Source organism: Mesorhizobium sp. M7A.F.Ca.CA.001.04.2.1 (assembly GCF_003998485.1).
Classification (GTDB): domain Bacteria; phylum Pseudomonadota; class Alphaproteobacteria; order Rhizobiales; family Rhizobiaceae; genus Mesorhizobium; species Mesorhizobium ciceri.
On sequence record NZ_RZQT01000011.1, the window covers coordinates 1 to 56596 of the forward strand.

General features: G+C 63.6%; 50 protein-coding genes and 1 pseudogene (1 of these 51 cut by a window edge). 32 read left to right on the forward strand and 19 right to left on the reverse strand.

Going from position 1 to position 56596, the window contains the following annotated elements:
- The 8 genes and pseudogenes from EN955_RS05695 to EN955_RS05735 all read right to left on the reverse strand — a co-directional run.
- Nucleotides 1-741, reverse strand: a pseudogene (locus tag EN955_RS05695) (hypothetical protein); the annotation flags it as partial.
- Nucleotides 738-1772, reverse strand: a complete 1035-nt coding sequence (locus EN955_RS05700) for a Gfo/Idh/MocA family oxidoreductase (protein WP_013533060.1) — start codon at nucleotides 1770-1772, stop codon at nucleotides 738-740. The pseudogene EN955_RS05695 and the gene EN955_RS05700, both read right to left, overlap by 4 nt.
- A gap of 2 nt (nucleotides 1773-1774) precedes the next feature.
- Nucleotides 1775-2839, reverse strand: coding sequence for an ABC transporter permease (locus tag EN955_RS05705; RefSeq protein ID WP_024502456.1), 1065 nt, complete (start codon nucleotides 2837-2839; stop codon nucleotides 1775-1777).
- Entirely contained in the window at nucleotides 2832-4388 is a 1557-nt protein-coding gene (locus tag EN955_RS05710; protein WP_024502457.1) for a sugar ABC transporter ATP-binding protein, read from the reverse strand. The genes EN955_RS05705 and EN955_RS05710 overlap by 8 nt, the downstream gene beginning before the upstream one ends.
- On the reverse strand, nucleotides 4385-5029 hold the full coding sequence (locus EN955_RS05715; RefSeq protein ID WP_024502458.1) for a DUF2291 family protein: 645 nt from the start codon (nucleotides 5027-5029) through the stop codon (nucleotides 4385-4387). The genes EN955_RS05710 and EN955_RS05715 overlap by 4 nt, the downstream gene beginning before the upstream one ends.
- Nucleotides 5030-5122: 93 nt before the next feature.
- Nucleotides 5123-6064 carry a D-ribose ABC transporter substrate-binding protein gene (locus EN955_RS05720; protein ID WP_024502459.1) on the reverse strand — a complete coding sequence of 314 codons (942 nt, stop codon included), beginning with the start codon at nucleotides 6062-6064 and terminating at the stop codon, nucleotides 5123-5125.
- A 326-nt stretch (nucleotides 6065-6390) separates the two neighbouring features.
- Nucleotides 6391-7218 (reverse strand): phosphogluconate dehydrogenase C-terminal domain-containing protein, encoded by an 828-nt coding sequence (locus EN955_RS05725; protein ID WP_024502460.1) that lies wholly within the window; start codon nucleotides 7216-7218, stop codon nucleotides 6391-6393.
- Between the two features lie 290 nt (nucleotides 7219-7508).
- On the reverse strand, nucleotides 7509-8183 hold the full coding sequence (locus tag EN955_RS05735) for a GntR family transcriptional regulator (RefSeq protein ID WP_013533053.1): 675 nt from the start codon (nucleotides 8181-8183) through the stop codon (nucleotides 7509-7511).
- Between the two features lie 220 nt (nucleotides 8184-8403).
- Here EN955_RS05735 and EN955_RS05740 point away from each other — a divergent pair, with 220 nt between their 5' ends.
- From EN955_RS05740 to EN955_RS05770, 7 genes are all read left to right on the forward strand, one after another.
- On the forward strand, nucleotides 8404-9531 hold the full coding sequence (locus EN955_RS05740) for a sugar ABC transporter substrate-binding protein (protein ID WP_013533052.1): 1128 nt from the start codon (nucleotides 8404-8406) through the stop codon (nucleotides 9529-9531).
- 79 nt (nucleotides 9532-9610) lie between these two features.
- On the forward strand, nucleotides 9611-11143 hold the full coding sequence (locus EN955_RS05745) for a sugar ABC transporter ATP-binding protein (protein WP_024502461.1): 1533 nt from the start codon (nucleotides 9611-9613) through the stop codon (nucleotides 11141-11143).
- Nucleotides 11140-13224, forward strand: coding sequence for an ABC transporter permease (locus tag EN955_RS05750; protein WP_024502462.1), 2085 nt, complete (start codon nucleotides 11140-11142; stop codon nucleotides 13222-13224). The genes EN955_RS05745 and EN955_RS05750 overlap by 4 nt, the downstream gene beginning before the upstream one ends.
- A 13-nt stretch (nucleotides 13225-13237) precedes the next feature.
- The gene (locus EN955_RS05755; RefSeq protein ID WP_024502463.1) at nucleotides 13238-14044 is read left to right on the forward strand and encodes an SDR family oxidoreductase; all 807 of its coding nucleotides are present in this window, start codon (nucleotides 13238-13240) and stop codon (nucleotides 14042-14044) included.
- Nucleotides 14045-14054: 10 nt separating this feature from the next.
- Nucleotides 14055-15002: a 3-hydroxyacyl-CoA dehydrogenase gene (locus tag EN955_RS05760; RefSeq protein ID WP_024502464.1), complete on the forward strand. Its 948-nt coding sequence runs from the start codon at nucleotides 14055-14057 to the stop codon at nucleotides 15000-15002.
- The gene (locus EN955_RS05765; RefSeq protein WP_013533047.1) at nucleotides 14999-15961 is read left to right on the forward strand and encodes a 3-keto-5-aminohexanoate cleavage protein; all 963 of its coding nucleotides are present in this window, start codon (nucleotides 14999-15001) and stop codon (nucleotides 15959-15961) included. The genes EN955_RS05760 and EN955_RS05765 overlap by 4 nt, the downstream gene beginning before the upstream one ends.
- A gap of 46 nt (nucleotides 15962-16007) precedes the next feature.
- Nucleotides 16008-16886, forward strand: a complete 879-nt coding sequence (locus EN955_RS05770; RefSeq protein ID WP_024502465.1) for an SMP-30/gluconolactonase/LRE family protein — start codon at nucleotides 16008-16010, stop codon at nucleotides 16884-16886.
- A 130-nt stretch (nucleotides 16887-17016) separates the two neighbouring features.
- On the opposite strand, the gene EN955_RS05775 is transcribed toward EN955_RS05770, so the two are convergent.
- The gene (locus EN955_RS05775) at nucleotides 17017-17778 is read right to left on the reverse strand and encodes a GntR family transcriptional regulator (RefSeq protein ID WP_081714232.1); all 762 of its coding nucleotides are present in this window, start codon (nucleotides 17776-17778) and stop codon (nucleotides 17017-17019) included.
- A gap of 149 nt (nucleotides 17779-17927) precedes the next feature.
- Between EN955_RS05775 and EN955_RS05780 the strand changes: the two genes are divergently transcribed.
- The 6 genes from EN955_RS05780 to EN955_RS05805 all read left to right on the forward strand — a co-directional run bounded on the left by EN955_RS05780 (nucleotide 17928) and on the right by EN955_RS05805 (nucleotide 24421).
- The gene (locus EN955_RS05780; RefSeq protein ID WP_024502466.1) at nucleotides 17928-19175 is read left to right on the forward strand and encodes an enolase C-terminal domain-like protein; all 1248 of its coding nucleotides are present in this window, start codon (nucleotides 17928-17930) and stop codon (nucleotides 19173-19175) included.
- A 62-nt stretch (nucleotides 19176-19237) separates the two neighbouring features.
- Nucleotides 19238-20314, forward strand: coding sequence for an ABC transporter substrate-binding protein (locus tag EN955_RS05785; protein WP_024502467.1), 1077 nt, complete (start codon nucleotides 19238-19240; stop codon nucleotides 20312-20314).
- A gap of 13 nt (nucleotides 20315-20327) precedes the next feature.
- Nucleotides 20328-21818: a sugar ABC transporter ATP-binding protein gene (locus EN955_RS05790; RefSeq protein ID WP_024502468.1), complete on the forward strand. Its 1491-nt coding sequence runs from the start codon at nucleotides 20328-20330 to the stop codon at nucleotides 21816-21818.
- Nucleotides 21811-22785 (forward strand): ABC transporter permease, encoded by a 975-nt coding sequence (locus tag EN955_RS05795; protein WP_024502469.1) that lies wholly within the window; start codon nucleotides 21811-21813, stop codon nucleotides 22783-22785. The genes EN955_RS05790 and EN955_RS05795 overlap by 8 nt, the downstream gene beginning before the upstream one ends.
- Complete coding sequence (locus EN955_RS05800; protein ID WP_024502470.1) at nucleotides 22782-23720, forward strand: ABC transporter permease; 939 nt, start codon at nucleotides 22782-22784, stop codon at nucleotides 23718-23720. Before EN955_RS05795 ends, EN955_RS05800 begins: the two co-directional genes overlap by 4 nt.
- On the forward strand, nucleotides 23717-24421 hold the full coding sequence (locus EN955_RS05805) for a cyclase family protein (protein ID WP_024502471.1): 705 nt from the start codon (nucleotides 23717-23719) through the stop codon (nucleotides 24419-24421). Before EN955_RS05800 ends, EN955_RS05805 begins: the two co-directional genes overlap by 4 nt.
- A 7-nt stretch (nucleotides 24422-24428) precedes the next feature.
- Here the strand turns inward: EN955_RS05805 and EN955_RS05810 are convergent, their stop codons facing one another.
- Nucleotides 24429-25445 (reverse strand): Zn-dependent oxidoreductase, encoded by a 1017-nt coding sequence (locus tag EN955_RS05810; RefSeq protein WP_024502472.1) that lies wholly within the window; start codon nucleotides 25443-25445, stop codon nucleotides 24429-24431.
- A gap of 317 nt (nucleotides 25446-25762) precedes the next feature.
- Between EN955_RS05810 and EN955_RS05815 the strand changes: the two genes are divergently transcribed.
- From EN955_RS05815 to EN955_RS05845, 7 genes are all read left to right on the forward strand, one after another.
- Nucleotides 25763-27214: a DHA2 family efflux MFS transporter permease subunit gene (locus EN955_RS05815; protein WP_024502473.1), complete on the forward strand. Its 1452-nt coding sequence runs from the start codon at nucleotides 25763-25765 to the stop codon at nucleotides 27212-27214.
- A 153-nt stretch (nucleotides 27215-27367) separates the two neighbouring features.
- Nucleotides 27368-27739, forward strand: a complete 372-nt coding sequence (locus tag EN955_RS05820; RefSeq protein ID WP_050580435.1) for a hypothetical protein — start codon at nucleotides 27368-27370, stop codon at nucleotides 27737-27739.
- Nucleotides 27736-29421, forward strand: a complete 1686-nt coding sequence (locus EN955_RS05825; RefSeq protein ID WP_024502475.1) for a DUF6880 family protein — start codon at nucleotides 27736-27738, stop codon at nucleotides 29419-29421. Before EN955_RS05820 ends, EN955_RS05825 begins: the two co-directional genes overlap by 4 nt.
- Nucleotide 29422: 1 nt before the next feature.
- The gene (locus EN955_RS05830; protein WP_024502476.1) at nucleotides 29423-30004 is read left to right on the forward strand and encodes a hypothetical protein; all 582 of its coding nucleotides are present in this window, start codon (nucleotides 29423-29425) and stop codon (nucleotides 30002-30004) included.
- A 196-nt stretch (nucleotides 30005-30200) separates the two neighbouring features.
- A complete protein-coding gene (locus EN955_RS05835) occupies nucleotides 30201-30857 on the forward strand; it encodes a GntR family transcriptional regulator (protein ID WP_032898886.1) in 657 nt (218 codons plus the stop codon).
- Between the two features lie 73 nt (nucleotides 30858-30930).
- Nucleotides 30931-31725, forward strand: a complete 795-nt coding sequence (locus EN955_RS05840) for a DeoR/GlpR family DNA-binding transcription regulator (protein ID WP_024502478.1) — start codon at nucleotides 30931-30933, stop codon at nucleotides 31723-31725.
- A 77-nt stretch (nucleotides 31726-31802) separates the two neighbouring features.
- Complete coding sequence (locus EN955_RS05845; protein WP_024502479.1) at nucleotides 31803-34280, forward strand: FAD-dependent oxidoreductase; 2478 nt, start codon at nucleotides 31803-31805, stop codon at nucleotides 34278-34280.
- On the opposite strand, the gene EN955_RS05850 is transcribed toward EN955_RS05845, so the two are convergent.
- On the reverse strand, nucleotides 34277-35146 hold the full coding sequence (locus EN955_RS05850) for a LysR substrate-binding domain-containing protein (protein ID WP_024502480.1): 870 nt from the start codon (nucleotides 35144-35146) through the stop codon (nucleotides 34277-34279). The two genes, EN955_RS05845 and EN955_RS05850, sit on opposite strands and share 4 nt — an antisense overlap.
- A gap of 155 nt (nucleotides 35147-35301) precedes the next feature.
- On the opposite strand from EN955_RS05850, the gene EN955_RS05855 reads away from it, so the two are divergent.
- The 10 genes from EN955_RS05855 (at nucleotide 35302) to EN955_RS05900 (ending at nucleotide 47850) form a co-directional block, all read left to right on the forward strand.
- Nucleotides 35302-37002 carry a Na/Pi cotransporter family protein gene (locus EN955_RS05855; protein ID WP_024502481.1) on the forward strand — a complete coding sequence of 567 codons (1701 nt, stop codon included), beginning with the start codon at nucleotides 35302-35304 and terminating at the stop codon, nucleotides 37000-37002.
- Nucleotides 37003-37127: 125 nt separating this feature from the next.
- Nucleotides 37128-38327 carry a 2-aminoethylphosphonate--pyruvate transaminase gene (locus EN955_RS05860; RefSeq protein WP_024502482.1) on the forward strand — a complete coding sequence of 400 codons (1200 nt, stop codon included), beginning with the start codon at nucleotides 37128-37130 and terminating at the stop codon, nucleotides 38325-38327.
- A 24-nt stretch (nucleotides 38328-38351) separates the two neighbouring features.
- Nucleotides 38352-39608, forward strand: a complete 1257-nt coding sequence (phnA, locus tag EN955_RS05865; RefSeq protein ID WP_024502483.1) for a phosphonoacetate hydrolase — start codon at nucleotides 38352-38354, stop codon at nucleotides 39606-39608.
- A 227-nt stretch (nucleotides 39609-39835) separates the two neighbouring features.
- On the forward strand, nucleotides 39836-41293 hold the full coding sequence (gene phnY / locus EN955_RS05870) for a phosphonoacetaldehyde dehydrogenase (RefSeq protein ID WP_024502484.1): 1458 nt from the start codon (nucleotides 39836-39838) through the stop codon (nucleotides 41291-41293).
- 72 nt (nucleotides 41294-41365) lie between these two features.
- Nucleotides 41366-42724, forward strand: a complete 1359-nt coding sequence (locus EN955_RS05875; protein WP_024502485.1) for an aspartate aminotransferase family protein — start codon at nucleotides 41366-41368, stop codon at nucleotides 42722-42724.
- A 2-nt stretch (nucleotides 42725-42726) separates the two neighbouring features.
- Complete coding sequence (locus EN955_RS05880) at nucleotides 42727-43737, forward strand: C-terminal binding protein (protein WP_013533036.1); 1011 nt, start codon at nucleotides 42727-42729, stop codon at nucleotides 43735-43737.
- Nucleotides 43738-43992: 255 nt separating this feature from the next.
- Nucleotides 43993-45024 carry a 2-aminoethylphosphonate ABC transporter substrate-binding protein gene (locus tag EN955_RS05885; protein WP_013533035.1) on the forward strand — a complete coding sequence of 344 codons (1032 nt, stop codon included), beginning with the start codon at nucleotides 43993-43995 and terminating at the stop codon, nucleotides 45022-45024.
- Between the two features lie 29 nt (nucleotides 45025-45053).
- Nucleotides 45054-46199, forward strand: coding sequence for an ATP-binding cassette domain-containing protein (locus EN955_RS05890; protein WP_024502486.1), 1146 nt, complete (start codon nucleotides 45054-45056; stop codon nucleotides 46197-46199).
- On the forward strand, nucleotides 46192-47049 hold the full coding sequence (locus EN955_RS05895) for a 2-aminoethylphosphonate ABC transporter permease subunit (protein WP_024502487.1): 858 nt from the start codon (nucleotides 46192-46194) through the stop codon (nucleotides 47047-47049). The genes EN955_RS05890 and EN955_RS05895 overlap by 8 nt, the downstream gene beginning before the upstream one ends.
- A gap of 3 nt (nucleotides 47050-47052) precedes the next feature.
- Nucleotides 47053-47850 carry an ABC transporter permease subunit gene (locus tag EN955_RS05900; RefSeq protein ID WP_024502488.1) on the forward strand — a complete coding sequence of 266 codons (798 nt, stop codon included), beginning with the start codon at nucleotides 47053-47055 and terminating at the stop codon, nucleotides 47848-47850.
- Nucleotides 47851-47864: 14 nt separating this feature from the next.
- Here EN955_RS05900 and EN955_RS05905 read toward each other — a convergent pair whose 3' ends face one another.
- The 8 genes from EN955_RS05905 to EN955_RS05940 form a co-directional block, all read right to left on the reverse strand.
- Nucleotides 47865-48320 (reverse strand): MaoC/PaaZ C-terminal domain-containing protein, encoded by a 456-nt coding sequence (locus tag EN955_RS05905; protein WP_024502489.1) that lies wholly within the window; start codon nucleotides 48318-48320, stop codon nucleotides 47865-47867.
- Nucleotides 48317-49393: a Gfo/Idh/MocA family oxidoreductase gene (locus EN955_RS05910; protein WP_024502490.1), complete on the reverse strand. Its 1077-nt coding sequence runs from the start codon at nucleotides 49391-49393 to the stop codon at nucleotides 48317-48319. The genes EN955_RS05905 and EN955_RS05910 overlap by 4 nt, the downstream gene beginning before the upstream one ends.
- Nucleotides 49386-49715: an L-rhamnose mutarotase gene (locus EN955_RS05915; protein WP_024502491.1), complete on the reverse strand. Its 330-nt coding sequence runs from the start codon at nucleotides 49713-49715 to the stop codon at nucleotides 49386-49388. The genes EN955_RS05910 and EN955_RS05915 overlap by 8 nt, the downstream gene beginning before the upstream one ends.
- A gap of 10 nt (nucleotides 49716-49725) precedes the next feature.
- Nucleotides 49726-50838 carry a mandelate racemase/muconate lactonizing enzyme family protein gene (locus tag EN955_RS05920; RefSeq protein ID WP_127223401.1) on the reverse strand — a complete coding sequence of 371 codons (1113 nt, stop codon included), beginning with the start codon at nucleotides 50836-50838 and terminating at the stop codon, nucleotides 49726-49728.
- Between the two features lie 5 nt (nucleotides 50839-50843).
- Nucleotides 50844-51941 carry a sn-glycerol-3-phosphate ABC transporter ATP-binding protein UgpC gene (gene ugpC, locus EN955_RS05925; protein ID WP_024502492.1) on the reverse strand — a complete coding sequence of 366 codons (1098 nt, stop codon included), beginning with the start codon at nucleotides 51939-51941 and terminating at the stop codon, nucleotides 50844-50846.
- Between the two features lie 4 nt (nucleotides 51942-51945).
- Nucleotides 51946-52812: a carbohydrate ABC transporter permease gene (locus EN955_RS05930; RefSeq protein WP_032898889.1), complete on the reverse strand. Its 867-nt coding sequence runs from the start codon at nucleotides 52810-52812 to the stop codon at nucleotides 51946-51948.
- Between the two features lie 2 nt (nucleotides 52813-52814).
- On the reverse strand, nucleotides 52815-53711 hold the full coding sequence (locus EN955_RS05935) for a sugar ABC transporter permease (protein WP_024502494.1): 897 nt from the start codon (nucleotides 53709-53711) through the stop codon (nucleotides 52815-52817).
- 135 nt (nucleotides 53712-53846) lie between these two features.
- Nucleotides 53847-55166 carry a sugar ABC transporter substrate-binding protein gene (locus tag EN955_RS05940; RefSeq protein WP_024502495.1) on the reverse strand — a complete coding sequence of 440 codons (1320 nt, stop codon included), beginning with the start codon at nucleotides 55164-55166 and terminating at the stop codon, nucleotides 53847-53849.
- Nucleotides 55167-55335: 169 nt separating this feature from the next.
- Here EN955_RS05940 and EN955_RS05945 point away from each other — a divergent pair, with 169 nt between their 5' ends.
- Both EN955_RS05945 and EN955_RS05950 read left to right on the forward strand, forming a co-directional pair.
- On the forward strand, nucleotides 55336-56121 hold the full coding sequence (locus EN955_RS05945; protein ID WP_013533023.1) for an IclR family transcriptional regulator: 786 nt from the start codon (nucleotides 55336-55338) through the stop codon (nucleotides 56119-56121).
- 65 nt (nucleotides 56122-56186) lie between these two features.
- Nucleotides 56187-56596, forward strand: the 5' end (the start) of a protein-coding gene (locus tag EN955_RS05950) for an amidohydrolase (protein ID WP_024502496.1). It continues 430 nt past the right edge of the window; the window shows 410 of its 840 coding nt (coding positions 1-410); its start codon is at nucleotides 56187-56189; its stop codon lies off the right edge, out of view.

Below are 56596 nucleotides of genomic sequence, written 5' to 3' on the forward strand. Positions count from 1 at the left end.
AACCGGCTCGGTGGTTGCAGCGGCTGCCGGCATTTTCCCTTCGCCGGTGATGCACAGGCTGACCGTCTGGCTTACAGTCTGGCCGACCGGCAGCACATAGGGCCATGGCAGCGCCAGCGGCCGGACATAGGTCTTGTAGGACGCGTCCGACCAGTTGCGCTGGTCCTCCATCTCGAAAGTGTCGCCCTCCATCCGGCATTCGGCGACGATGCCCGGCTGAACCTCATGGGTGATCGCGCGCAGATGCTTGAAAGGCTGCCAGGGATCGATCAACAGCGGCAGCTTCGTGGCGACCACGCTGCCGTCGGTATGCTCGACCGTCACCGGGCTGCCGGCGAGACCGGCGATCGGATGCAGGATGCAAAAACCGCAGCGATTGGCCTCGAAATCGCTCTCGGGCAGTGCGCTGACGTCGAAGGCCAGATAGCCATCAGAGGAGCCTTTGATCGTGGCGCGAAAGGCGAGCCGACTTGCGTCCGGCCCGGTGCAGCTTGCCGTATAGCTGACCAAGAAAGCGTCGGCGCCCTGGTCGACGACAAGCTCAGTCAGTTCAGGCTCGTAAGTACCCCAGTCGCGGTCACGCACGATATAGGCGATGGCGCGTAGCACTTCGGTGCCGCCATGCCGAATGGTGCGCAGATTGCCGTTGACGAAGTCGGCGCTGAGCGCGCCTGCGCTGAGCCTGACCGGCTCGGCCTCGACCACGCGCGTGCCGTAAAGGAGGAAGGTATCGGCGGTCATTTCAGCGAGGCGTCGAGTTGCACCGGTTGCCGGCTCGCGGCCCCAGCATAGGCGGCCTCGACCAGCGCGAACGTCTTGAGATTGTCCGCGCCCGAGGTCGCCGGTTGTACGCCCTTTGCCAGGCAGTCTACCCAGTGCTGCTGGATGGCGACGACGCTTTCCTGGATGTTGTGCCAGGGCCGCGACGCCCAGGCCAGCAGCGGCGGCGAGACGTCGGTGACGGCCGTGCCGCTCTTGCCGGTGACGGTCAGCCGGTATCCCTGCGCCAGCCGGATCGTGCCGTCGCTGCCATCGATCTCGATCAGCGTTTCGGGAAACGGCTCGGTGGCGAGCTTCGTCGCGTAGCTGCAGTCGACCACGGAGGTTGCGCCGCTCTTGTGGTCCATCAGCATGGTCGCCACATCCTCGCCGGCAATGGCGGGATTGATGCGGGCGATTCGTGTCGTGATGGTCGAGACGTCGCCGAGCAGGAAACGGGCGATATCGAGGATATGGATACCGAGGTCCTCGATGATGAAGCGCTTTCCCGTCGCCAGATAGGGCTGACCGGAAAACACGTCATACGCCGAGCGGAAGGAGATACGCCCGAAGAAGGGCGTGCCGATCTCGCCGCTATCGAGCACGGTCCGCACCGCCTGGATAGGTGACTGCCAGCGAAAATTCTCATGCACCATCAGCGGAACGCCGGCTTCCGCGCATGCCTTGACCATCGCCTTTGCGTCGGCAAGCGTCGGCGCGAACGGCTTTTGGCAGATCACCGGAACGCGGTGGGCGGCCGCCATTTCGACAAGCGGACGATGGCTGGGCGCGGTGGTGGCGATATCGACGAAGTCCAGGCTTTCGCCGGCAAATAGTTCCGCCGCGTCGGTATAGCGCTTCGCAATGCCGAACTGGTCACCGACGATCCGCAACCGTTCCGGGTCACGGTCACAGATGGCGATGATCGAGGCGCCCGCTATGTCGCGCCAGGCATGCATCTGGTTGACGGCAAAGAAGCCGCAGCCGATCAGCGCTCCCCGCAGTTCCGCCATGCTCAGCCTGCCTTTGCCATCTGCATCAAGGTGACACGTTGCTGAAGCCGGCGCTGTGCCTGGTCGACGACGACGGCGACGATGATGACGAGGCCCTTGATCACCATCTGCCAGAACGAACTCACGCCCATCATCACCAACCCGTCCGAAAGGATGCCGATGACGAAGGCGCCCACGATGGTGCCGCCGATCGTACCGCGGCCGCCCGACATCGAAGTGCCGCCAAGCACCGCCGCCGCAATGGCGTTGAGCTCGAAGCTTTCGCCCGTCGCCGGATGCGAGGCCATCAACTCGGACGAGATGATCAGGCCGACGATCGCCGCGCAGAAACCGGAGAACATATAGACGAACATCTTGACCATGTTGACCCGGACGCCCGAAATCCGCGACGCCCGTTCATTGCCGCCGACGGCGAAGATATGGCGACCGAGTGGCGTGTACTTGGCGAGATAGGCGGCTCCCAGTGCAACGACGATGAGGATCCAGATCGCCACCGGCAGGCCAAGCAGCCGACCGGCCCCGAGGAAGCCGAAGCCGGTGGTGCCAAGCTCCGGCTTGCCGACGAGGTTGGGAAAGGTGCGGCCATCCGACGACAGCAGCGCCAGGCCGCGCGCGACATAGAGCACGCCGAGCGTGGCGATGAACGGCGCGACGTTTAGCCTGGTGATCAGCAAGCCGTTGACGGCGCCGATCAATATGCCGACGGCAAGCGTGATCAGCGCGATCTCAAAGACGTTGAAATAGATGGTGTAGCCGATCTGCAGGTCGATGCCGTTGAGCACGAGATACCCGGCCACCATACCGCACAGGCCGACGATCGAACCGACCGAAAGGTCGATGCCGCCGGTGATGATGACGAAGGTCATGCCCATCGCCAGGAACGCATTCAGCGCCACGTGCTTCGACATCAGGATCAGATTGGCGGTCGACAGGAAATTCGGCGCCGCGATCGAGAAGAAGATCAGCACGGCGATCAGCGCAATGAAGGTCCTGAGCTTCATAACTGTCAGCAGCACCGAGCCGCTGGAAGCGGAGGGAGCGGCCGCTTTGGCTGGGATGTCAGTCATGGGCGGTGCTCTCCGTATGTGGGGCTGGTCCGTGGCCAAGCGCCGATGCGGCGACGAGTGCCGCCTCCGTCGCCTCAGTGCGGTCGAACATGCCGGTCAGTTTTCCGTTGCTCATCACTGCGATGCGGTCCGACAGCGCAATCACCTCATCGAGATCGGAGGTGGCGAACAAAATCCCCAAACCGTCGCGGGACAGTTTGCGCATGGTGCGGAAGACGTCGGCCTTGGCGCCGACATCGATGCCTCGGCTGGGCTCGTCCATCAACAGCACCTTGGGTTCGGTGAGCAGCGCCTTGCCGATCACCACCTTCTGCTGGTTGCCGCCCGACAGCGACGACACCTCTTGCGCCGGGTCGGCGACCCTGATCGCCAACTCCCGCACCACCTGCGTCACCGCCTGCCTTTCGTCGGCGGCACGGATGTGGAACAGGCGGGCAAAGCGCGACAGGCTGGCCAGCGTCAAATTGCTGGCGACCGAAAGGATCGAGACAAGCCCTTCGCGCTGGCGATCCTCGGGGATCAGCGCCAGCCCGCGCCGGATGCGCCGCGTCGTATCGCGCTCCTTGACCTTTCTACCGCCAATGAAGATGTCGCCGGTCGAATGGTCGTGGCGGCCCATGATGCAGTCGAACAGTTCGCTGCGCCCGGCGCCCATCAAGCCGTATATGCCGAGGATCTCGCCGGCACGCAGCGACAACGAGACATGGTCAACGGCAAGTCCGCCGGTGGCACGAGGCAGGCAGATCTCCTCGGCACGAAAAATCTCTTCGCCCGGAAGATGGCCGTCGGCCTTGGCGAAGTCCTTGGCGTCGGAGCCGATCATCTGGCGAACGATCCACTGCGTGTCGACGTTCTTCATCTCTTCCTGGCCGGTGATGCGGCCGTCACGCAGCACGGTGATGTAGTCGCCGATGCGGATCAGCTCTTCGAGCCGGTGCGAAATGTAGACGATGGCCACGCCGCGCGCCTTGAGGTCGGCGATCACCTTGAACAGGATCTCGACTTCCGCTGCACTCAGCGCCGAGGTCGGCTCGTCCATGATCAGGATGCGTGCATCGAGCGAAACCGCCTTGGCGATCTCGACCAGCTGCTGCTGGCCGATGCGCAGATCCTCGACCAGCATGTCGGGCCGGATGCCGGCCTGTAGGCGTTCCAGAAATTCCGCAGCGCGGTTTTCCTGTTGCGCGTGGTCGATTTTGCCGAAGCGGTTGGTGATTTCTCGGGTGGCGAAAATATTCTCGGCGACGCTCATATTGCCGAACAGGTTCAGCTCCTGGAACACCATGCCGATGCCACGGTTCACCGCATCACCGGATGACGAGAAGGAAACCTCTTCGCCTTCCAGCAGGATGCGGCCGGCGGTCGGCCGTTCGACGCCGGCGATGATCTTCATCAGCGTCGACTTGCCGGCGCCGTTTTCGCCGACCAGCACGTTGACCGCGCCCTTGCGCACCTCGAAATTGGCGCGCTTGACCGCAACGGTGCCGGAATAGACCTTGGAGACGTCCTCGAGCTTCAGAATGATTTCGCGCTCCGCGATCGCGCTCATGGCTTCGGCCCGATCTCTGCCTCCGCCGGCGTCACCAGCGGCAGGTCCTGGCCGCTGCCCAGCGTGTAGGCGCCGAGCACCTTGGCGCTGCGGCCTTCCAGCGCCTCGCGCGGCAGCTTCGACAGCACCATCTTGTCGGCATAAGCGTTGAAAGCCTTGCCGAACTGGGCGAAGTCGATCTGGTTGGTGAAGTCGTTGAACTGGATGAAGTCCAGGCTGTCGCGCAGCGCGGTACCGCGCACCGCCGGTCCGATCTGCACCCGTGCATCGGCTTTGCCGTCGCCGTCGACATCGACGTCGACCGTTGCCGCACGCGACTGTGTGTTGGCCGCGATAATCTTGCCTTCCAGCCGAACCGCGAAAGTCCAAGGCGAATTCGCCTGCTTGTTCGGATTGCCGTATTTGGCGCCGGCAGCCGCTGGGTCGGTTGTCGCCAGGGTGTGAACCTGCGCAAACGGTCCGGCTTTCTGCTGGAGATAGGGCACGACCTTTGCCGCCCATATCTCTTCGACCATCTTGTCTGGATTGAAGGTGGCAGCGTTGTTGCCGTCGTCCGATTTCGTCGGCAGGATCTTGCAGGCGGTCAGGCTGATGCCGACCATCACGGTAAGGATCGGCCAGTTCGGCTTGGTGTTCAGCATGGCGGCCTGTCGTTCAGCATCGTGGGCGGCCCACGGAAAATGGCGGCGAGGGGCGATCCTGGGTTCGCCCCTCGCTATTCAAATCACGCTGGCTCAGTTCGTCAGCGCGAAGGTCTCCAGCTTGGCGGCATTGTCGCCATTGACCAGAACGCAGTCCATCAATTGCTTTTCCTTGGCCGGCGACTTCTTGTTCTTGATGAAGTCGTTGGCCTGCTCGACCGCCATCTGCGCCTGCGCGAAGGCGGGCTGCAGCACCGTTGCCTTGATGCCGCCCGAGGTGATGGAGTCGCGAACATCGTTCGATCCGTCGAAGCCGACGACGATGACATCCTTGCGGTTCGCCGCGGCAAGTGCCGCATAGGCGCCCATCGCCATCGTATCGTTGCCGGAGATCACGCCCTTGATGTCGGGGTTGGCCTGCAGGATCGATTCCATCTTGGAATAGGCTTCCGTCTGGCTCCAGTTGGCCGACTGCTGGGCGACCATCTTCAGGTCCGGATAGTCGTCGATGACGTCGTGATAGCCCTTGGAACGAATGCCGGCATTGGTGTCGGATTCCTTGCCGACCAGCTCGACGAAATTGCCCTTCTCGCCCATCAGCTTGACGAATTCCTGCGCGCCGAGCTGGGCGCCCTGGTAGTTGTTGGAGACGATCTGCGCGACGGCGACGCCGGTGGCGTTGATCTCGCGGTCGATCAGGAAGGACGGAATGCCTGCGTCCTTGGCTTTCTGTACCGCGGCGACGGTGGCGTCGGCGCCGGCATTGTCGAGGATGATCGCCTTGGCGCCGCGGCCGATCGCGGTGTCGATCAGCTCGGACTGCTTGTTGGCGTCGTCGTCATGGACCAGCACCAGCGCCTCGTAGCCGAGTTCCTTGGCCTTGGCTTCGGCGCCGACGGCTTCCGCCTTGAAGAACGGATTGTCGTGCGAGGGCGTGATGATGGCGATGAGATCCGCCGCGTAGGCGGGCACGGCCGTGCCAAGCGCCAGCATGCCGGCGAAAGCCGCAAGCGTCATTCTGCGTGTAAGTTTCATGAAGTCCTCCCGTTTGAAAAATTGCCTTGGTTACCCAAAGCATCTGTCGGCATCCGAATTCGTCAGGCGGCGCGGGCGGCGGATCGCTTCCGGGCTAAAGAGCCGTTTGCCGGCTTCCCCTCCACGGATCGTTGCTCCCCAGCCATCCTCCACTCGCCCAGGCATCGTACTCCTGCGAAAACCCTGTCGATCCGAGCCATGAACAGCTAAGCCAACTGGTATGATGAGTCAACCACGAATTCAGGTGATATGTACCTGATGAGCTACGATGCCGAGCGTCGCAACGGTACGGCGACGTCGCGGCGCTGCGGCAGCGCCTCTCCTCTTCAGGTGATACGCTGAATGCTGGCGGCGATCTCTTCCGGCTCGAACACGCGCTTCCAGTCGTCCCGCATCAGCACCGGCTTGCCGAACTCGATCGCCTTGTTGCAGGCATCCGAGAAAACGCCCTTGGTCTCGCCGAAAATGACGGCGCCCAGCACGTTCATATGGCCGAGCAGGAAGTCGAGCGCCGCCTGCTGGTCGACGCCGCGTGCCACGACCTCGTCGACGGCTTCCTTCATGACCACCAGCAACGAGGCGCACACCGTCTCCGAAAGCCCGGGTTCCAGCAGCGCCATCTGTTCGACGCTGACGCGGTGCGAACGCATGACCGGCGCCCAGATGATCTTCGCGATCGCCTCGCCCTTGGCGTAATCCTCTTCCGGCCCCTGCATCAAGGCGCTGACCATATGCTGCTTGGCCTTGACGCCGCCGAAATAGTCCTTCTTTGCCGCCATGTCTGTTTCGTCGTTGAAGATCGGCGGATGGCAGGGGTGGGTGACGAAATAGGTGAGGTCCGGTCGATTCGGCAGGTGGCCGGCGAAGGGTGCCGCCGCGTCGAGCACCACCACCATGGTGCCCGGCGCCAGCTTGCTCTCGATGCTGCTCGCCACCTTGCCGATATGCGTGTCGGGAACGGCCAGGATCACCACATCGGCGCCCTTGAGCGCTTCGTCGGCGCTGACCGCATCGAAACCCAGCCCGGTCTTCAGGCGCTCCTTGCCGGCATCGCTGACCTCGACATGGCGTATTGTGTAGGGCGACCCGCGAAAATTGGTCGACAGGCGGTAGCCCATTTTCCCGCCAGCCCCGAACAGCGCAATCGTTGTCATCTGGTCACCACTCCTGTTCTTCGCCGACGGCATAGCCCGTCGTCAACTGATCAACTGGTATAATCACGCTACCAGATTTTGGCAATCCGATAATGACCATGCGATGCGTTCGCCGCGTCATCGGCTGCCGCCGGCAAGCTCCAGCACGAGAACAATGGATGGCGCGCTCGGGATATGACCTCTAGATCACCAGAAGAAGCCCGCGCTTGCTCGCTGAGTGCGCATGAGCGCTGCTCTGCCATCCCCAGAAATAGGAGGCATGTGATAAGGGTCGGAGGTCGGGCCGGGCGCTACTTCAAAAGATCGACCAGCATGTCGAAAGCCGCATCGATATCGCCGCGAACCGCCGCCTGAACTGCCTGCTCGTCCCGGTCGCGCAGGGCCGCAAACATCTGTTGATGGTATGTGTTCGCGGTCGAGTAGGATCCATGCAGCATATTGAAATAGGGGCTGATCTGCAGCCATAGATCCTTGATGATCTTGAGCAGGGTTTCGGATCCCGCTGCTCGGTAGATTGCGAAGTGGAAGGTATAATTCGCCCTGAGATAGGCCTTTACGTCGTCCGCGCCATTCGCGCGTTCCAGTGAGTCCAGATCGCGCGCGAAAATCGCAAGATCCGCATCACTGCGGTTCTGTGAGGCCCAGCCGGCGGCGATGGCCTCTATCTCAAAACGTACATTGCGCAAATCGGTGAGCCGCTCGCGGCTGAGCGCCGGAATACCAATGGAGCGTCCGGATACCACGGTGAGCGCGTTGGCTGCCGTCAGGCGCCGCAGCGCTTCCCTGACCGGCATCGGACTGACGCCAAAGGCGTCGGCGAGGCTCTGAACCGTGACCATCTCGCCCGGCACGATGCTGCCGTCGAGGATCAACTCGGTGACCTGGTTGTAGACCCGGTCCTGCAGAGTTTCCTTGGACAATGGAATGATCTCGACACCAGGCTTCCTGAACGCCGATCCAGCCATCTCCGGTCAACCTTCCCGCCCATGGGCGACACTATTGCTTGTGCCGGAATGCAAGGTTCGTGGTGCCACGTCAAGCGGCCGACATAGCCCGTTTTGATATAAACGATTCCATCATTGATATTTGATCAAATCATGATACGGTCGCTGGCATCGAATGACAAGGGTTTACGTTTTGTACCCTTGGGAGGCATTCGGTCGTTCTGTTTGGGAGGAGTTCCACATGGGTATCGGATCGAAAGTCCGGCGGCTCGCGCTGCTGGCCGGCATGGCTGCGTGCGCCTTCGGCCTGTCCGCCGCGCAGGCCGCCGAGAAGCACAAGATCTTTCTCAGCATGAGCTACATCGGCAATGATTGGCAGGCGGAGGCGGCCAACATGGTCAAGGCCATGGCCGCTCATAAGAGCCTGGCCGACAAGGTCGACCTGCAGGTCCAGGTCGCTGGCCCCAACGCGCAACGCCAGATTCAGCAGATCAACGCAATGGTGCAAAGCGGCGCCGAAGCTATCGTCGTGTATCCGATCTCGCCGACCGCGCTCAACCAGGTCGTCAAGAATGCCTGCGACAAGGGTGTGAAGGTCTTTGCGTACGACGCCGAGATCACCGAGCCTTGCGCCTACAACGTCCACATAGACCAGCTGGAAGCGGGCAGGGTGACCGCCGAATGGCTGGTCAAGAAGCTCAACGGCAAGGGCAACATCATCGCCATCACGGGCGTCCCGGGAACATCCGTTGACGATCAGCGGACAAAGGCCGCCAAGGAAGTCTTCGCCAAGTATCCTGATATCAAGATCGTCGGCGAGGCTGTCGGCATGTGGAGCCAGGCGGTCGCCCGCACCGAACTTTCGAAAATCCTGGCCACCCGCAATTGGGACGACATCAACGGACTGTGGATGCAGGTCGGCTGCTTCACCGCCAACTCGATGCAGCTCGAGGCTGGCAAGAAGACCAGCGAACTCCTGCCTTGCGCCGGCGAAGGTTCCAATGGCGGCCGCATCCAGATGCTGCCGGAGGGCACCGAAGTCGAAGGTGCCGCTCCTCCTTATGCACCGGCGGGCGCACAACGCATTTCCTATGCCTCGCCGCCTTATTCGGGTGCGCTGGCGCTGAAGCTTGCCGTCGAGGCGATCGAAGGCAAGGACGTGCCGAAGACCACCATCCTGCCGCTGCCGGTCGTTACCAATGAGACGATCAAGCTGTGCGACGAAGGCACATGGGCGGAGATGAAGGCCGGCTGCAACGCCTTCAAGCCGTCGCTGGTCTCCAATCCGGGCTGGTTTGCCTCGATCTTCTCGGACCAGACACCCGAGGTCGGCCTTAATGCTGCCCTCGTCGGACAACCGGAGAACTAAGCCTCCCAAGGCCCGTGTGACGATGCACGGACAACTGTCCGTGCGTCGTCAATCCATGCCAAGCCGGCGATCGAGGACAATGACAGAACACTCCGAGCTCCCCGCCGTCGAGATCGACGGCATCAGCAAGGCGTTCGGCCCGACCGTCGCGCTGGACGGCGTGTCGTTTGCGATCGCGCCCGGCAGCGTCCATGCCCTGCTCGGTGAAAACGGAGCCGGCAAGTCGACACTGGTGAAGCTGCTGTCCGGGCTGGTCCGGCCGAGCCAAGGCCATGTCCGTGTCTTCGGCAAGGAGATCGCTTACGGCGCACCGCGCGCAGCACATGCGCTCGGCATGCAGACAGCATTCCAGGAGATGACCCTGGTGCGCGATCTCTCCGTGCTCGACAACATGCTGCTGCCTTACGCCCCCGTCGGCATCTCCGGCCTGATCCGCCGCGGTGCCGCCCGCAAGGCCGTCCGCCGCCATATCGAAGATCTCGGTTTTTCCGTCGATCTCGATGCCGAGGTGAGCGAGCTCGAGCTTTCGGTGCGCCAGAAGATCGAGATCGCGCGCGCCGTCTACCGCAAGCCGCGCATCCTTTTGCTCGACGAACCGACCTCGACGCTCGCCGGACGCGACGTCGACTGGCTGGGCGACATCATCGCCAGGCTGAAGGTGGCAGGCACCACCATCGTCTTCATCACCCACCGCATGCGCGAGGTCCGCGCTTTGTGCGACACGCTGACGATCCTGAGAAACGGCCGCCACATCGTCACCGCGCCGGTCGCCGATGTCTCGGATGCCGACGTCATCGAAAAGATCATCGGCCGCAGCATCGAGCAGACCTTTCCGCCCAAGCCGGACAGCGCCCAGGCCTTCGGTCCGCCGGTTCTGGGCGTGCGCGACCTCAAGGTCGGACGCAAGCTCGACGGCGCGGGCTTCGATCTGCGCAAGGGCGAAATCCTCGGCGTCGCCGGGTTGCAAGGCATGGGCCAGCAGGACCTGTTCCTGGCCTGCTTTGGCATGGCCGAGATCGAGCGCGGCCACATCCTCGTCGACGGCCGCAAGGTCTGGCTCGGTTCGCCGGCCGATGCCTTGCGCCCCAACATGGCCATCGGCCTGGTGCCGGAAGACCGCAAATCCGAAGGCCTGTTCCTGAAACTGTCGGGCAGCCAGAACGCCACGCTGCCGGTGATATCGCGCTTCACACGGCTAGGCCTTGTCGACGCGCAAGCCGAGACCCGCTCCGTCGAGGCGGCATTCGCCACTGTCGAGGTCGACCGCCGCGCGCTGTGGACGCGGGCCGGTGCGTTTTCCGGCGGCAACCAGCAGAAGATCGCCATCGCCAAGTGGCTGGTGGCGCAGAGCCGCATCCTGCTGTTGTTCGATCCCACCCGAGGCATCGACGTCGGCACCAAGCACGAGCTTTATGTGATGATGCGAAACTACGTGGCTTCGGGCGGTTCGATCCTGCTGCACTCGACGGAGATCCCCGAACTCGTTCACCAATGCGACAGGGTGCTGGTCCTCTATGACGGGCGCATCGCCGCCGAACTCGAAGGCGACGCCATCACCGAACCGGCCATCATGCGCCCGGCGCTCGGCCATGCCGGGGAAGCCGCCGCATGAGCAGCGCAGCAGCCTCATCCCCTGTTCCCGGCGGCTTCGGACTGCGCCGTGCGCTGGTGCGCAATCGCGGCGCGCTGATCGCCGCGGCCGTCCTGGCGATCCTGCTCTTCGTCGTCGACTGGATCAGCGCCGGGCCGCTGACCTATTTCGATGTGTCGTTCCTGTCGAGCGGCGGCGCCACCTCGGCGCTCGCGGCGATCGGCCAGACGATCGTGATCCTGTCGGGCGGCTTCGACCTGTCCGCCGGCGCGGTGATATCGCTGGTCAATGCCGTGCTGGCATCGAGCATGGATCCGATGGCGCCAGGCGCAAGCATCCTTCTGTGGACCACCGTCGGCATCGGCGTCGGCATGGCGGTGGGCGCCTTCAACGGCTTCTTCATCGCGGTGCTGCGCATGCAGCCGATCGTGGTGACGCTGTCGACCATGTTCATCCTGCAAGGCGTCACGCTGCTGGTGATGGACAAGCCCGGCGGCTTCGTGTCGCCCGATCTCGGCACCTTCTATCTCGGCGACGCGATCGCCGGCTGGCTGCCGATGCCGCTGGTGGTGATCGGTGTCGTCCTGCTCGCCTGGTTCTGGCTGAAGGGAACCCGCTTCGGCACAGCACTCTACGCGCTTGGCAGCGATCCGGAGTCGGCCGCTTCCGTCGGCATCAATGTCGTTCTGGTGCGCTTTGCCGTCTATGTCATCGCCGGCGGCTGCTATGGCCTTGCCGGCGTGTTCATCAGCGCCCAGACCGGCAGCGGCGATCCGCTGGTCGGCAATCCGCTGCTCTTGTCGATGTTCGCGGCGGTCGTCGTCGGCGGCACGCGCCTCGGTGGCGGGCAGGGCGGTCCGGTGGGCTCTGTCTTCGGCGCCTACATCCTGATGATCGTGGTGAACATCCTGCTGGTGCTCAACGTATCGGCCTATTATGCGACCATCGCCGAAGGCACCATTCTGGTGCTGGCAGCACTTGCCGGCTCGATCTCGCATGCATCGGTGCTTGCCGTGCAACTGCGCGCCGCGCGTGCCCGGCTCGCCGCCTGGCGCGCCGGCATATTGCCCTCGCAGCTCGAGCGCGTGGACCGGCGTCTCAAGATCGCCGAGCCAGCCCATGCCCAGCGCAGTCCGGCATCGCCGCGCCCTGCCTTCCATCTGCGCAATGCGGAAACGCTGCGCTATGCGCTGCCGGCCTATGTCTGCCTGCTGCTCATCGTGCTTGTCACCCAGATCTGGCTCGGCCGCGCCATCCTCAATCCGGGGTACTGGAATTCGCTGCTGGTGCTATCGTCCTTCCTAGCCGTCCTGGCGCTCGGACAGGGAACCGTCATCCTGACCGGAGGCCTCGATCTCTCCGTGCCGTGGACGATCGGCATCTCCGGCATCATCCTGGCGGGCATGGTCAACGGCTCCGACGCCGCCCTTGTCTACGCCTTGCCGGTCGTCTTGGTGATGGCCTGCGCCATCGGCTTCGCCAATGGTTTCGGCATCGTCTATCTCGGCATCTCGCCGATCGTCATGACGCTCGCCACCAACGGCATTCTGCAAGGCTGTGCGCTGCTCTATTCGCAGGGAACGCCGGCCGGGTTTTCCTCGCCGATGCTGCGCTGGGTCATGACGGCCAAGCTCGCCGGCCTGCTGACTCCAATCGTGCTGCTGATGGTCGTCTTTGTCGTCGCAGCGGTACTCCTGCTTGGCCGCACCCCGTTCGGAAGGCGCGTCTACGGCATCGGCAACGGGCTGCGCGCGGCGCGCTTGTCGGGCATCGGCGTCGAGCGCACGCTGATCCTGGTCTACATGCTTTCGGCCGTCTGCGCGGCTGTTGTCGGCGTCATGCTGACCGGCTTTTCGGGTCAGGCGAGCCTCGGCATGGGCGACGACTATCTATTGCCGTCGATCGCCGTGGTGGTGGTCGGCGGCGCGCTGATCACCGGCGGGCGCGGCCACTATCTCGGCATGCTCGGCGGCGTGTTGTTGCTGACGGCACTGCAGATGCTGCTCGCCGGCACCACGCTTCCCTATGCCACGAGGGCAATTCTTTACGGACTGGTCGTTCTGGGCGCCGTCATGGCGCTGCGCGAACGGCGGCTGCAATGAGAAGGACAGGACCATGAGCACAAGGGCGCCGGCATCGGCGGACGAATTTTTGACCGGGCTGAAAGGCCAGCGCGTGCTGGTGACGGCGGGCGCAGGCGGCATCGGGTTTGCCATAGCCGACACGCTGTCACGCCTCGGCGCCCGCATCGTCGTCTGCGACGTTTCCGACGAGGCGCTGGCCGCTGCTCCCAGCAAGATCGACCTGGTCGCGGCGGTCAAGGCCGACGTCTCGCGCGACGAGGACGTCGACCGTCTGTTCGAGGCGGTCGAGAAAAAACTCGGCGGGCTCGATGCGCTGATCAACAATGCCGGCATTGCCGGGCCGACCGGCGGTGTCGACGAGATCGATCCGGCGGACTGGCGGCGCTGCATCGACATCTGCCTGACCGGCCAGTTCCTGTGCGCCCGGCGCGCGGTGCCGCTGATCAAGGCGGCGGGCGGCGGTTCGATCGTCTCGATGTCGTCGGCCGCCGGCCGCCATGGCTACGCCTTCCGCACACCCTATTCGGCGGCCAAGTTCGGTGTCATCGGTTTCACGCAAAGCTTGGCCAAAGAGCTCGGGCCGCACGCCATCAGGGTCAACGCCATCCTGCCCGGCATCATCGAGGGCCCCCGCATCGAAGGTGTTATCTCGGCGCGCGCCAAGCAGGTCGGTATCAGCCACGAGGAGATGACCGGACGCTATCTGCAGAACATCTCGCTGCGCCGCATGACCAGCCCTTATGATGTCGCGTCGATGGTCGCCTTCCTGCTCTCCGATGCGGGGATCAACATTTCCGGCCAATCGCTCGGCGTCGACGGCAACGTCGAAACACTTTGAGGAACAAACCATGGCCAATGTCGCGATCGTCGGAAGCGGGTTCATCGGGCGGGCCTGGGCGATCAGCTTCGCCCGCGCCGGCCATGACGTGCGGATGTGGGACCAGTCGCCCACTGCCACAGGTGGAGCCCGCGACTACATTGCCGGCGTGCTCGGCGATCTCGCCGCGAACGATCTTCTGCGGGGACAGCAAGCCGGTGAGGTTCTTGACCGTATCTCCGTTGTCGCCGAGCTTGAAGAGGCGTTGGCAGGTGCCGTGCATATCCAGGAGAACACGCCCGAGAATCTCGAGGTGAAGCGCAAGGTGTTCTCCTTGATCGACACGCTTGCCGATCCGCAAACAGTCATCGCCAGTTCCACCTCGGCGCTGTTGCCGTCGAAATTCACCGACCATCTGCAAGGGCGGCAGCGCTGCCTGGTCGTGCATCCGATCAACCCGCCCTATCTCATTCCGGCGGCCGAAATCGTGCCGGCGCCGTGGACCTCGGCCGAGACGGTCGAGAGAACCCGCGCCTTCCTCGTCGACGCCGGCCACGCGCCACTGGACATGCAGCACGAGCTTGACGGCTTCATCATGAATCGCCTGCAAGGCGCATTGCTTGAGGAAGCTTTCCGGCTTGTCGCCGATGGCTACGCCAGTGTCGAGGATGTCGACATCGGCATCCGCGACGGGCTGGCGCTGCGCTGGTCGTTCATGGGGCCGTTCGAGACCATCGATCTCAATGCACCCGGCGGCGTGCGCGACTATGTCGAGCGCTATCAGGGCATCTATTCCAACATCTTTCCCCAGACGCAGCGGCGCGTCGACTGGGCCGGCAAGGTCATCGACACGGTCGAGGCTGATCGCCGCAAGCGACTGCCACAGCAAAGCCTAGGCGACCGGCAGGTGTGGCGTGACCGCCGGCTCATGGCGCTCGCCGCCCACAAGAGAAAATCGGATCAGGAGTTTGGAGAATGACGCAAACCAGTCGCAAGCCGGGACCTGCACGGACCAGGGGCAAGGTCATCATCACCTGCGCGGTGACGGGCGCCATCCACACGCCGACCATGTCGCCCTATCTGCCGATCACGCCCGACCAGATCGCTTCGGAGGCGATCGCGGCGGCGGAAGCCGGTGCCGCGATCCTGCATCTGCATGCCCGCGATCCGGAAACCGGCAAGCCCGACCAGACGCCGGAGGCCTTCGCCCGCTTCCTGCCGCGCGTCAAGCAAGGCACCAACGCCGCCATCAACATCACCACCGGTGGCAGCCCCTACATGAAGGTCGAGGAGCGCGTGCGCCCGGCCGCCCAGTTCAAGCCGGAAGTCGCCTCGCTCAACATGGGCTCGATCAATTTCGGGCTCTATCACCTGGCCGACAAATACGAGACCTTCAAGTTCGATTGGGAAAAGCCGCATCTGGAAGCGACGCGCGACCTCGTCTTCCGCAACTCATTCAAGGACATCGAGTACATTCTGGCGACCTGCTACGACAACGGCACGCGCTTCGAGTTCGAGTGCTACGACATCGCCCATCTGTACAACCTTTCCCACTTCGCCGACCGTGGGCTGGTGAAGCCGCCTTTCTTCGTGCAGTCGGTGTTCGGGCTGCTCGGCGGCATCGGCACGCATCCAGAAGACGTTGCCCATATGAAGCGCACTGCCGACCGGCTGTTCGGCGACCAGTTCCGGTGGTCGGTACTGGGCGCCGGCGCCAGCCAACTGCGCATCGCCGCGCAATCGGCGGCCCTTGGCGGCAACATCCGCGTCGGGCTGGAGGACAGTCTGTGGGCGGGCAAGGGCAAGCTTGCCAAGTCGAACGCCGAGCAGGTCTTGCTGGCCCGCAAGATCATCGAAGGACTCGGCATGGAGGTGGCGACGCCCGACGAGGCACGCGAAATCCTGTCATTGAAAGGCGGGGACAAGGTCGCTTTCTGAGGCGGCCCGAGCAATCGCCGCGAGACGCAAAACGGAGGAGGACGGCATGAAGATCGAAGTCGTGGTGGACGTGAAGACCACACTGGGCGAAGGACCGCTGTGGGACGTCGAACAGGAACGACTCTACTGGATCGACAGCTTCGACGGGCGCGTGTTTCGGGCGACCGCCGACGGGCGCGAGATCCGGTCATGGGACGTGCCGATGAAGATCGGCTCAATGGCGCTGCGCAAGGACGGCGGCGGCGCTGTCGTCTCGCTGCAGCGCGGCTTCCATCTGCTCGATTTCGCCACCGGCGAGGTGACGCTGATCCACGATCCCGAGCCGGACAAGCCGATGAACCGGCTCAACGACGGCAAGGTCGACCGGCGCGGCCGTTTCTTCGCCGGCTCCATGGATACGATGGAAGAGGGGCCGTCCGGCGGTCTCTACAGGCTCGATCCGGATTTTTCCGTCACCCGGATCGATTCCGGCATCATCTGCTCCAACGGTCCATGCTGGAGCCCCGACGACCGCACCTTCTATTTCGCCGATACCTGGACCGGCGAGATATGGGCCTACGACTACGATATCGCCACCGGTGCCGCCACCAACAGGCGTACCTTCGTGCGCGTCGACACCAGCCGAGGCGGTGCGGCGGACGGCTCGACCGTCGACGCCGAGGGCTATCTCTGGAATGCGCTGGTCTATGACGGAAGGCTGGTGCGCTACGCGCCCGATGGCAGCATCGATCGCATCATCGACATGCCGGTCAAGAAGATCACCAGCGTCATGTTCGGCGGACCGAAGCTCGACACCCTCTACGTCACCTCGATGGCCAAGCCGCCGCTGCCGCGTTTTCCCGGCGACGGCGTTTTGCGCGGCAGCCTGTTCGCCATCACGGGCCTTGGCATCAAAGGCGTTGCGGAACCGCGCTTCGGCGGCTGACGCCAGGCAAGCGAAGCGCCCGTAGCATACGCGGATCAGGCCTTGGCGCGCAGGAATCCCTCATTAAGAATGTGGCAGCACGTCCGTGGCGTCTGCTCTTCACCCAATGGCACAATGAGCGGTCGACGGATCATTGGCCAAAGAGGTCCGGGCGGGCCACGTTGAGCCGTTGAACCGTGCGAAGCACTTCGCGCAAATGCGCCGCCATACGCGCGCCTGCCTGCTTTGCCTCGCCGGTCTCCACGGCCTCGAAGATCGCCACATGCTGAGCGAGCAGCGTTTCGAGGTGGCCGGGCTCTGGCAGGCTCAGATAGCGCACACGGTCCATCTGCAGCTTGACCACCTGGATCACCCGCCAGCTCTTGGGCAGGCCGGCCTCTTCGCAAAGGCTGCGATGGAAGCCCTCGTCGAGCTCGAGAAAAAGCTCGCGGTCGCCCTCGGCCACTGCCTTGGCCTGCTGGGCAAGGTTCACCCTGCCTGCCGCGATGAAGGCGCTCGAACCGTGGCCGGCCAGCTTCTGCACGACGGAGACTTCGAGTGCCTCGCGAATGAACTGCGCTTCCTCGACGTCACTTAGGCGGATCGGCGCGACGAAGCTGCCGCGTTGCGGCAGGATGTCGATCAGCCCTTCATCGGCAAGCCGGATCAGCGCCTCGCGCACCGGTGTACGGCTGACACCGAGCTGCTGGGCAAGGTCCTGTTCGCTGAGCGCCTCCGACGGCAACATCGCCAGCGTCGTGATGGCGCGGCGCAGGCGCTCGTAGATCTGCGGCGAGATCGGCATGCGATTGTTGACCGGCTCCAGCACCCGCGAGGGTTCGCGCTGACCGGCGTTCTTCGGCCTGGCAGCACTGCCTAAAAATCTGGTCGCCCCCGAAAGCTTGGTCCCCATGACGAATCCGTTGCTGTGAATGGCGCTGCACTGCTCCGGTCATGACACTGCGCACGTCCCAACTCAAGCGGCAAGCAGGATTGAAGCTCTGTTGACATACTACCATGGTAGTGTGTATGACGCCAGAAGGCTAGGGGAGAGGAGCCGGTATGAAGATCACGGACATCAAGGCGACCACCATCACCGTTCCGCTGGAAGCAGCCTTGCGGCACAGCAACGGTACGCATTGGGGACGCTTTGTCCGGACCGTGGTCGAGGTCGAGACCGATGAGGGCATTGTTGGGCTCGGCGAGATGGGCGGCGGTGGTGCCGGAGCGGAACTCGCCTTCGCCGGCCTGAAATCTTACCTGGTCGGCCATGACCCTTTCGATCTCAACCGCATGCGCTACGCCATCTGCAATCCGACGGCGTCGCTCTACAACAACCGCACGCAGCTCCACGCAGCGCTGGAATTCGCCTGTCTCGACATCATCGGCAAGAAGCTCGGCGTGCCGGTTTACCAATTGCTTGGCGGGCGCGTACGCGACCGGATCGGCTTCGCCTCCTATCTGTTCTTCCGTTATGCCGACCGCCGCAGCGGCAGGGGCGAGGTCCGCACCATCGATCAATTGCTCAAGCATGCCCGCGCGCTCAAGGCCGAACATGGTTTTCACGCCCACAAGCTCAAGGCCGGCGTGTTTCACCCCGACTATGAGCTGGAGTGTTTCAGGGCGCTCGCCGCCGAATTTCCTGCCGATACGCTGCGCTATGATCCGAACGCGGCGCTGTCGGTCGAAGAGGCGCTGCGTTTCGGCCAGGCCATCTCCGATCTCAGGAACGACTACTTCGAGGATCCGACCTGGGGCCTTGCCGGCATGCGCCGCTTGCGCGAGAAGCTCTCCATCCCGCTGGCCACCAACACCATCGTCATCGATTTCGAACAGCTCGCCACCAATGTGCGCGACCCTGCGGTTGACGTGATCCTGCTCGACACCACTTTCTGGGGCGGCATCCGCGCCTGCGTGCGCGCGGCGCAGATCTGCGACACGTTCGGCCTCGGCATTGCCGTGCATTCCTCTGGCGAACTCGGCATCCAGCTCGCCACCATGCTGCATCTTGGCGCTGTGCTGCCCAACCTCGTCTTCACCGCCGACGCGCATTACCACCACCTTGCCGACGACATCATCGTCGGCGGCAAGATGCGCTATGAGAATGGTGCGATCGCGGTGCCGGAGGCACCGGGCCTCGGTGTCGAGCTCGATCGCGACAAACTCGCAACCTATGCCGAGCTCTATCGCTCGCTGGGCGGCTACGCCTACGACCGCGATCCTGGCCGTCCGGGCTGGTATCCGCTGCTGCCCAACACCAGTTTCGCCGACCATTTGAACGATGCCGTGCCCGATCTCGGGCTGGGCTGACATTTTTCGTTCGAAAGGATCGGCGGGAGGACGCTATGACTTTCAACCGGAGGAGAACAACAATGAGCAGGACCACAGCCTTATTCGTTGCAGCCATGCTCGGCTGCACCAGCTTTGCAGCGCTGGACGCGCGCGCCGATGACGGCGTCGCCAAGGGCGACACTTCGGCCAAGAAGATCGCCTTCAGCAATTCCTACGCCGGCAATTCCTTCCGCCAGGTGATGATAAAGAGCTTCGAGGAAATGGGCGCCAAGGCCGTGGCCGACAAGCAGGTCGCCGCAACAGCCGTCGTCAGCTCGAACAATTCGGTGACCGAACAGGCCAGCCAGATCGAGAACCTGATCCTGCAGGGCTACGACGCGATCATCGTCCTTGCCGGCTCCGACACCGCACTCAACGGCGCCATCAAGGATGCCTGCAATGCCGGTATCACGGTCGTTGCCTTCGCCAGCGGCGTCACCGAGCCTTGCGCCTATGTCGTCGACTACAACCTTGACTCCTATGCCAAGGCAGAACTGGATTTCATCTCCAGCAAGCTCGGCGACAAACCGGCCAACATCTTCGAGATCCGCGGTATGGCCGGCGACGGTTTCGACAAGCGCCTGCATGAGGGCGTCGAGAAGGCGATGAAGGCGCACGCCAGCTACAAGGCTGTCGGCGAGGTCTATGGCCAGTGGACGGCGACCGTCGCGCAAAAGGAAGTGTCGGGCATCCTGCCGTCGCTGCCTCAGGTCGATGCGGTGCTGACGCAGGGCGGCGACGGCTATGGCGCGGCGCAGGCATTCAAGGCCGCCAACCGGCCGCTGCCGATCATCATCATGGGCAACCGCCAGGACGAATTGGCGCTGTGGAAGCAGGAGCATGACGCCAGCGGCTACGAAACCTTCTCGCTGGGTGCCACGCCCAGCGTCTCCCAGGTCGCGTTCTGGGTCGCGCAGCAGATTCTGGCCGGCAAGCAGGTGCCGAAATTCGTCGAGGTGCCGCTCTTGCAGATCAATCAGCCTGACCTTGACGCCTGGCTGAAGACGGTTCCCGCAGGCGGCGTCGTCAATGCTGAATATCCGCAAGAGCTGGTGGCCAGGATCATCGACGCCAACGCTAAGAAAGAGCCTCTGCCGGGCGTTCCCGCGCCGAAATGAGCAGCATGGCCGAATGATGAACGATCCCACGTCGTCCAAAAAGGACGCAGCAGAGACAGGCGATGCCGACAGCGCCCTTATCGAGGTGCGCGATGTCCGCAAGCACTATGATGCCGTGCATGCCCTGGGCGGCGTGGATTTTCATCTCAAACCCGGTGAGGTCGTTGGCCTCGTCGGCCACAATGGCGCTGGCAAGTCGACGCTGATGAACGTGCTTGCCGGCACCGTCGAGCGCAGCGGTGGCAGCTTTCGCCTCGGCGGGTGTGAGATCGGTGCCTGGAGTGCGGCCAGCGCCCAGCAGGCCGGGCTGCGCTGCATCTTCCAGGAACTGTCGCTCTGCGCCAATTTGACGTCGGCGGAAAACACCCGCATCGTGCACAGGTCCTTGCGTGGGTTGGGCTGGCGGCGGCGCGCGCGCCAGGTGATCGGTCCGGTGCTGGACGAGATCTTCCCTGGCCACGGCATCGATCTCGACAGGAAGGTGGCCGACCTGCCGATCGGCGAGCGACAGATGGTCGAGATCGCCCGCGCCTTCACGCAAACCGGCATCAAATTGCGCGCCGTCATCCTCGATGAGCCGACCTCGGCGCTCGGCCACGAGGCGACGGAACAATTGCTTGCTCATATCCGCCGCGCGGCAGGACGCGGTATCGCCTGCATCCTGATCACCCATCGCCTGAACGAGATCCTCGCCGTCTGCGACCGCACCGTCGTCATGGTCGACGGCAAGGTCGTCGCCGAGCGGGCGACTGCAGGCCTGTCACGCGCCGCGCTTGTCGAACTGATGGGCAGCATCGAGCGGCCACGCGACCGCTCCGCCGGCAAGGCGGCCTCAGTGCAAGCTCCAGTGATCCGGCATGCGGGTCGCGACGCCGCTGATCTGACCATCGAAGTCGGCAAGGGCGAGATCATCGGTTTCGCCGGGCTCGACGGCCACGGCCAGCGCGAGCGGCTGCGCGCGATGTTTTATGCCGCGCGCCGGCAGCGCGAGGCCTTGCCGGGTGCCTATGTCGCCGGCGACCGCGGCTCGGAGGGCGTGTTCTCGCTATGGTCCATCGCCGACAATCTGACCATCCGCAGCCTGAATGCGCTGACCCGGGGCGGCATGATTTCAAGCGCTGCCGCCCGCAAGCTGGCCGAGACCTGGTCGGACCGGCTCAAGGTCAAAGCGCCTTCGATCGACACGCCGATCCTGTCGCTGTCCGGCGGCAACCAGCAGAAGGTGCTGTTCGCCCGCGCGCTGGCGTCGGATGCGCAAGTGATCTTCCTCGACGATCCGATGCGCGGCGTCGATGTCGGCACCAAGCAGGAGGTCTACCGGCTGATCCGCGCCGAGGCGGAGAACGGACGCTCCTTCGTCTGGTACACGACCGAGCTTGAAGAGCTGACCAATTGCGAGCGTATCTATGTCTTCCGCGAGGGACGCGCCGCGACCAGGCTGGAAGGCGACGCCATCGAGACCGGCCGCATCCTGCAGGCATCGTTCGGAGGCGAGCATGTCTGACGCCGTAGCCCGTGCTCCCGCCCGATCGTCCTCCAAGGCGCGCCCGGCCTTGCTCAATGCCTTGCAGGTCGGCCTGCCGGCGATCGCGCTGCTGGTCATGCTCGCCATCATCTTCAGCATTCGCCCGGCGGCGATGAGCTATTTCGGCTTCCACCTTCTGTTCAAGCTCTCGGTGCCGCTGGTGTTCGCCGCGCTGGCACAGATGATGGTGATCATGCTGGGCGACATCGACCTGTCGAACGGCGCCTTTGTCGGGCTGATCACCTGCGTCACGGCGCTCTATCTCGGGGATGCACCTGCGCTCGCGCTGTTGTGCTATCTGGTCCTGATCGCCGCCTATGCCGGCTTCGGCCTGCTTATCCATTCGCGGCAACTGCCGTCGATCATCGTGACGCTGGGCATGTCCTTCATCTGGCTCGGCATCGCCGTGATCCTGCTGCCGGCGCCGGGTGGCTCGGCGCCGGCATGGCTGGCTTCCTTCATGAGTTGGCAGCCGCCTTTGATGCCGCTGTCGATCTGGCTGGCGGCACTGGCGGCGCTCGCCGGCCATCTCGTCATCTCGCGCTCCTCCTATGGCGTGGTGTTGCGCGGCGCCGGCGGCAATCCGCGCGCCGTCGAGCGCGCCGGCTGGTCCGTTATCGGCATCCGCGTCGCTGTCTATGCCGCCGCCGGCCTGCTCGCCTGTCTGGCCGGGCTGACGCTGACCGGCCTCACCACTTCGGGCGACGCCAATGTCGCGCCGGCCTATACGCTGCTCGGCGTCGGCGCGGTGATCCTCGGCGGCGGCGCCTTCACCGGCGGCGTCGTCTCGCCGGTCGGCACAGTGATCGGTGCGCTGACGCTGTCGCTCGCGGGCTCGCTTCTGTCCTTCCTGCAGGTGCCGCCGACATGGCAGATCGGTGCCCAGGGCGTCATCCTGTTTCTCGTGCTGGCCGGGCGCGTGCTTTTGTCGGAGCGGGCGCGATGACCCGAAGATTGAGCCTCGCCCCGTGGACCTACGGCTTCATCGTGGCGCTCGCAATGTGGGTGGGGACATCAGCCTATTCCGGTATAGGCAGTGCCGGCGCCACGCTGTCGGGCGCGCTCGCCTTCGGTGCCTTCAGCGTTGTGGTGGGAACCGGGCAGATGTTCGTGGTCGCCTCCGGGCCGGGCAATATCGACCTGTCCGTGCCATCCGTGCTGACGCTGGGCGCCTATGTGTCGATGACGGTCATGCAAGGGTCCGACGGCATGCTGTTGCCTGGCCTGCTTGCAGCACTTGCCGTCGGCGCCGTTGCCGGGGCCGCGAACTTCCTTGCCATCGTCGCGCTCAGGCTGCCGCCGATCATCGCCACGCTCGCCTGGAGCTTCGTCTTCCAGTCGCTTGCCTTCAATCTCGGCGGCCAGGCGACGCTCAAGCCACCGGCAGGCCTTTCCCGGTTCACCTCGATGAGCCTTGGCGGCGTTCAATTCATGCCGATCGCGGTGATGGTGCTGACGCTGGTCGCCATGGTCGTCCTCAAACGCACGGTCTGGGGCCGGCAATTGCTGGCCACCGGCCAGAGCGAACCGGCGGCGCGGCTTGCCGGCATCAACGTCGCACGGGTGCGGTTGATTGCCTATATGCTGTGCGGCACGGCGGCGGCGCTCGCCGGCTTCCTGCTTGCCGGCTTCAGCGGCGGGGCAGCACTCAACATGGGTGACGCCTATCTGATGGAATCGATCGCCGTGGTGGTGCTTGGCGGCACCAGCGTCGCCGGTGGACAGGCCAACGCGGTCGGCATATGGGGGGCAGCGTTGTTCTTCAACCTGATGTCCACCATGCTCAACACCTTTGGCATCCAGGCAGGCGTGCGCTTCCTTTTGACCGGTGTGCTGATCATCCTGATCGTCGCTCTCGTGCCGAGGCCGCGCGTCAGATGACATCCGCCACTGACACGCTCGCCGGGCTGTTCGAAACAAAGGCGGTTTCCTTCGTCGACCTGACGCATCCGATGAAGCCGGGCATGCCGGTGTGGCCGACGCACCCGCATTTCTGCCAGGAGATGGTGGAATCCTATGATCGCGGCGACGTCGCCTGCAACCACGCGTTGGCCATGAGCGAGCACACCGGCACGCATTTCGACGCGCCGGTCCATTTCGTCCGCGGCGGCGTTGCCATCTCGGACATTCCGGTCGAGCGCTTCTTCGGCCGCATGGTGACGATCGACGCGCGTGGCTGTCAGCCCGGGCAGGCGGTCGAGCCGGATTCTATCTTTGCTTTCGAGGCCGAACATGGCCTTATACGGCAGGGTGACGCCGTGTTCTTCCATTTCGGCTGGGACCGGCACTGGGACGATCCGGCTGTGTTTCTCGCCGACTGGCCCGGCCTGTCGCGGCAAGCAAGCGAATTGCTGGTCGAGCGCGGTGCGCGCATCGTCGGCTCGGACTGCCTGTCGATCGATTGTTTCGGCAGTGAGGATTTCCCGGCGCACAATACACTGCTTTCAGCCGGCATCCTGATCGGCGAGAATTTCGCCCGGCTTGGGGAAGTGCCACCACTGTGCTTCCTGATCAGCTTGCCGCTGGCGATCGAAGGCGGCAGCGGATCGCCGCTACGCGCCATCGCGCTGGTCGAGAGCTAATTCCGGCTCATGAGAAGTCCAACTGGACCTTCAGCGTTCGCTGCGGTTCCTTCTCGATAAGGTCGAAGGCGGCGCGTGCATCCGCCGCCGCGAAGACCTGCGTGATCATGCCTTGCGGGTCGAGCCGCTTGTCGGCCAGCCATTCGACGACGCGCGGCAACAGCCGGCGGTTCAGGCGCGAGCCGACGATGGTCAGTTCCTTGCGCACCACTTCCTGCTGGCTGAGATTGGATGGGGCATCGGAAAAACCGAGCAGGCCGATGCGGCCCGCCGGGCTGGCCAGCCGGCAAGCCTCGTCAAGAAGTGCGGGAATGCCGGCGCCGTCAATGACCAGCGTCGGGCCAAGACCGTCATTTTCACCGCGCACCGCGGCCGGCACGGGATCGCGCACGGAGTGGATCACCCTGTCGGCACCGAAGCGGAGCGCTCGCTCGAGGCGGGCTTCGTCGATATCGGCCACGATGCAGCGTGCGCCCTTGAGCTTGGCGACCTGCAGGACAGTGACGCCGACCGTGCCGGCGCCATAGATCAGCACCGTGTCCTCGGGTCCGCAACCGGTACGATCAAGCACATTGGCGGCGATGGAAAACGGCTCGGCCAGTGCCGCCAGCCCAAACGGCATATCTCCTGGAACCGGTATGGCATTTGCCGCAGGCACCGCTACGAAGGCGCGAAAACCGCCGTCGCGGTGAACGCCCATCACTTCGAGGTTGGCGCAGACATTGGAGCGGCCGACCCGGCAGGGATAGCAGTGGCCGCACGACACCACGGGATCGACCACCACGCTGTCTCCCACCGCTATGCCGGTCACATCGCGTCCGAGCGCGGTTACGGTGCCGGCGAATTCATGGCCGATGATGCGCGGATAGACGGCGAACGGGTTGGAGCCGTGCAGGATGTGAATGTCGGAGCCGCAGATACCCGCACGGCTGACATGGACGACGACTTCGCCGGCGCCGGGCTCTGGCATGGTGCCCTGCCGGACTTCCAGCGACCGCGGCGCGCGAACGAGAACTTCAAGCATGGTCTCACCACTTGTATACTAGTCGACCAGTGACTCAACTTCGTTGTGCAGTCAAGCTGCAAGCGCGCGTGGCGGTAGTTCCCCAGGGAGATCGAGCAAGGTCGAATGCGAGGTGACTGCCTGCCGCGACGCTCAACTCGCCGGCGGTGCTCATGGTCAAGATTTGTTGACCTCCACACAACCAGAAATGACTACCGCTTGCCTATTCGTCGGACCATAAGACAGGCCGTGTGATCAGGCCTCGGCTGGCCTGCCGCACAGAAGGCGATCTTGCCTTTGAACGCGGATGCGCCAACTGGGGTAGAGCAGCCGCCTGCATGACGGAATTGGCCACAGCATTGGAACAGCCTCAATTTGCCACCGAGCGGGACCCGAGGCTGAGACTGATTATCCCGATCATCGTCGCCATCGCCTTTCTGATGGAGCAGCTCGATTCCACCATCATCACCACCGCGATCCCCGCCATCGCGCGCAGTCTCGACACGACGCCCGTCAGGCTGAACCTGGCGATCACCACCTACATCCTGACGCTGGCCGTATTCATTCCCGTCAGCGGCTGGTTCGCCGACAGATTCGGCGCACGAAAAGTGTTCGCGCTGGCGCTTTTCACCTTCACCCTCGGCTCGGCGCTGTGCGGGATGGCCAACAGTTTCGGCATGCTGCTGGCGATGCGCGCCCTGCAGGGGCTGGGCGGCGCCATGATGACACCGGTCGGGCGGCTGATCCTGCTGCGCAGCTTCCCGCGCAGCGGGCTGATCACCGCCATGACCTACATGACCTTGCCCGCCATCATGGGGCCTGTGATCGGGCCGCTGCTCGGCGGCCTGTTGACCACTTACGCGTCATGGCGCTGGATATTCTATGTCAACGTGCCATTCGGTTGTCTCGGCATTCTAGCGGCGCTGCGCTTCGTCGACGATTTCCGCGAGGAAGCGGTGCAACGCTTCGACTTCGCCGGGTTCCTGATGGTCGGATGCGGCGTGGCCCTGCTGCAGTTCGGGCTGGAAAGCATCGGGAGGCCGATCATCTCTGTTTCGGCGACAGCGTTGGTGTTGGCCGCCGCGATCCTGCTGCTGCTCGCCTTCGGGCGCTATGCGCGCCGCGTCGTCGCACCGGCGGTCGATCTGACGCTGTTTCGATTTCGCTCGTTCTGGGTCGGTACGCTGGCAGGCGGCCTGTGCCGCGTCGGCCTCAACGGCGTGCCTTTCCTGTTGCCGCTGATGCTGCAGGTCGGCTTTGGTATGAGCCCGGTCACCTCGGGCTCGCTGACATTCGTCGGCAGCTTCGGCGCCTTGCTCATTCGGCCGCTGCTGTCGCCGCTGTTGCGGCGCTTTGGCTTCAATGTCGTGCTGATCGGCAGCGCGATGGTGGGCTCCGCCGCCGTGGCGGGATTTGCCTTGATCGAGGCCGACACGCCGCATTGGATGATCGGCCTCTACGTCTTTGTCTTCGGGATCATCCGGTCGGCGCAGTTCATGACCTCCAACACGCTGTCCTATGCCGACCTGCCGGCCGACAAGCTCAGCCGCGCCACCAGTCTCGGCGGCGTCCTGCAGCAACTCAGCGTTTCCCTGGGCGTTTCGATCGCCGCCATGGTGTTGGGCCTAGTCGCAGGAGAGACCCACATCGTGACAGCGGAACGCTTCCACCAGGTGTTCCTGCTGACCGCGGTCATCCCGCTGCTGTCCATTCCTGGTTTCCTGTACCTGCGTGCCGAGGACGGCGTGCAGGTCAGTGGCCACGTTCGACCGGGCAATTCGCGCAAATGATGCCGAATGCGGATTGCGATCGAAGGATTGCCTCACCGGATCGGTCGATTATCATGAACGGTGGATAACCCGCATGGCCAAGGGCTGCTCCGCAGCGCTGTTGGCGGCAGATGGCGCGGAAAGATTGCGATAGCGAAGCTGGAAACAAGACCGATGTGGGTCAAGGAGCTTTCATCTGGCGAGAAGTTGGCCATCGCCACCGACTGCGAGCGTTTCATCGCCGATGTTCTGAAGCCACGGTTCATCCATGGCCAGCTGGATCGGCTCGACCATCCGCTCGACATCTTCGGCAAGTGGCGAGGAAGCAAATACGGGTTTTCCGCGCGCTATCGTTCGGATGACGGTGAAGAATTCAACACCGCCTTCGCCCGGCTCGACCATGTGGAGGAGCATCTCGCCGAGACCCGGTTCGATCTCATGTGGTACAGGCACACCGGAGCATGGTGGCGGCTGCATGCGGCCGTCACGTTGGACGAGGCCCTGCGTCTTATCGCGGCTGATTCAAGGCTCCAGCCGCCACTATGAACCGCAAGAACAGTCGCCCCCGTTTCGATGTTGATGCCCTGCGCGACCTGGTCGGCAACAAGGTGTACTCGCGTGGCGAGGCCTATTGGCGTGACGGGCTGGTGCAACTGCTGACCGTTGGGTCTAAGCGCGTGCTGGCACAGGTTGCCGGTACGGAAGACTACCGCGTTGAACTGATGGGGCCTGCCGAGTCGATCGAAGGTTCGTGTTCTTGCCGTGCTTTCGGGGATTGGGGCTATTGCAAGCATTTGGTGGCAGCGGCGCTGGCGACAAATGCGGCGGGAAGCGATGGCGAAGCGGAAGGTGCAGGCATGTTCGCGCGTATTCGCGAACATCTGGAGGGCAAGGACAAGACAGCACTTGTCGAGATGATCGTGGATATTGCCGAGCGCGATCCGATCCTGTTGCGCAAGCTGGAAATGGCCACGCTGGCTACACAAAGTGGCGACGAGGTGACACTCGAGGCGCGCCTCGGCAAGATGATCGACGGCGCAACCGCCACGAATGGCTTCGTGGACTACCGCGAGGCTCCCGACTGGGCGCAAGGCGTCAAGGAAGCGCTCGATGCGATCGCGGCCCTCCCGAGCAAGCATGCCGACATCATGCTGAAACTGGCAATTCAAGTCATCGATCAGGTCGAGGCTGCCCTGGAGAACATTGACGATTCCGACGGCCATTGCGCGCCGCTTCTCGACAGGGCATGCGAAATCCACCTACAGGCTGCCCAGGTGGCGCCTTGCGTCTCTGTTTCCCTGGCGCGTGACCTTTTCGAACGCGAGATCAATGGCGACTACGACACCTTCAGTGGCGCGGCCGGTCGCTACAGCGATGTCCTCGGTGAAGATGGATTGGCCGAATACCGTCGCCTCGCCACAGAGGCCTGGGAAGAATTGCCCGCAACCGCCGGCAAGAGCCGGACCGGTCACATACTGAATGGGGATCACTACAGGCTGCGGGAAATCCTCGATTTCTTTGCCGAACGAGATGGCGACGTCGAGGCGCGCATCGCGCTTCGCGCCAAGCATCTGTCGTCACTGGAAGCTTATCTGCAAATCGCCAAACTCTGCCTCTCGTACGGTCGCGCCGATGAGGCCTTGCGCTGGGCCGAGGACGGCCTGTGGCTCTTCGAGGACGATCGGCCCGACGAGCGGCTTGTTTTCTTTGCCGTCGAACTGCTGACCACAGCCGGTCGCGATGCAGATGCCGAAGCACATCTATGGCGCGCATTCGAAAAGGCGCCGAGCCTGGAATTGTATCGGCGGCTGTGCAAGACGGGTGGCGTGGCAGCGCGCGATCGGGCGGTCTCGCGTCTCCAATCCAGATTGGCGGGCGAGAAGTCATCCAAGTGGCACTATCCGGCCGAACTGCTCATCGGCATCCTGATCGAGGAGAAGCGGTTCGACCTGGCCTGGGCGAACACGCGCGAACATGGTGCTTCCGATGGACTGAAGGAAAGGCTCGCACGGGCCAGCGAAGCCACCCATCCGCGCGAAGCGCTGACGATTTATGCCGAACGCGTCAACCGGTTAGCCGAGTTTGGTGGCAATGATGCCTACGCAGAGGCGGCGGCATTGATCGGCCATATGGCCGGCCTGCGCGGGGCATCCGAACACGCCGCTTACCTGGCGGATGTAAAGACCCGCTTCGGCCGCAAGCGCAATTTCATGAAGCTGTTGGCCTGACATGCGACGAGCGGCGATCGAGGAACAAGACCGTTATATGCTGGAACGCCAGCGGCAGTTCCGCGCGGCGGCGGATGTCGTTGCCGATGCCTGGACGCGTTTTCGCGAGGTGGCAGCGGTGGCCGTCATAGGCTCCGTCGCCAAGCCGCTCTGGAAAGAGGTGCCGCGCTTCAGCGAATTCCGGCGCGCACGGATCGAGGTCTGGCATGAATGCAGCGATCTGGATCTGGCACTCTGGCTCGACTCGCAGGAACGCCTCGGCGAACTGCGCCGTGCCGCCGCGCTTGCCCTGCGCAAGGCGTTTGAGAAGGGAACAGGGATCAGTGTCGCCGATCATCAACTGGATATTTTTCTGATCGAACCCGGCACCGACAATTATCTGGGCCGGCTCTGCAAGTTCAGTCAATGTCCGAAAGGGAAAATCGACTGCCTTGTCCCCGGTTGCGGCGAGATCGCCTTCAACAAGCGTGTCGCCGACTTCACGCCGTATGACGATTTGCTCGCCCCGGCCGAAGGTGGAATGCTCTATAGGCGAGGCGTTGGCCGGGTCCGCTCCGCGCATGACCTGCCGCGGACCGGCTGAAAGACGGCAGGGTGAGCCTACCGCTTGACGTCGCAGGCATCGCGCCGATGCCTCCGAAAACGGCAACTCTCGCAGTTTCCAGCGCCGCACGAAAGCGGTGTGTATACGGGCATACTTATATCCGCGCGGGCGGTTTTCCATTAGGCTGATGCGAGGTGGACGGGAGCATCGATTGCGAGGATTTGCGGAAAGCGTGATGCAGGGGCCGCGAACTGTGGCCGAACAGGTCGCCAATGTTCTGCGCGAAGCGATTGCCAGTGGGACCATCAAGGCGGGCACTCCGCTGCGCCAGGACGAATTGGCCGAGCAGTTTGGCTTCAGCCGCATGCCAATTCGTGACGCCCTTCGCCAATTGGAAGCCGAAGGTATTGTTTCCATTCATCCGACAAAAGGCGCGCAGGTCGCCCGGATGGACGGCGCCGAGATCAGTGAAATCTATGCGCTGCGCGAATTGCTCGAATGCGAGGCGTTGCGGCTTTCGCTTCCCAATCTCGCCGGTGACAGGCTCGACGAGGCGGAACAGGTTCTCGATCAGATCGACGCGGAGCGCAATGTCGGCCGATGGGGCGCGCTGAACCGTGCCTTTCATCTGGCTCTCTACGATGCCTGCGGCAACAATCGATTGCTGGCCTTAATCGAGGCGCACCACAATGCCGCCGATCGCTACGTCCGCATCCTGCTGTCGAACCTGGACTATCGCAGCCGCTCGCAGACGGAGCACCGCGATCTGCTGGCCGCCTGCCGGTGGCGCGACGGCGACAGGGCCATAGGCATTCTGAGGCAGCATCTTCGCGAGGGAAGCGAGACGCTGGTCAGCGCGATCAGGGAAGATGGCCTGTCGCGAAAATCCTGACGACATGGCTTGAGTTGCCTCCGCACGATCACTGCCACATATTGCAACATCGCTACTCGATCCGAGGATCATCATGTCCCCCGACAGCAGCCTGCCGGCGCGCGCCCTTGCTCCACGTCGCCACGAAGAGATCCTGCGGCGGCTGGGCGCCCAGGGGTCTGTCAGTGTCGCCGAACTGGCCGGGTTCTTCGATGTCTCGCGCGAAACCATCCGCCGTGATTTGAAGCTGCTGTCGGATAAGGGACGGCTCGGCATCGTCCATGGCGGCGCCGCCCGCTTCGAGCCGAGCGAACCGGCAATGAGCTTGCGCAGCCACGAAAATGCCGGAGGCAAGGCCGCGATCGGCAGGCTGGCCGCCGGTCTTGTAAAGGACGGCATGGTGGTGTTCCTCGATTCCGGCACCACCACATTGGCCGTCGCACAAGCCATGGCCGACCTGCGCGATCTCACCATCTGCACGGCGAGCCTGAAGATCGCGCTTCTGCTGTGCCACGTCTCAGGCATGCGCGTGCATGTGCTGGGTGGCGAAGTCGATCCGGGCGAGGAAGCGGCCTCCGGCATCGACATGCTCGAAGCCATGTCGCGCTTTCGCGTTGACATCGCGTTCCTCGGTGGTGGCGCGCTGTCGCCCGACGGCGAGGTGACCGATTTCACCCGCGCCGGCGCCGAACAGCGCAGCCGCATGATCGCGCTTGCCGCCAAAACCTACTTCGTTCTCGACAGCAGCAAGTTCGCAAAGCTGACGCCGCTCAGGATTCCGAATTTTCAACGCGCCGCCGGCGTGATCGTCGACGCGAAACCGCAGGCTGACATCGCTGAAGCGCTTGCGCGCAAAGGGCCTGAGCTGATGATTGCCTCTTTGATGTGATATTTTGTGGTATTTTGTGTTGATATTTGGAATTCGGCTGCTATGATCCAACCGGTGTCAAAACGGCAGGATGTCCCATGGCAAACGAATTCCCCACGCAAGCGCGCGTCGTCATCGTCGGCGGCGGTATCATTGGCTGCTCGGTCGCCTATCATCTGACGAAGCTCGGTTGGACCGATGTCGTGCTGCTCGAACAGGGGCAACTCAGCGGTGGCACCACCTGGCACGCCGCAGGGCTTGTCGGCCAGTTGCGCAGTCATTCCAACATGACCAGCCTGATCAAATACTCCACGCAGCTCTATGGTGAGCTGGAGGCCGAGACCGGGCTCGCCACCGGTTGGAAGAATTGTGGCTCGCTGTCGGTGGCGCGGACCGCCGACCGCATGACGGTGCTGAAGCGCACGGCCGCATCGGCACGCGCCCAAGGCGTCGAGATCGACGTGATTTCGCCGAAGGAGGCGGCCGATCTATGGCCGGTCATGGCGACCGACGATCTGGTCGGCGCCGTCTGGCTGCCGGGCGACGGCAAGGCCAATCCGACCGATCTCACGCAATCGCTGGCCAAGGGTGCGCGCAATCGCGGCGCGAAAATTTTCGAGCGGGTCAAGGTCGCCGGCATCAGCGTGAAGAACGGCGTCGCCTGCGGTATCGAGACGGACCGCGGCAACATTGCCGCCGAGATCGTCGTCAATTGCGCCGGCCAGTGGGCGCGCAAGGTCGGGCTGATGTGCGGCGTCTCGGTGCCGCTGCATTCGGCCGAGCACATGTACATCGTTACCGGCAGGATCGAGGGCGTGCATCCGGACCTGCCGGTCATGCGCGACCCCGACGGGTTCATCTATTTCAAGGAAGAGGTCGGCGGCCTGGTCATGGGTGGCTTTGAGCCGCACGCCAAGCCGTGGGGCATGAATGGCATTCCCGAAAATTTCGAGTTCGCGCTGTTGCCGGACGATTGGGATCAGTTCGAGATTTTGATGGAAAACGCGCTGGTCCGCGTGCCGCAATTGGCCGAGGCCGAGGTCAAGAAATTCTACAACGGTCCCGAAAGCTTCACGCCGGACAACAATTTTCTCCTCGGCGAGGCGCCGGAACTGAAGAATTTCTATGTCGGCGCCGGCTTCAACTCCATGGGCATCGCCAGCGCCGGCGGCGCGGGCAGGGCGCTGGCGGAATGGATCGTCAACAGCGCGCCGACCATGGATTTGTGGCCGGTCGACATCAGGCGTTTCGCCTCCTTCAACAACAATCCGCGCTGGCTGCATGACCGTGTCAAGGAAACGCTCGGCTTGCATTACGCCATGCCGTGGCCGAACCGTGAACTGGACACGGCGCGGCCGTTCCGCCGCTCGCCGCTCTACGACCGGCTCGCCGCCAAAGGTGCCTGCTTCGGTTCCAAGATGGGCTGGGAGCGCGCCAACTGGTTCGCGGCACCGGGAGAGAAGACCGAGAACGACTATGCCTTCGGCCGCCAGAACTGGCACGAGGCGGTCAAGCGCGAAATGAAGGCGACACGCGAAGCCGTCGCCGTCTTCGACCAGACCTCTTTCGCCAAGCTCCTCGTGCAGGGCCGCGATGCCTGCGCCGTGCTCAACTGGATCTGCGCCGGAAATATCGACGTACCGGACAGTACGTCTGTTTACACGGGCGTGCTCAATGCACGCGGTGGCTATGAGAGCGATCTCACCGTTATGCGACTCGGCGCGGAGAAATTCCTCATCGTCACCGGGTCCGCACAAGCTGTCCACGATGCCGACTGGATCGTCAAAAACATTCCGTCCGATGCGCATGCAATCGTGACCGACGTCACCTCGTCCTACGCGGTGCTGGCGTTGATGGGACCGCGATCACGCGATCTGCTGGGCAAACTCTCCTCGGCCGATCTTTCCAACGCCGGCTTTCCCTTCGCCACCATCCGCGAGATCGATATCGGCTATGCCACCGCCTATGCCAACCGTATGACCTATGTCGGCGAACTGGGCTGGGAACTGATCGTGCCGACAGAATTCGCCGTCGGCGTCTATGAGGCGTTGCATGAGGCGGGCCGTGAATTCGGTCTGCTGGACGCCGGCTACTATGCGCTCGATGCCTTGCGCATCGAAAAGGGTTTTCGCGCCTGGGGCAGGGAGTTGACGCCTGATATCGACCCCTGGCAGGCCGGGCTTGGCTTCGCCGTGGCGATGGACAAGCCAGGTGACTTTATCGGACGCGACGCGCTGGTTGAGACGAAGCCATCGGCAGCACCGGCAAGACGCATCGTGCTGTTCACGCTCGATGATGCCGAGCCGATGCTGTGGGGCGGCGAACTGATCCTGCGCGACGGCAAGCCGGTCGGCGAAATCCGCTCGGCCGCCTACGGCCACACGCTTGGCCGCTCGGTGGCGCTCGGCCTGATCGAGAACGAGGCGGGCGTCGACGCTGCATTTCTCACCGGTCGTCGTTTCGAGATCGACCTTGCCGGCGTTCGCCATGCCGCGACAGCACATCTGCGCAGCCCCTACGACCCGAAGTCGGAGCGGGTGAAGGCTGATGCGGTGGAGATCAGGGCCGCCGCTTAATCCGCTGACATCGAGCGCGCCATATCCAGGAAAGCCCGCACCAGTTTGCCGCCGCTGCGTTCACGCAGGCAGATCAACGCCTCGTCCATCAGGGTCTCGGGAGCATCGATGGTGATCGGCACCAGCCGCGAATCCTGGCCGAATTCGGCCGCCGAGACAAAGCCGATGCCGGCGCCCGAGGCGACGATCTCGCGGACGGCTTCGCGGCCCTCGGCTTCGATAGCCGGCCTCAATTCGATTTTCGAGGCGGCTGCGAGATCTTCGAGTTTCTGACGCGTCTTCGATCCACGCTCGCGCATGACCAGTGATTCCTGCGCGAGCTGCTTGAGGGTGAGCGACTTTTTCGCGGCCAGCGGGTGGTCGACGGATGCAAACGCGATGATCGGCGTCGAGTTGAGTTTCAGCACCTCGAAATCGCGCCCCGTCGGTACCTCGCCCAGCACGCCGATATCGGCATCGTAGCTGTAGAGGCTGCTGATCACCGTCTCGGTGTTGCCGGCGCGCACCGAAACCTGCACGCCGGGGTAGCGGGCCCGGAAGCTGCCGAGAATATGAAGCAGATGATGTGCGGCATCGGCGACGATGCGCAGCGAGCCGGAACGCAGGGCGCGGGACTCCGTCAGGAGTTCGAGCGCCTGTTGCTCGGTATCGAACATGCGGTGGGTTATTTCGAGCAATTTCTGGCCCGAATGGGTCAGCGTGACCTGCTTCTTGTTCCGGTTGAACAGCAGCACATCATACTCTTCCTCGAGCTTGCGCACCTGGTCCGAGATCGCCGGCTGGGTCAGGAAGAGCGCCTCGGCGGCGCGAGAAAAGCCACCGCAGATGGCCACCTGGTGAAAGGCTCGCAACTGGACGTAGCGCATCTCCCGTGCCTCCGACACTTCTGAAATCGCCGACATCTTATCATAAGGATTGCTTAGGAAAAGATCGAAAGGAACGATTTGACTTATGTTTTGCCGACCCTCAGCCTGAGCATGGGTCGACATCCCTGCCGGCCGTTGGCACCGGAGGCGTCGCCATGCAATTTTCCATCATCCTGCTGCATCTGGCGGGTGCGGTCATGCTGCTGCTCTGGGCCGTGCATATGGTGCGCCAGGGTGTCGAGCGGGCCTGCGGGCTCGCTTTGCGTGATGCCCTGAGGCAAGCCCGGGGTGAGCGGATCAGATCGGCCGGTGTCGGCACCGTGCTTGCCGTGCTGCTGCAGAGCTCGACCGCCGTCGCTATCCTGGCGGCCGGGTTTGCCGCCAGCGGCATGGTTTCGGTGTCGGCCGGGCTGGCGATCCTGCTGGGCGCCGATCTCGGTTCCGCCCTAGTCGTGCAGGTGCTGTCGTTCGACCTCAGCTGGCTTGTGCCGGCGCTGATCCTGGTCGGCGGCGCGATGGCCCTGAAGTTCGAAGTGGCTGGCATCAGGCATAGCGGGCGAATCCTGATGGGGGTCGCCTTCGTCCTGTTGTCGCTGCATATGATCGGCGAGGCGACCGCACCGATGCGGCAGAGCACCTTGCTGCCACTGGTGATTTCCTATCTGCGCGCGGACTATTTCACCGCCTTTGCCGCCGCTGCCCTGTTCACATGGCTGATTCACTCCAGCGTCGCGGCGATCCTGCTGTTCGTCACGCTTGCCGCGCAAGGCGTCTTGCCGGTCGAGGTCGGTCTGTTCTTCATCCTCGGCGCCAATTGCGGCGGCGCGCTGATCGCGGTTTGGCTGACGCGCGGCGAAGCCGTCGAGGCGCGCCGTATCCCGCTCGGCAATCTGATCTTTCGCGGCACGGCGGCGCTGGCGGCTTTGTTCGCGCTTCAGGCCGTGACCTTCCCGGCGCATCTGTTCGGCGCAACCGAAGGCCGCCAGCTGGTCAACCTGCACCTTGCCTTCAATCTGGTGCTGGTCATCTGCTGCTTGCCGTTCACCGGCATGATGGAGCGGCTGGTCGCCTTGTTGATCGCAGACAGGCCGGTGGCAAAGGCCGAAGAGGGTGGAGACCTGATGTCGCGCCGCACCAGCGCGCTCGACCGCACCGTCATGCACACACCCGGTCTTGCGCTAGCCAGTGCCACCCGCGAGCTGCTGCGCATGGGCGAAGTCGTCGAGGTGATGCTGCGCCCAGTGATGGATTTCTTCGACGCCGGCACCGGCGACCAGATACGCCAGGCCCAAAAACTCGATGAGGAGGTCAACCGCGCCCATACCGAAATCAAGCTCTACATTGCCGAAGTCAACCGCGGCAGCATGAGCGTAGCCGAAGCGCAGCGCGGCATCGAGCTCACAGACTTCGCCATCAATCTCGAACGCGCCGGCGACATCGTCGCCAAGAACCTGCTCGTGCTCACCCAGGAGCTGCGTGACAAGAACCTGCGCTTCTCACGCGACGGCTGGAGCGAACTGGCCGGGCTTCACAACCGTGTCATGGCCAACATGCAGCTTGCACTCAATGTGCTGGTGTCGAGCGATCTCGATTCGGCGCGGCAACTCGTCGTCGAGAAGGAGCGGATGCGCAGACTGGAACGCACGAGCCACGACCGTCACCTCAAGCGCCTGCAATCGGGAATGCCGCAGAGCATCGACACCAGCGACATCCACCTGGAGGCCGTGCGGGCGCTGAAGGAGATCAACTCGCTGATGGCCTCGGTCGCTTATCCCTTGCTGACGCAGAGCGGTGATCTGCTGGAAAGCCGGCTGGCGAGAGGGGCTGCGGAAGTGAGGGCTCCCGCACTGGCCTGAGGACGGATTCCCGCCCGGCATATCATCATTAAAATCTATAAATCGATACAAAATAACGATTTTACAAATAGATCATTCAGGTCAAGAATAAGGCCACATCGAACGCAGATCGAGCGGAGGACAACATGCTCGCCGAGACGAAATTTGCCGCGGAGCCGCTGGCCAGCCCGGCGCTGGGCGAGCCGTATCTTCTGACCCCGGGGCCGCTCACCACGGCCTATTCGGTCAAGCAGGCGATGTTGCGCGACTGGGGATCGTGGGACGGCGACTTCCGCGCCATGACATCGGATATGCGTCGCCGGCTGCTGGCGCTGACCGGGGACAGGAACGATGAGTTCGACTGCGTGCCGATGCAAGGCAGCGGTTCTTTCTGCGTCGAAGCGATGCTGGGGTCGTTCGTGCCCAGGGACGGCAAGGTTCTTGTGCTGGCCAACGGCGCCTACGGCCTGCGCGCCGCGCAGACCATGCAGTATCTCGGCCGCGCCTATACGCTGATCGACAAGGGCGACTATCTGCCCCCGCGCGGCGACGAGGTGGCAGCGGCCCTCGCGGCCGACCCTGATATCACCCATGTCATCGCCATCCATTGCGAGACCAGTTCCGGCATCCTCAACCCGGTCGCTGAAATTGCCGAAGCCGTCCATGCCAAGGGTCGCAAGCTGCTGGTCGATTCCATGAGTGCGTTCGGCGCCGTGGCGCTCGACGTCAACGAAATCCGCTATGAGGCGATGGTCTCGTCCGCCAACAAGTGCATCGAAGGCGTTCCGGGTTTTGGCTTCATCATCGCCCGCAAGAGCGAACTGGAGGCCGCCAAAGGCAGGAGCCATTCGCTGTCGCTCGATGTCCACGCCCAGTGGGCGCACCTGAACAAGACCGGCCAGTGGCGCTACACGCCGCCGACGCATGTCGTGGCCGCCTTCCTCGAAGCACTGCGCCAGCATGAGGCCGAAGGCGGCGTCGCCGGCCGTGGCGCCCGCTATACGAGGAACCGCGACGTCATGGTGGCCGGCATGCGCGACCTCGGTTTCGAGACACTGCTCGGGGATCGCTGGCTGTCGCCGATCATCGTCACCTTCTTCAATCCGGCTCATGCCAGTTTCGCGTTCGACCGCTTCTACGATCTGATGAAGGACAAGGGCTTCATCATCTATCCGGGCAAGCTGACCGCCGTGGATTCGTTCCGCGTCGGCTGCATCGGCCAGATGGACGAACATGTCATGCGCCGCGTCGTCGAGGCGGCAGCGTTCTCGCTTCATGAAATGGGCGTCGACACCGCCGCCCCACCCGCCGCGGCACTTGCCGAACGCGCCAAACTCGCCGCCTGAAGCGGCCGACTTCGAGGATATCAGATGAACCAGATGTCTCCCATCAGCGTCGCGGTCAACGGCCGCACCTACGCCTGGCCGCGCGTGCCGGCCATCGCCATCTGCCTTGATGGCTGCGAGCCCGCCTATCTCGACGAAGCGATAAAGACCGGGCTGATGCCGGCTCTGGCCAGGATCAAGGAGAAGGGCACGGTGCGCTTTGCGCACTCTGTCATTCCGAGCTTCACCAACCCCAACAATCTGTCGATCGCCACCGGCCGGCCGCCGTCGGTGCATGGCATCTGCGGCAACTATCTCTATGAGCGCGAGACCGGCAAGGAAGTGATGATGAACGACCCGCGCTTCCTGCGCGCGCCGACCATCTTCCAGGCCTTCTACGATGCCGGCGCCAAGGTCGCCGTGGTCACCGCCAAGGACAAGCTGCGTGCCTTGCTTGGCAAGGGCCTCGCCTTCGATGAAGGCCGCGCGCTGTGCTTCTCTGCGGAAAAGTCCGACACCACGACTATAGCCGAGCACGGCATCGACAATGCCTCGAAGCACTTCGGGCTGCCGGTGCCGGAGGTCTATTCGGCAGAGCTGTCGGAGTTCGTCTTCGCCGCCGGCGTCCAGCTGCTGAAGGAATTCCGCCCCGACATCATGTATCTGACGACCACCGACTATGTGCAGCACAAATATGCGCCCGGCGTGCCGCAGGCCAATGCCTTCTACGAAATGTTCGACAAGTACCTGACCGACCTCGATGCGCTGGGTGCTGCCATCGTCGTCACCGCCGACCATGGCATGAAACCGAAGCACAAGGCCGACGGCTCGCCCGACGTGGTCTATGTCCAGGATATTCTCGACGACTGGCTGGGCAAGGACGCCGCCCGCGTCATCCTGCCGATCACCGACCCCTATGTCGTGCATCACGGCGCGCTCGGCTCGTTTGCCACCGCCTATCTGCCTGATGGCACAGACCAGGCCGGCATCATGGCGCGGCTGGCCAAGATCGACGGCATCATGCTGGTCGTCGACAGCCCGACCGCCTGCGAGCGCTTCGAGCTTCCGGCTGACCGCATCGGCGACATCGTGCTGATCTCGACCGAAAACAAGACGATCGGCACCTCAGAACATCGCCATGACCTGGCGGCTCTGAACGAACCGCTACGGTCGCATGGCGGGCTGACCGAGCAGGAGGTGCCGTTCATCGTCAATCGTGTGCTGCCGGAATTGCCGAACGAACCTGTGTTGAGAAACTTCGACGCCTTCTACTACGCCACCATGGCGGCGGCGCTGGCTTGAGTCGAGCGTGATTGTCGACCCCCACTCCGCCGAGCTTCGCTCGGCACCTCTCCACCGATGGACGGGGGAGAGGAAAGGCGCCAGGGTTAGCCGCGGCTTAGCCTGGAAACGTTGAGGCACTGACCTCGCCTGATTTCCTCTCCCCCGTCGATCGGGGGAGAGGTGGCCCGAAGGGCCGGAGTGGGGGTCGATCCTCCGCGCAACAAGAATCTGCTGGAGCAGAACCCATGACCAAGCTCGACCCTGCCATTAAAGTTCGCCACGAGCCGATGCGCATTGCCGGCAAAAAAGTCGATGCCGAAGGCGTCGTCGAGGTTCGCTATCCCTGGAACGACACCGTCATCGGCACCGTTCCGGCCGGCCGCGCCGATCACGCCCGCCAGGCATTCGAGATCGCCGCCGGCTACAAATCGAGGCTGACCCGCTACGAGCGTCAGCAGATACTGTTCCGCACCGCCGAGGCATTGGCCTCGCGCCGCGATGAAATCTCCGATCTCATCACGCTCGAGCTCGGCATCTCCAAGACGGACTCGCTCTATGAGGTCGGCCGCGCCTATGACGTGTTCACGCTGTCGGCACAGATGTGCATCCAGGATGACGGCCAGATCTTCTCCTGCGACCTCACCCCGCACGGCAAGGCGCGCAAGATCTTCACCACTCGCGAGCCGTTGAAGGCGATCTCGGCGATCACGCCGTTCAATCATCCGCTCAACATGGTCTCGCACAAGGTGGCGCCGGCGATCGCCACCAACAATTGCGTGGTGGTCAAGCCGACCGAACTGACGCCGATGACCGCACTTCTCCTGGCCGACATTCTCTATGAAGCCGGCCTGCCGCCGGAAATGCTGTCGGTGGTGACCGGTTGGCCGGCCGATATCGGCAACGAGATGATCACCAACGACAACATCGACCTGATCACCTTCACCGGCGGCGTGCCGGTCGGCAAGATGATCGCCCGCACCGCCGGCTACAAGCGCCAGGTGCTGGAGCTCGGCGGCAACGACCCGCTAATCATCCTCAACGATCTATCGGACGAGGATCTGGCAAAGGCGGCGGACTTGGCAGTGGCCGGAGCGACGAAAAACTCCGGCCAGCGCTGCACCGCGGTCAAGCGCATCCTCGTCCAGGAAAGTGTCGCCGACCGTTTCGTGCCGCTGGTGCTGGAGCGGGCGAAGAAGATCCGCTTCGGCGATCCGATGGACCGCGCGACCGACCTTGGCACCGTTGTGCACGAGAAGGCGGCGGCGCTGTTCGAGGCCCGCGTCCACATGGCTGCCGAGCAAGGCGCCGACATTCTCTACAATCCGGGCCGCCAGGGCGCGTTGCTGCCGCCAATCGTCGTCGATCGCGTGCCGCATACATCCGAGCTGGTCATGGAAGAAACCTTCGGGCCCATCATCCCGATCGTGCGCGCGCCGGACGATGACGAGGCGCTGATCGCATTGTCCAACTCGACCGCCTTCGGCCTGTCGTCGGGCGTCTGCACCAACTCGTTTCCCCGCATGCAGAAATACATCGCCGGGCTGCAGGTCGGCACCGTCAACATCTGGGAAGTGCCGGGCTATCGCATCGAGATGTCGCCCTTCGGCGGCATCAAGGATTCGGGCAACGGCTACAAGGAAGGCGTCATCGAAGCGATGAAGAGCTACACCAATGTGAAGACATTTTCGCTGCCCTGGTCCTGACCGGACGGCATTGACGGATAGAACAATCGAGGGAGCGTTCGCCGCTCCCTCATTCGCATTTCGGAGACCATGATGGCCGCGATATCTGAACTTGTGCACACCGAAGGCGATTCCAACACCACAGCGGCTCGCGGTCGCTGGGATGCCGGGCAGGGCGATCCGCGGATCCGCGGCCTGCTCGATCGCGACGCGGCCGCCTTCATGCACCAGAGCCTGTCCAGCCCCTGTTTGTCGACGATCGCCAAGGCGCAAGGCATCTGGATCGAGGACACCGCCGGTCGCCGCTTCATGGATTTCCACGGCAACAGCGTCCATCACCTCGGCTATGGCCACCCGAGGCTTGTGGCCGCCATCAAGAAGCAGCTCGATGAGCTCTGCTTTGCGCCGCGCCGCTTCACCTGTGAGCCCGCCGTCGAACTGGCCGAGAAGCTGGCGGCATTGGCGCCCGGCAATCTCGGCAAAGTGCTGTTCACTACCGGCGGCTCGGACGCCATCGAGGTCGCGCTGAAGATCGCCCGCGCCGCGACCGGCCGCTTCAAGACGGTGTCGTTCTGGGATGCGTTCCATGGCGCCGGCTTCGGCGCAGCAAGCGTTGGTGGCGAGGCGACCTTCCGCTCGCACATATCAGGCCCGATGATGACCGGCACCGAGCACGTCGCGCCTTGGGACGGCTATCGCTGCCCCTATGGCCACGATTCCCTGGAAGCATCGGGCCTCGCCTGCGCCAACATGATTGCCTACGTCCTTGGCCGCGAGCAGGACGTGGCGGCGGTCGTCGCCGAACCGATGCGGGCGACGCCAAACCCGCCGCCGCCGGGCTTCTGGAAGCGGGTGCGCGAGGCCTGCGACCGGCACGGCACGCTCTTGATCTTCGACGAGATCCCGACCGGCCTTGGCAAGACCGGCAAATTCTTCGCGCACGAGCATGATGATGTGACGCCTGACATCGTCGTCCTCGGCAAGTCGCTCGGCGGCGGCGTCCTGCCGATCGCCGCCATCATCGCGCGCCGCGATCTCGACGTCACCGGTGGCTTCGCGATCGGCCACTACACCCACGAGAAGAACCCGGTGACGACCCGCTCCGCATTGACGACGATCGACATCATCCTGGAGGAAGGGCTGGTCGAGCGCGCGGCCGAACTCGGTCGGCACATGCTAGGGCGCATGCAGCACCTGATGGCGCGCTCGCCCCATGTCGGCGACGTCAGGGGCAGGGGACTGATGGTCGGCGTCGAGCTCGTCGAGGATCGCGATACGCGCCAGCCGGCACGCGATCTCGCCGAGCGCGTCTTCTATGCTTGCCTTGAACAGGGGCTGAGCTTCAAGATCAGCCAAGGCAACGTGTTGACGCTGTCGCCGCCGCTGGTCATTTCGAAAACCGACCTCGACGGCGCGCTCGACATCGTCGAGCGAACGGTGCTGGCGGCCTGACCGTGAAGGCCGTGCGCACCGACCGCGAACTCGAATGTCCCGGCATCGACGCCGGCTTGCGGGCGAGGGGGGTCGAACTGGTGACGCTGCCGGACGGCATCCCCGAAGCTGATCTCATGCAGGCCGTTGCGGACGCCGATCTTTTGCTGATGTGCTACACGCCGATCACCGCACGGGTGATCGAGGCGGCTCCCAGATTGAACGGCATTGTCAAATATGGCGTCGGCGTCGATGCCATCGACATCCCCGCCGCGATGCGGCGTGGCATTCCCGTTGTCAACGTGCCGGATTATGCTGAGGAAACCGTCGCCGAAGGCGCCTTCGCGCTGATGATCGCGCTGGCCAAGCGGCTGCCCTCCATCACCGCGGCGGTGTCACGTGATGGTTGGATCTGGCCCGAGCAACGCTGGCTGGGGCGCGACATGTCCGGCGCCACGCTTGGGCTCGTCGGCTGCGGCAAGATCGGCCGCAGCATGGCGCGCATGGCAGGCCAAGGATTTCACGCGCGCGTTCTCGGCTTCGATCCCGGTGTCGATGTCGCAACCATGCGCACCGCCGGCATCGAGAAGGTAGAAGACCTCCACGTCATGCTGCGCGCCTGCGATTTCGTTTCCCTCCACTGCGTGCTGAACGACAGGACGCGCGGCTTGATTGGTGAAGCCGAGCTCGCTTGCCTGAAGCCTTCCGCTATCATCGTCAATGTCTCGCGCGGCGCGCTGATCGACGAGGCCGCCCTTGTCGAGGCGATCATCTCGGGGCGCATCGGCGGCGCCGGGCTCGACGTCTATTCGGTCGAGCCGCTGGCCAAATCGGGCCATCCGATGAGCGCGCTGTTCGGCCGCGACAACGTCATCCTGTTTCCGCATCTCACCTTCTTCACGCAGGGGGCCATGCGCCGGCTCGAAGACGACACGCTCGCGCGCTGCTTCGAAATTCTCGAAGGCCGGCCGGTTACCGTTCGTTCGTTCGACCCGCGGCTGCGGGCGCAGACATCTGGGGTTTCATTCGGCTGACCATCACCATCTCTGCCGCCAATCGCGGGCCTTCCGCGAGGCCGGAATCGAAGCCAGGCCAGCGTTGCGACAGTTCCATGACAACTATCAGGTAAAATTTGCCTCTCATAAAATAAATAGATTTTACTTATCGATCGTCAGTCCCCAAAGTCGGCACAACGACGAGATCGAACGGTGCCGCATAAGGCTCCGGCCTACAGGCGAGATCGTCACAGTGCATCGCAGAATGTGCCATCAATCACAGGGGAACTGAGCATGAAATCGCAAAAGGCAACCATAGCTATGGCCTTCGCCGCGTCGCTGTTGGCGTCGTCGGCTCTTGTCGGACCGGCACTCGCCGACGGCGTCGTCACCATCTATTCCGCCGACGGCCTGCATGACGGCAATGGCAGCTGGTTCGAGACCGAATTCGCCGCCTTCACCAAGGCCACCGGCATCACCGTGCAGTATATCGAGGCAGGTTCCGGCGGCGTCGTCGAGCGTGTCGCCAAGGAAAAATCGAATCCGCAGGCCGACGTGCTGGTGACCTTGCCGCCCTTCGTGCAGCGGGCCGCGGCTGACGGCCTGCTGCAGGACTACAAGCCGGAAGCCGCCGACCAGATCGATGGCGGCACAGACAAGTACCGGCCGCTGGTCAACAACTATATGAACTTCATCTACAACAGTGCCGTCCTGCCTGAAGCGCCAAAGGCCTACAACGACCTGCTCGACCCGAAGTTCAAGGGCAAGATCCAGTATTCTACCCCCGGCCAGGCCGGTGACGGCACCGCCGTCATGCTGCAGATCATCCACGCCTTCGGCAGCGAGGATGCCGGCTTCGAGTTCATGAAGAAGCTGCAGGACAACAATGTCGGCCCCTCCGCTTCGACCGGCAAGCTGACCGCGCTGGTCAACAAGGGTGAGCTGCATGTCGCCAATGGCGATCTGCAGATGAACATGTCGCAGATGGCCGACAATCCCAATATCAAGGTGTTCTGGCCGGCTGGACCTGACGGTGTGCGCTCCACCTTCGCGCTGCCCTATGAAATCGGCCTGGTCACCGGCGCACCCAACGCAGACAACGGCAAGAAACTGATCGACTTCCTGCTCTCCAAGGAAGCCCAGTCGAGCATCAGTTCCGTTGCGCTCGGCATGCCGGCTCGCAAGGACGTCAAGCCGGATGACGCCAACTTCGCCAAGGCGCAGGAGGCGATGAAAGGCGTGACCATCTGGTCGCCGAACTGGGACGACGCGCTGAGCAAGCTGCCCGATTATGTCAAGCGCTGGAACGAAGCGACCGGAAGTTGATCCGCAAGGGAAACCCGGAGGACCACGCCATGTCGGCCGCAGCCTTTACTGGTACCAGTGTCATGGACATCGACGCCGCGAAGGTTCGCGGCGCCGGCTCCAATGTCCATTTCGACAAGGTCAGCGTTGCCTATGGCGCGCATGTCGTCCTGCATCCGCTGACCCTGGATATCGCACCTGGCGAGATCCTGGCGATGATCGGCCCATCCGGATCCGGCAAGACGACGGCCTTGCGCGCCGTGGCGGGCTTCGTGCGACCCGCCAGCGGGCGGATCCGCATCGGCGCCACCGATGTGACCGATCTGCCGCCCTACGAGCGCGGCCTCGGCATGGTGGTGCAGAACTACGCGCTGTTTCCGCATATGCGGGTCGAGGACAACGTTGCCTTCGGCCTCAGAGCACAGGGCGCCGACAAGGCGCTGATCGGCGAGCGGATCAAGGATGCGCTGGGCACTGTCGGCATGTCGGCCTATGCCCGGCGCTATCCGCGCGAGCTTTCGGGCGGCCAGCAGCAGCGCGTGGCGATTGCGCGTGCCTTGGCCGTGCGGCCGCGCGTGCTCCTGCTCGACGAGCCGCTCTCGGCGCTCGACGCCCAGATCCGCCGCAACATGGTCGAGGAGATTGCGCGGCTGCACCGCAGCCTGCCCGGCCTGACGATCCTCTATGTCACCCACGACCAGACCGAGGCGCTGACGCTTGCCGACAAAATCGCCATCATGCGCGACGGCAGGGTCTGTTCGCATGGACCGACGACCGAACTCTACCGCCGCCCGCCAAACCGTTTTACGGCCGAGTTCCTCGGCCGCGCCAATCTTCTTCCGGTAACGGTTGCCGAGGCCGTCGGGTCGAAGGGATTTGCCACGGCAAGGCATGGTGACGCGCTGCTGACCGGCGCCGGCCGCAACGAGAAGGCCGGCGACAAGAGCCTGCTCTGTATCAGGCCGCAGCATCTCAGCCTGACCGCCGACAGCGACCATACCAACCGCATCGTGGGCACGCTCCAGGAAGTGCACTGGCAGGGCGAACTGACCCATCTCGTGCTCGACGTCGACGGCACGCCGGTGCGTGTCTCGGCGACCAGGCTGCCGATCGCCTTGCCCGAACCCGGCGCCAAGGTGCCGCTGTTCTTCGCGCCCGCCGACACCTCGCTTCTCCCGGAAGACGCCGGTGTCTGAGGCCGTCACACTTCGCGCGCCGGCGTTTCGGAGGGAACCCGGCAAGCTCTGGATAGTGCCACCGGCGGCCCTGCTGGCGCTGCTGTTCTTCTATCCGTTGGCACTGATTGCCCGCCAGGCCTTCCTCGACGACAGCGGCGTCGCCAATGTCGCCGAAGTCATCCGGGTGCTGCATTCGCGCTTCTTCCTCAACGCGCTGATCAACACCGTGTCGATCTCGGTCGCGGCGACGGCCGGATGTCTGGTCGTCGGCCTCGTGCTGGCGCTGATTCTGGCCTTCGTGCCGTTCCCCGGCAGCGGCTTCATCGCCCGGCTGATCGATACCTTCATCGCGCTGCCGACATTCCTGGTGACGCTTGCCTTCACCTTCCTCTATGGCTCCGCCGGCATGCTCAATGCCGGGCTGATGGAGACCTTTTCGCTGCCGCTGCCGCCCGTCGATTTCCTCTATTCCGCGTGGGGTGTGATCCTGGCCGAGGTCACTGTCTACACACCCTTCATCCTGCGGCCGCTGCTCGCCGCCTTTTCGCTGGTCGACCGTGGCCAGATCGAAGCGGCGAGCGTGCTCGGCGCGCGGCCGTTTCGCATCGTTCGCCAGGTGGTCCTGCCGGCGGCAATCCCGGCACTCATCGCCGGCGGCAGCCTGTGCCTGCTGTTGACCGTCAACGAATTCGGCATCGTGCTGTTCATCGGCGCCAAGGGCGTCATCACCCTGCCGCTGCTGATCTACGGCAAGGCGATCCAGGAATCGGCCTATCAGGTCGCCTGTATCATCGCCGTCGTCAACATCGCGCTGTCGCTCGGCCTGTTCGGCCTCTACCGTTTCGCCGCCGGCCGGTTGGGAGCCTAGCCCATGCTGGTCTGGTCACGCTCCGGTCGTCTTGTCCTGTGGGTGCTCTTCGCACTGATCTTCGGCGTGCTGTTCCTGGCGCCGCTCGCGGTCATCCTCCTGTCCAGCCTCGCCGACCAGTGGAACGGCGTGCTGCCCAACGGCGTGACGACGGAGCACTACACCGATGTCATTTCCGGTGCCGCCGGCAGAGCGGTCAAGGCCAGCCTGGTCACCGGCTTCCTGGCCAGCGCGCTGGCGCTGGTCAGCGGCACCTGGGCGGCCCTGTCGCTGCGCCTCCAGGGCCATGCCTTGCGGCGGCTGCTCGGCCTTTTGTTCTTCATCCCAAGCGCGGTCCCTTCGGTGTCTGTCGGCCTTGGCCTGCTGGTTGCCTTCAGCCATCCGCCGCTGCTGCTCAACGGCACGATCGCGATCGTCATGATCGCACATTTCGTGCTGATCTCGGCTTTCACCTTCGGCAATGTCTCGGCTGGACTGGCGCGGCTTTCGCCCGACTTCGAGCAGGTGGCATCGAGCCTCGGCGCTCGCCCGGCCTACCGGCTTTGGCACGTCACACTGCCCTTGCTCGCACCCTATCTGGTCGCCGCCTTCGGTCTCAGTTTCGCGCTGTCGATGGGGGAACTCGGCGCCACCGTCATGGTCTACCCGCCGGGTTGGGTGACGCTGCCGGTCTCGATCTTCAGCCTTACCGATCGCGGCGACATCTTTGCCGGCGCGGCACTGACAATGATCCTGGTCGTGGCGACGCTGGTTCTCTTGCTCGGGCTGGAGCGCATTACCAAGCGCGCTACCGGCTCGTAGGACTTTCCCGAGTCTCAGCCCTGCGCCGGCCTGCGTTCGACGATGTAGATGTGGTCTGCCGCCAGCACCACGTCGCCGCGCTGGTTGATCACCTCGCACCGCTCGATCACCCGTCCTGAACCCGGCCGCTTGGGATCGTCTTCCTTGACCGCGATGGTGGTGCGCGTGCGGATTGTGTCGCCGATGAACACCGGCTTGACGAAGCGCAGCCGGTCGTAGCCGTAGGAAAAGGCGACAGGGTTGACGACGCTCGCGGTCAGCCCGATGCCGACCGAGAACACCAGCGTGCCATGCGCGATGCGCTGGCCGAATGGCGTCGTCTTCATGTACTCGGCGTCCATATGGTGCGGAAAGAAATCGCCAGTGTGGCCGGCATGGACGATGAAGTCGGTCTCGGTGATGGTGCGGCCGCTTGTTAGGCGCGACGCGCCAATCTCGTAATCCTCGAAATATTGGATCTGTTCCATCAGGGTCTTTCCGCGATCGGTGTCGCCGGTGCCGCGCTCGACTGGTAGGCGGCCTCGACCAGTGCCATCGTGTTCCAGGCATCTTCGACGGGGCTTATCAGCGTATCATCTTCTCCGGCCGCAAAGCGCTGGACATTGGCCATGCGGCCGACGAAGGCATCGGGAAACCACTCGCCGGCCAAGGGCACGGCGATCCAGCCCGTTCCGCCCTTCGGATAGATCTCCAATACATCCGGTTCGCCTGTGGGATAATCGAGGTTGAGACCCAGCTTGAGATAGGCGGCACCCTCTGTGCCGCAGATGCGGAACTCGCAGGCCTGATGCCGGCGACCGAATTTGTGGTCGTGGTTGATCGACAGCGCGCAACGCACGGTGTCGCCATAGTCGAGAATGGCGCTGGTGCGCGTCTGCGCCACTTTATGGTTGGGATGGCCGAGCGTCTTGGCGTGCACGCCTCTGGGGTCGTCGAGCAACTGCCGGATCAGGTCGAGATAGTGGATCGAATGCATGGCGATCTCGACGCGCGGCGCCTTGAGCAGGAATTCCCAAAGCTCCCATGGTGTCGCCAGCGCCAGCCAGGCGTCGAAGTCGACGATCTCGCCGAGCCAGCCCTTGCCGATGGCATCCTTCAGCGCCAGCATCATTGGCGCGAAGCGCAATTGGAAGTTCACCGCCGCGTGCAGCCTCCTGGCGCGGCAGATTTCGAGGATCGCGGTCGCCTCGGCAAGATTGCTGCCCATCGGCTTCTGGATCAGCGCCACCGCGCCGTCAGGCAAGGACTTCAGCACATCGGCATGATGCGACGGCGGGGTGGCAAGGTCGAAGATCGCGCCCTCGACAGCAGTCGCTTCTTCGACCGAGCCAAAGGCCGTCACGCCCCATTGGCTGGCCAGCTTTTCAGCCCTGACATGATCAGGATCATAAAGCCCGGCAACCGGAAAGCCGGCCTTCCGGTAGGCTGGGAAATGCGCGTCGCCGACGATCGATCCCGCGCCGAAGGTGACGATCGGCCGGGGTCTTGAGGGTTTTGGCCAGGATTGAACGAGCAAGGCAGGGTCGAAGCCGCCTTCAGTCATGATGGAAGACCTCATCCATCTCGGCCCACCACTCGCCCTCCTGGCGGGTCGCCAGCGGCTCCTGGCAGGGCATGCAGACGGCCCACCATTCCTGCGTCTTCGGGTCGGCCGCCATCTTGGCCATGTCGGCGGCATAGTCGGTGCCGTGGTATTCAAAATAGGAAAACAGCAGGTTCTCCGGCCGCTTCAGGTAGATCGAATAATTCTTGATGTTGCAGGCCGAGATCATGGTCAGCACGCCGGGCCAGACGGCGGCATGGAGGCGGACATACTCCTCGACCTTTTCCGGCTTCAGCCCCAAAACCATACCCATCCGCTGCATATCAGTTCCCCTATTTGGTGATCGCCGTGGTGAATTCGGCGATGCTCATGGCCTTGACCGCGTCCCAGTCCCAATCGATGCCGATGCCCGGTTCGTCGGGCGCCAGCGCCTGGCCATCTTCGATGCGCATGCGCTTGCCGGTCAACTGGTCGAGCTGCGGAATGTACTCGACATATCGACCGTTCTGAACAGCGCAGGTCAGGCTGACATGCAGTTCCATCAGGAAATGCGGGCAGACCGGAATGTCGAAGGCCTCTGCCGCGTGCGCGATCTTGAGCCATGGCGTGATGCCGCCGATGCGGCCGACATCGACCTGCACGATCGAACAGCCGCCTTTCTGCATGTATTCGCGGAAATGGCGGATCGAGTAGAGCGACTCGCCGATGGCGATCGGCGTCGGCGTCGAGTTCGACAACCGCACATGCCCGTCGATGTCGTCGGCCGGCAGCGGTTCTTCGATCCAGGCGAGGTCGAGCTCACGCAGTCGCGCCGCGCGCCGGATCGCTTCGTCGACAGAAAACCCCTGATTGGCGTCGGTCATGATCTCGTAGCCGTCGCCGTCCGCCTTGCGCACCGCCGACAGGCGGGCAAGATCCTCCGACCCGTGCGGCCTGCCGATCTTGACTTTCGAGCCGCGAAATCCCTTCGCCTTGGCGGCCAGCGCATCGTCGACCAGCGCCTGCGTCTCGATGTGCAGCCAACCGCCTTCGGTGGTGTAAAGCGGACAACGATCCTTGGCGCCGCCGGCGAGTTTCCACAGCGGCAGGTTTTGCTTCTTGGCCCGCAGATCCCACAGTGCGGTATCGATCGCCGCGATGGCGATCGCGGTGATCGCCCCGATGGTCGTGGCATGCGTGGCGAATTCGAGATCGTGCCAGATCGCCTCGATCATGTCGGGATCGCGGCCGATCAGGCGCGGCACCAGATGGTCCGAGAGCAGCCGCATCACCGACGAACCGCCGGTGCCGATCGTGTAGCTGTAACCGGTGCCGACCGCACCGTCGGAATCGGTGATCGTGACGATCGGCGTTTCCTGGCTGACGAAGCTCTGGATCGCGTCGGTGCGCTTGACCTTGGGCACAAGGTCCACCATGCAAAGGTCGACTTTCTCGATTCTGGCCATGCCGATCAGCTCCGCAATGTCTTTCCGGTCTCAGTGGCAAACAGATGCGCCTGCGACATGTCGAGGCTCATGGCGACCCGCTCGCCCGGCCGCAGTGGCCTCGGGTTCAGCATGCGCGACACCCAGTCCGTGCCGTTGAATTCAACGAACACCAGCGTCTCGTTGCCGAGCGGTTCGGTGACCGTGATCGGCAGCTCGATCTGGTGGACATCGGCCGCGCCACCGGAACTGATGCCATGGCCGGTCGGGTAGATGTCGTCCGGCCGCAGCCCGAACACGACCTTGTCGCCGGTCGCGACATTGGCCTTGAACTGGCCGGGCAGCGGCAGCTTCTCGCCGCTGGCGAAAACCATCTGGCCACCGTCGACCGTCGCCTCGTGCAGGTTCATGGGCGGCGAGCCGATGAAGCCGGCGACGAAGCGCGTCGCCGGCCGCCGGAAGACCTCGTCGGGCGTGCCGACCTGTTCGATATGGCCGTCGCGCATGATGACGATGCGGTCGGCCAGCGTCATCGCTTCGACCTGGTCGTGGGTGACGTAGATCACCGTCGACTGCACCTTGGCATGCAGCTTCTTGATCTCGGTGCGCATCTGCGTGCGCAATTTGGCGTCGAGATTGGAAAGCGGCTCGTCGAACAGGAAGACGTCTGGATCGCGCACGATGGCGCGGCCCATGGCGACGCGCTGGCGCTGACCGCCGGACAGTTGCGACGGGCGGCGGTCGAGCAACGTGTCGAGGCCGAGGATGGCCGAGGCCTCGGCGACGCGGCGGTCCATGTCTTCTTTGGCGGCGCCGGCGATCTTCAGGGAGAAGCCGAGATTCTCGCGCACCGTCATGTGCGGATAGAGCGCATAGGATTGGAACACCATCGAGATGTTGCGCGAGCGTGGCGGCAAATCGTTGACGATGCGTCCGCCGATCTCGATCGAGCCGGCGCTGATTTCCTCCAGCCCGGCGATCATGCGCAGCGTCGTCGACTTGCCGCAGCCGGACGGGCCGACCAGCGCAATGAACTCGCGGTCGGCAATGTCGAGATCGATGCCGTGCACGATCCCAATAGTGCCGTAGCGCTTGGTCAGCTTGGTGAGGGTAACGGTTGCCATGGGATCAGCCTTTCACCGCGCCGGAGGTCAGGCCGCCGACAAGGTGTTTCTGGACTATGTAGGTGAGGGTGAGCGCCGGGATGATCATCACCACGGCCAGCGCGCACATGCCGCGCCAATCGATGGTGAACTCGGCCGTGTAGTCGAGCAGGCCGACCGGCAGCGTCTTGGCGCTCACCGAGCGGGTCAGCTGCGAGGCCAGCGCGAACTCGTTCCAGCAGGTCAGGAAGGCGAAGATCGCGGCCGACGCAATGCCCGGTCCGGCGAGCGGAAACTCGACCTGCCAGAACGCCTGCCAGCGCGTGCAGCCATCGATCTGCGCTGCTTCCGCGAGGTCCTTGGGCACCTGGCGGAAGAAGCCGTCGATCAGCCAGATGGTGAACGGCACGTTGAGCGCGACATAGGCGAGGATCAGCCCGAAATGGGTGTCGATGATGCCGAGCCGCACATAGAGGAAGAACAGCGGCAGCGAGAGCGCGATGCCCGGCACGGTGCGCGTCAGCATCAGGCCGAGGAAGACGCTCGATTTGCCGCGAAATCGATAACGCGCGAACGCATAGCCGCCGGCCATGCCGATGGCCACCGCAATGACCGTCGAGGTCACCGAGATGATCAGCGAGTTGCGGAAATATTCGATCACCGGGATGCCGCCCTTGCCGATGCCTGAGAACATCGCGACATAGGCGTCGAACGAGATCTCCTGCGGGATCCAGACCGGCGGCTTTGCCATGATCTCGACCGTCGGCCGCAGCGACGACAGCACGATCCACAGGCCCGGCAGGCAGATCGTCAGCATCGCCAGGAACAGGCCAAGGCGATAGACGATGCCGAGCAGCCGGCGCTTCAGGCGGGCGGAAGAATTCTCGTCCATCTTCACCACTCTGCACCGATCTGCGTGCGCGCCGCGGCGAGCTTGTTGAAGAAGTAGACGGTGAAGGCGATCGACAGCAGGATCGAGAAATAGGCCATGGCGTTGGCCATGCCCATGCGCCCATCGCTGTAGGCGGTGCGGGCCACCAGGGTCCATAGCAGTTCGGTGCGGCCCGCCGGTCCGCCATCGGTCATGATCTTGACGATGTCGTAGGCGCGCGCGACGTCGAGCGAACGGATGGTCATGGCGATGTAGGCGAAGGGCATGACGAATGGCCACGTCACATAGCGGAATGTCTGCCACGGCGTGCAGCCGTCGACCCGCGCCGCCTCGATCGGCTCCTTGGGCATGGCGAGCAGGCCGGCGAGGATCAGGATGGCGAAGATCGCCGTCGACGACCAGATCTCGGCGATCGAGATGGCGATGAAGGCGAGATGGCCCTCGATCAGCCACGGTATGGCGTCTCGCTTGATGCCGAGCGACTGCAGCGCATTGTTCACCAGGCCGATATTGTCGTTGAACATGAACTTGAATTGGAAGCCGACCAGGATCGGCGAGAACATCATCGGAAACATCATCAGCGTGCGCAGGATGCGCTGGCCGCGCGTCGCCTTCTCGACGAGCATGGCGAGGCCGAGCCCGAGCAGCATTTCGAGATTGAGCGCGATGGTCAGCAGCAGAACCGTGCGACCGAAGGCCCACCAGAAGTCGGTGTTGGACAGGATCGAAAGATAGTTCCGGATGCCGATGAAGACGTAGAACGTTTCGGGCCGCGTCAGGCGGAACGGGGTGAAGCTCGAATAGAGCGACAGAAGCAGCGGCACCACCACCACCGCCGCCAGCACGATCATGGCCGGAAGCAGCAGCAGGAATGGCGCGGATGGCTTGAAGCCCTTCATCAGAATCCTTGAGTGTTTGTATTTGGACGGCGGTGCGTTGGCTGGGCGCGAAGGGTTAGCGTAAACCGCTGGCATCCCGCGCAACGCGATCGCCTCCCCCATTGCTGATGGGGGAGGCAGCCCTGGGAGCCGTTGCTAGAGCTTGCCGGCGTCCTGGAGGATTTGTGTCGCCTTGGCGGCGGCTTCATCCAGTGCCTGTTTCGAGGTCTTGTCGCCGAGGATCGCCGCCTGCAGCTCGGGATAGACGGCGTTCGAGATCTCGATCCATTCAGGCGTCTGCGGCACGGCGAAGGCGTGCTTGGCCTCTTCCTGGAAAGCGGTAAGAACCTCCTTCTTGTAAGGATCGTTTTCGGCCTGCTTCAGGTCCCAGTCCCAGACCGCGGTGCGGGTCGGCAGCGGACCGGCGGCGGCCTCGAGCTTCTGGCTGTCCTCGTTGGTCAGCCACCAAACCAGGGAAGCCGCGGCCTCCTTGTTCGGGCAGTTCTCGGTCACCGAGAAGCCATGGAAGCCGGACCAGCCGGTGCGCTTGCCGGACGAACCCTTCGGCGCGACTTTGACGCCGACATTGCCGGCGACCTTCGACGACTTCGGATCGTTGAAGAAGCCGGCCCAGCCCGGCCAATCCAGGTTGATGGCGACAGTGCCGGACGCAAAGCCCTGGCCGAGATCGTCCCAGAGATAGTTGGTGGTGCCGGCCGGCACGGCCTTGGCCTTGTAGAGGTTGACGAACCAGTCGAGCGCCCGGATGCCGGCCTCGGAGTTGAAGACCGGCTTGCCGTCCTTATCGAGATATTGGCCGCCCTCGGCGACGACCATCTCGTAGAAGCGGCCGTTGATCGCCTCTTCCTTGCCGGCGAACTGGGTGCCGTAGAAATTGGGCGGGTTGGCGAAGAACTCGGCCTGGTCGGTGACTTCCTTCCAGGTGTCCGGCGGCACCAAGTCATAGCCGTATTTCGCCTTGAACTTGGTCTTGTTGTCGGCGTTCTCGTACAGGCTCTTCTGGTAGTAGAGCGCCGAAACGTCGAACTGCGCACGCGGCAGCATCTCCAGCTTGCCGTCGATGGTTGCCGCCTTGATCGTCGACGGCACGAAGGCGTCGATCTCTTCCTTCGGCAGCAACTTGCTGAGGTCGGTGTAGAGGCCGGTATATTGCGGCGCGAAGGAGGAATGGTTCCAGCCGACGCACCAGTTGGTGCTGCCCGAGGCGATGTCCGACTTGAGCTCCTTGTCGATGTCGAAGCCGTTCTTCTTGGTCAGGATGTTGACCTTGGCGCCAGTCGCCTTCTCCCATTCCGGGATCCGTTCGTAGAGCTTTTCATATTGCTGGCCGCCGATCAGCTTCACGTCGACGGTCACGCCTTCGAACTTGCCGGGCAGGTCGCCGGCAAGAGCAGCGCCTGCACCTGACGCGAGCAACAATGCGCCGGCGCACACGCCGGAAAGCAGTCTGTTCATTGGTATCCTCCCTTGGCGCCGCCTTCGCGGCGACCGCAACTCGTCTGATGACAAGAAGTGCTACATTCATATACAAACAAAACATTCATAGACACGTCAAGGCGAAATTTGTTTCCGCCGCGCACGTTCCTGCGTATATGAAGGGCGAAATTCACTGGAGGATGAGCCCATGGACGACAGCGAAGACGAGCGCTATCGCGCGCCGGCGCTCGACAAGGGGCTCGATATCCTTGAACTGCTGGCGGGCGTCGACGGTGGCCTGACCCAGGCCGAAATCGCCAAGAAACTCGACCGCAGTCCCAACGAATTCTATCGCATGCTGGACCGGCTGGTGCGGCGTGGCTACGTCACGCGCCTCGACGGCGACCGCTATTCGCTGACGCTCAAGCTGTTCGGCCTGGCACAGCTGCACGCGCCGGTACGGCGGCTGGTCTCCTATGCGACGCCGCTGATGCGTGAGCTTGCCGAGACATCGCAGCAGGCCAACCAACTCGTTGTTTTTGATCGTGGTTCTGCCGTCGTCATCGGTCAGCAGGAAGCACCGAACTACTGGGGCATATCGATCCGGGTCGGCTCCCATATCAGTCTATTCGATACCGGCTCGGGACATGTGCTGCTCGCCTTCCGCTCACCGGAAGAGCGCCAGATGATGATTTCCGAACACGTCCGCAGCACCGACAAGACGGCGCAATCGAGCGAGTTCTTCACCCGTCTCGACCAGATCCGCGATCGTGGCTACGAGATGATGGCTTCGATGCAGACAGCCGGCGTCTTCAACCTGTCGGCCCCGGTGCGCAGTTCCGACGGCAAGGCGATCGCCGCGCTGTCGATTCCCTACATCACGGTGGTCAACGCGCCTTCCGCACCCGATATCACCAGGACAATCGAACTGTTGCTGGCAACGTGTGAAAAGCTGTCGCACCTTGCTGGATCAGCAGTCGGCTCATCGGTGTGAATTCTTATTTGAATGAAGAATTCTCTCGTGAGATGATTTGAAAAACCAGAGGGAGGAGCCTCGCCATGATCATCGACACCCATCTTCACCTCATCGATCGCTCGGCCCTGCGCTATCCTTGGCTCGCCGGCGTGCCGGCGCTCAACCGCGATTTCTCTTATGAAGACTACGCGACGGAGGCGCAGCGTGTCGGCGTCGAGCGCGTGCTGCATATGGAGGTCGATGTCGATCCGGCCGACATCGAAGCCGAGACGGCTCGTGTGGAAGGACTGTCACGGCAGCCCGGCAGCATGCTGGCCGGGGTGATCGCGTCCTGCCGTCCTGAGGAAGGAGACTTCGCGGCCTATCTCGAACGGCAGCGGGCAAACCCGTTCGTAAGGGGCTTTCGCCGCGTCCTTCATGTCGCGCCCGACGAGCTCTCGGAAGGTGCGGTGTTCCGCGACAGCATCAAGCGGCTTGGCGGCACCGGCCTGAC

What these genes read in the sequence shown, in the direction of transcription:
- EN955_RS05825 (WP_024502475.1), top strand. Translation starts at nt 27,736, where the DNA reads ATGAACCGCAAGAACAGTCGCCCCCGTTTCGATGTTGATGCCCTGCGC.
- EN955_RS05935 (WP_024502494.1), bottom strand. Translation starts at nt 53,711, where the DNA reads ATGAAGGGCTTCAAGCCATCCGCGCCATTCCTGCTGCTGCTTCCGGCC.
- EN955_RS05790 (WP_024502468.1), top strand. Translation starts at nt 20,328, where the DNA reads ATGATGAACGATCCCACGTCGTCCAAAAAGGACGCAGCAGAGACAGGC.
- EN955_RS05875 (WP_024502485.1), top strand. Translation starts at nt 41,366, where the DNA reads ATGGCCGCGATATCTGAACTTGTGCACACCGAAGGCGATTCCAACACC.
- EN955_RS05915 (WP_024502491.1), bottom strand. Translation starts at nt 49,715, where the DNA reads ATGCAGCGGATGGGTATGGTTTTGGGGCTGAAGCCGGAAAAGGTCGAG.
- EN955_RS05720 (WP_024502459.1), bottom strand. Translation starts at nt 6,064, where the DNA reads ATGAAACTTACACGCAGAATGACGCTTGCGGCTTTCGCCGGCATGCTG.
- EN955_RS05715 (WP_024502458.1), bottom strand. Translation starts at nt 5,029, where the DNA reads ATGCTGAACACCAAGCCGAACTGGCCGATCCTTACCGTGATGGTCGGC.
- EN955_RS05890 (WP_024502486.1), top strand. Translation starts at nt 45,054, where the DNA reads ATGTCGGCCGCAGCCTTTACTGGTACCAGTGTCATGGACATCGACGCC.
- EN955_RS05800 (WP_024502470.1), top strand. Translation starts at nt 22,782, where the DNA reads ATGACCCGAAGATTGAGCCTCGCCCCGTGGACCTACGGCTTCATCGTG.
- phnY (WP_024502484.1), top strand. Translation starts at nt 39,836, where the DNA reads ATGACCAAGCTCGACCCTGCCATTAAAGTTCGCCACGAGCCGATGCGC.
- EN955_RS05745 (WP_024502461.1), top strand. Translation starts at nt 9,611, where the DNA reads ATGACAGAACACTCCGAGCTCCCCGCCGTCGAGATCGACGGCATCAGC.
- EN955_RS05920 (WP_127223401.1), bottom strand. Translation starts at nt 50,838, where the DNA reads ATGGCCAGAATCGAGAAAGTCGACCTTTGCATGGTGGACCTTGTGCCC.
- EN955_RS05795 (WP_024502469.1), top strand. Translation starts at nt 21,811, where the DNA reads ATGTCTGACGCCGTAGCCCGTGCTCCCGCCCGATCGTCCTCCAAGGCG.
- EN955_RS05840 (WP_024502478.1), top strand. Translation starts at nt 30,931, where the DNA reads ATGTCCCCCGACAGCAGCCTGCCGGCGCGCGCCCTTGCTCCACGTCGC.
- ugpC (WP_024502492.1), bottom strand. Translation starts at nt 51,941, where the DNA reads ATGGCAACCGTTACCCTCACCAAGCTGACCAAGCGCTACGGCACTATT.
- EN955_RS05725 (WP_024502460.1), bottom strand. Translation starts at nt 7,218, where the DNA reads ATGACAACGATTGCGCTGTTCGGGGCTGGCGGGAAAATGGGCTACCGC.
- phnA (WP_024502483.1), top strand. Translation starts at nt 38,352, where the DNA reads ATGAACCAGATGTCTCCCATCAGCGTCGCGGTCAACGGCCGCACCTAC.
- EN955_RS05835 (WP_032898886.1), top strand. Translation starts at nt 30,201, where the DNA reads ATGCAGGGGCCGCGAACTGTGGCCGAACAGGTCGCCAATGTTCTGCGC.
- EN955_RS05845 (WP_024502479.1), top strand. Translation starts at nt 31,803, where the DNA reads ATGGCAAACGAATTCCCCACGCAAGCGCGCGTCGTCATCGTCGGCGGC.
- EN955_RS05850 (WP_024502480.1), bottom strand. Translation starts at nt 35,146, where the DNA reads ATGCGCTACGTCCAGTTGCGAGCCTTTCACCAGGTGGCCATCTGCGGT.
- EN955_RS05735 (WP_013533053.1), bottom strand. Translation starts at nt 8,183, where the DNA reads ATGGCTGGATCGGCGTTCAGGAAGCCTGGTGTCGAGATCATTCCATTG.
- EN955_RS05700 (WP_013533060.1), bottom strand. Translation starts at nt 1,772, where the DNA reads ATGGCGGAACTGCGGGGAGCGCTGATCGGCTGCGGCTTCTTTGCCGTC.
- EN955_RS05830 (WP_024502476.1), top strand. Translation starts at nt 29,423, where the DNA reads ATGCGACGAGCGGCGATCGAGGAACAAGACCGTTATATGCTGGAACGC.
- EN955_RS05945 (WP_013533023.1), top strand. Translation starts at nt 55,336, where the DNA reads ATGGACGACAGCGAAGACGAGCGCTATCGCGCGCCGGCGCTCGACAAG.
- EN955_RS05775 (WP_081714232.1), bottom strand. Translation starts at nt 17,778, where the DNA reads ATGGGGACCAAGCTTTCGGGGGCGACCAGATTTTTAGGCAGTGCTGCC.
- EN955_RS05705 (WP_024502456.1), bottom strand. Translation starts at nt 2,839, where the DNA reads ATGACTGACATCCCAGCCAAAGCGGCCGCTCCCTCCGCTTCCAGCGGC.
- EN955_RS05780 (WP_024502466.1), top strand. Translation starts at nt 17,928, where the DNA reads ATGAAGATCACGGACATCAAGGCGACCACCATCACCGTTCCGCTGGAA.
- EN955_RS05860 (WP_024502482.1), top strand. Translation starts at nt 37,128, where the DNA reads ATGCTCGCCGAGACGAAATTTGCCGCGGAGCCGCTGGCCAGCCCGGCG.
- EN955_RS05805 (WP_024502471.1), top strand. Translation starts at nt 23,717, where the DNA reads ATGACATCCGCCACTGACACGCTCGCCGGGCTGTTCGAAACAAAGGCG.
- EN955_RS05820 (WP_050580435.1), top strand. Translation starts at nt 27,368, where the DNA reads ATGTGGGTCAAGGAGCTTTCATCTGGCGAGAAGTTGGCCATCGCCACC.
- EN955_RS05740 (WP_013533052.1), top strand. Translation starts at nt 8,404, where the DNA reads ATGGGTATCGGATCGAAAGTCCGGCGGCTCGCGCTGCTGGCCGGCATG.
- EN955_RS05810 (WP_024502472.1), bottom strand. Translation starts at nt 25,445, where the DNA reads ATGCTTGAAGTTCTCGTTCGCGCGCCGCGGTCGCTGGAAGTCCGGCAG.
- EN955_RS05930 (WP_032898889.1), bottom strand. Translation starts at nt 52,812, where the DNA reads ATGGACGAGAATTCTTCCGCCCGCCTGAAGCGCCGGCTGCTCGGCATC.
- EN955_RS05770 (WP_024502465.1), top strand. Translation starts at nt 16,008, where the DNA reads ATGAAGATCGAAGTCGTGGTGGACGTGAAGACCACACTGGGCGAAGGA.
- EN955_RS05815 (WP_024502473.1), top strand. Translation starts at nt 25,763, where the DNA reads ATGACGGAATTGGCCACAGCATTGGAACAGCCTCAATTTGCCACCGAG.
- EN955_RS05900 (WP_024502488.1), top strand. Translation starts at nt 47,053, where the DNA reads ATGCTGGTCTGGTCACGCTCCGGTCGTCTTGTCCTGTGGGTGCTCTTC.
- EN955_RS05760 (WP_024502464.1), top strand. Translation starts at nt 14,055, where the DNA reads ATGGCCAATGTCGCGATCGTCGGAAGCGGGTTCATCGGGCGGGCCTGG.
- EN955_RS05755 (WP_024502463.1), top strand. Translation starts at nt 13,238, where the DNA reads ATGAGCACAAGGGCGCCGGCATCGGCGGACGAATTTTTGACCGGGCTG.
- EN955_RS05785 (WP_024502467.1), top strand. Translation starts at nt 19,238, where the DNA reads ATGAGCAGGACCACAGCCTTATTCGTTGCAGCCATGCTCGGCTGCACC.
- EN955_RS05885 (WP_013533035.1), top strand. Translation starts at nt 43,993, where the DNA reads ATGAAATCGCAAAAGGCAACCATAGCTATGGCCTTCGCCGCGTCGCTG.
- EN955_RS05940 (WP_024502495.1), bottom strand. Translation starts at nt 55,166, where the DNA reads ATGAACAGACTGCTTTCCGGCGTGTGCGCCGGCGCATTGTTGCTCGCG.
- EN955_RS05750 (WP_024502462.1), top strand. Translation starts at nt 11,140, where the DNA reads ATGAGCAGCGCAGCAGCCTCATCCCCTGTTCCCGGCGGCTTCGGACTG.
- EN955_RS05910 (WP_024502490.1), bottom strand. Translation starts at nt 49,393, where the DNA reads ATGACTGAAGGCGGCTTCGACCCTGCCTTGCTCGTTCAATCCTGGCCA.
- EN955_RS05855 (WP_024502481.1), top strand. Translation starts at nt 35,302, where the DNA reads ATGCAATTTTCCATCATCCTGCTGCATCTGGCGGGTGCGGTCATGCTG.
- EN955_RS05765 (WP_013533047.1), top strand. Translation starts at nt 14,999, where the DNA reads ATGACGCAAACCAGTCGCAAGCCGGGACCTGCACGGACCAGGGGCAAG.
- EN955_RS05710 (WP_024502457.1), bottom strand. Translation starts at nt 4,388, where the DNA reads ATGAGCGCGATCGCGGAGCGCGAAATCATTCTGAAGCTCGAGGACGTC.